Raw genomic sequence first — 57,671 nt, 5'->3', positions numbered from 1 at the left:
GCCAGATTGCCGAAGGATATTTAAGACATTTTGCCGGAGACAACACCGCCGTATACAGTGCAGGGGTAGAGACGCATGGCGTGAATCCCAAAGCCATCGCGATCATGGCGGAAGACGGAATTGATATTTCCCATCATACGTCAAACAACATGGATGAATATGGCGACATCGATTTCGATTTCGTCATCACGGTTTGTGACAATGCCAGAGAGCGTTGCCCTTACTTTCCCACCAATGCAAAGAAATTCCATCACAACTTCCCGGACCCGGCAAAGGCAACGGGTACTGAGAAGGAAGTTTTGGAAGAGTTCCGGGCCGTTCGGGAGCAGATCAAAGCTTACGCTGAAAACTTTGTAAAAGAAAATCTGTAAGCAATGTCTGCGAATAACTGCGCTCCGGCGGCAAACCGCAGGAAACTCGGCTTCCTCGACCGATACCTGACACTATGGATTTTCCTTGCGATGGCTTTCGGTATCATCGTCGGCAATGTTGCGCCGACTGTACCGGATTATATCAACCGATTTTCCAATGGCGCGACCAACACCCCCCTGGCCATCGGTTTGATCCTGATGATGTATCCGCCGCTTGCCAAAGTGAAGTATGACAAGATGGGCGAGGTATTTCGAAATACTCGGGTGATGACCGTTTCCCTTCTGCTCAACTGGGTCGTTGGTCCGGTGTTGATGTTCGTACTTGCGGTGGTCTTTCTGCCCGATCATCCCGATTACATGGTCGGATTGATATTGATCGGCCTGGCGCGCTGCATCGCCATGGTGCTCGTGTGGAATGAGCTTGCGGAAGGCAGCCGCGAATACGCGGCGGGGTTGGTTGCGCTCAACAGCGTGTTTCAAGTCCTGCTGTATAGTTTCTATGCCTATTTCTTCATTACGGTTTTACCGCCGTTAATCGGTTTGAGAGGACTGGCTGTTGATATCACTATTGCTGAAATTGCATTAAGTGTCAGCGTTTACCTAGGTATTCCCTTTGCAGCGGGAATGCTAAGCCGCATTGGTTTAACTGCCTGGAAGGGCGAAAAATGGTACGAGACCAGATTTTTGCCTTTCATCTCACCGATTACATTGATTGCGCTGCTGGCTACAATTGTTTTGATGTTCAGCCTGAAAGGTGAGCTGATCGTTCAATTGCCGGGTGATGTGGCATTGATAGCGATACCGCTCGTGATTTATTTTGTAGTGATGTTCTTGACGAGTTTTTTCATTGCAAAATCACGTGGCGCCGATTACGGACAGAACGCATCCATTGCTTTTACCGCTTCGGGGAACAATTTCGAGTTGGCGATTGCTGTTGCTATCGGTGTGTTTGGGATCAATTCCGGTCAGGCGTTTGTGGGCGTGATTGGCCCGTTGGTGGAAGTCCCGGCCTTGATAGCGCTGGTCAATGTAGCTTTTTGGCTGAGAGATAAGTATTACAAATCAACAATCGCCTGAATACGGACGATGAAAATCGCTTCATTTTGTTCAATTTCTCCTGACTTCAGGATACAACGACCTGAGATTCCAACTTATTTGCTATGTGATCAAATACAAATTGTATTTTTCCGTTATTATAGCAGAAGGCTTATTGACATTACGAAGATTAACTTGTTCTCTCACCTGGTCCTTCGGTAAACAAGTTGAAATCGACGTATGACAAAAGATAAAGTAAAATTCGCTCCCCTGGAAAAAAGCCTGTTCTTCCCGACCTTGAAAAAGAGGGTAGATCAGTACTTTGCCGACAACCGCCAATCCCGGTATGCAAACAAGACAATGATCGTTAAGACGGTTGTGTTGCTTTGTATTTATATTGTGCCTTATGTGCTTCTGCTGGTGTTTACACCTCCGTTTGCCGTCAGCCTGCTGCTATGGCTGCTGATGGGCACCGGAATTTCCGGTATCGGGATGAGCGTCATGCATGATGCCAACCACGGGGCCTTCTCCCGGCGTCCCTGGGTAAACAAGTGGATGGGCCGCACCATTTATCTGGCCGGTGCTGGTGTTGTGAACTGGAAACTTCAACACAATGTCCTTCACCACACTTATACCAATGTTGCCGACCTGGACGAAGACATTAAAGACCGTGGCGTGTTAAAGCTTTCGCCACATGATAAGGCTGGTCCTATGCACCGGTTCCAGTGGATGTACGCATTTCTTTTCTATGGGATCGTTACACTTTACTGGGTGCTGTTGAAGGACTTTATTCAATACTACCATTTTATCCGATCGGGAGTGAACCGGCAGGGCAAGGCAGAAAACAGACGCATGCTGACTGGACTGGTCTTGATGAAAACGGTGTATTTAAGTATCTTCTTTGTAATTCCGGTGTTTGCTGCCAGCATCGTTTTCTGGCAGGTGCTGCTTGGATTTTTTCTAATGCATTTTGTGGCCGGGCTCGTTTTGACGGTCATCTTTCAGCTGGCGCATTCAGTGGAGGGCACGCATTTACCCGTTGCCCAATGATCGTGGCGTTATCAGCCAGGATTGGGCAATGCACCAATTGGAAACAACAGTTAACTTCTCTCCCCGCAATAAATGGCTTAGCTGGTACATCGGTGGCCTGAATTACCAGATTGAGCATCATTTGTTCCCTAAAATCTGCCATGTCCACTATCCGAAATTAGCGCCCATCGTCAGAAAGACTGCCGAAGAGTTTGGCCTGAAATATCAGGAGAACAAAACCTTTCTGATAGCCTTGCGCGCGCACATTGTGAGCTTGAAGCGTTTTGGTGCGCCGGGCTTTGAGGATGCTATCGTGTAAGCGGCCCCCTTAATTATTCACTATACACCAGACCGATCAGTATGGCATTTATCGATGTAGTTTTAAGGCCCCCTTCTTACGGGTGGAAGGATCAGCAGGGAAATTTGATCAAACCGGGCACAAGACAAATCTTGGGCGAGTTCTTCGCTCGTTTGAATATTTTCGTAGACCGTCGCAACTGGCTGCCAGTTATGAGTTGGGCGAAGGTAGCCGCGATGGTACCGTTTTTGTACCTATTTATTTTTGAATTTTTCAGTTTTGGAATGCTTGCTGCTGCATTTGTATACAGCATGATTATCATGGGGACACACGGCACGATCTGGCACCACCGGTACTGCACGCACGGGGCTTACAAGTTCCAAAACAAATTCTGGCGCTTTTTCACACAGAACCTGACGATCAGCATGATCCCTGAGGAGATATATGTGGTTTCACACCATGTGCATCACGCCAAATCAGATAAGCCGGGCGACCCTTACAATGCCCAGGCAGGTTTCCTGTATTGCTTTTTGGCGGATGTCAACCACCAGCCGATTGCGCATGACCTCTCTGAGGGTGATTACAACCGGGTAAAGCTGTTGATGAAGCATACGGGGATAAAAGGGAATACGTATGCACAGTATTTGAAATGGGGCTCGTTTCTCAATCCGGCCCGCGGCGTGGTAAGCTGGATGCTGAACTGGTCGTTTTGGTATCTGGCCTTTTTCCTTTTGGGCGGACACGCCCTGGCATGTACATTATTTGGCGCTGCCGGCTTTTGGGCTGTGGGCGTCCGGACGTTCAACTACGAGGGGCACGGGAAAGGTAAGAATGTGCAGCGGGAGGGAGTTGACTTTAACACGACCGATAATTCGGTCAACCAGGTATGGCCCGGAATAGTAGCGGGGGAGTGGCATAACAACCACCACTTGTTCCCCAAAAGCGCGCGCAGCGGGTTCAAGCCTTATCAGGTTGACTTAGCCTGGTACTACATCTGGTTTATGCATAAGATTGGCGCTGTAAAATCATATAAGGATTTCAAAAGGCAGTTTTATCAGCAGTACCATACACCCTATCTTCGCGGCTTGCGCAAGCCGTCGTCGGAAGAACGTTCCTATCATCAACCAGTATGATTCCTGTCCTTTTCGCTATATCCAATTCAGTTTCTGCGCAAAGGTGAGCTTTTGATACACATCTTTACTACTTACGAATCTAATTGAACACCGTGAATGCAAAAGGGCCTTGCAGATCGAAACCTCACCCAAGAATCAAAAATCTGAGGGGAGGAATAGTGGTCCAAATCGCTTTGCTACTGCTGTCTTCCAGACTCCGCTTTTGGGCGCTTGTATTGCAGGCTTATGGAAATTTACATCCTTGGGTTTGAGTTAGTGGTTTTCGTTCTTGATATGCCCAAATTAGGCGTTTTGCAAGCGATGTTTGGGCATGTAGTTTCGATATCTAGGTTATTATCAGGCAAAGCCACTCTTCAAAGTCATGTTTTCTACAAGTCATTCAATTGGATTACTTCGCATCTGTAGCTCATAGTGGCCGAGCATTGCTCGGTCAATCCTTCGACAGGTGCCACCTGCGCTGGACCGGGTCCAATCGCAAGCGGGATATGGCCTTCACTGGTAAACAGGCCCGAGGTCGTGTCCAAACCAATCCAGCTAGCCCCTGGTATGAAAACTTCTGCCCAGGCATGCAGTTCAACAGAGTCGCCCGATGTGGTACCTAATTGTACCAGATAACCTGATACAAACCTGCTTGCCAGTCCTAATCGTCGCAGCACCTGAACCATGAGCCATGCAGAATCGCGGCAAGAGCCAGTACGGGTCCTTAGGGTCATCTCGCATGACTGCACGCCTGGCTCTAATCTCTGCACGTAGCGGATATAATTACAAACGTGCTGATTGAGCTGTACCAGGAAAGAGAGGGTTTCACCATGAAACTTTTCGGTGCAGCCAACGAATGCGGTGAGCGCAGAACTCCTGTCTACGATTTGTAAATAAGGCAGCAAAGCATTTTTAACGATCGAAGGATACAAAAATGGGAAGCGCTGCGATTCATCGTCGAGCAGTACATCGAAGGGGTTCAAACTGTTCAGTTTGATTTCCAAGGTAACCTCCACCGACATAAAATCTGTTTTGTCAGCGAAATCGGCCCGCGCCATTTTATTGCCGTAAACATCGTGTTGCCAGTAAAGGCGATTGGCAGGCCGCAGAACAAAACTGTATTCTTCGATGATCGCCTGGGTATCGGGTTGCGGCGCAAGGCGGAATCGGTGAGGGGACAGAAGTACCTTGTGATCGTAGCTGTAGTCTATCCTGTGCTTGACTGAGACGCGCGTCATCTAGTCGCCCTTCGATTTACTATCCCTCTTCTCCTTCTTATCCGCGCGCTTTTCTTTCAGGTTTTTGGCGGGCTTTTTCTTGTCACTTTTCTGCTGGTTTTTTTCTTTTGACATGGTTTTTAGTTTTGTTGTAAGGTAGGTCCTTTTACTTGATATTCAACATGTATTATGAATTCATAGAGATTCTGTGAAGTATTTGGCGGCAGCTGAAATATTCCCGGGTCATGCCATTTAAATAGGTTACCTTACAACAAATCAACAAACGGCGGAAATGAAAATAGCATTTATAGGGACCTACCCACCAAGGGAGTGCGGAATTGGCACTTTCACCCAGAACTTATTTCATTCTACCGTCGGAGAGGAAGCCCTGGTCGGCGGCTCGCAAGGCTTTGTGATCGCGATAGACGACAATGGCCTACATTATGATTATCCCAAAGAAGTGAAGCTCGCTATCCGGCAGGAAGAACAGACTGACTATCTGGAAGCAGCCAATGTCATTAACCTGAGCGGGGCTGATGTATGCATACTCGAACACGAATTCGGCATATTTGGCGGTCAGGACGGCATCTACATTCTGCCGTTGTTGCACCGGCTCAAAATTCCGCTGATCGTCACGCTACATACTGTGCTGAAAACACCTTCCTACAATCAGAAGGCTGTGATGACCGAGATATGTAAAATTGCGCAGTCGGTGGTGGTCATGAGCCAGACCGCGGTCGATATGCTATCGGATGTCTACAAGGTGCCCATCGACAAAATCGCCCGTATTGCACATGGTGTGCCGGATATACACTTTGGCCAACTTCTGGCCAAGAAAGAGTTCAAGCTTTCCTCCAAACAGGTGCTATTGACCTTTGGGTTTATTGGGCGTAATAAAGGAATCGAGACAGTCCTAAGGGCCTTACCCGAGGTAGTCAAAAAGTATCCGCAACTTGTCTACATTGTGCTAGGTAAAACGCATCCCAACGTAGTCAGGCATGCTGGGGAAGAGTACCGTGTCTTCCTTGCAGGCTTGGTCAAACAGCTGGGCATTGAGAAGCATGTCGTATTCCTGAACGAGTTCATAAGTCAGTCCGAGCTTTTCAAATACCTCTCTGCCTCCGATATCTACATCACCCCTTATACCAGCGAGGCCCAGATTACGAGCGGGACGCTTTCCTATGCGATTGGCGCCGGTAATGCAGTGATCTCTACGCCTTATTGGCATGCAGCAGAATTGCTCGCCGATGGCAGGGGCCGTCTTTTCAATTTCCACGACTCGCCGGCACTTACCGAGATATTGCTTGAACTACTGGATCATCCCGAGCAGATGCGGCAGCTCCGGAAAAATGCATTTGATTATGGTCGCGAAATAACCTGGCCGAAAATCGGGCAAAAATATCTGGAATTGGCGGGGTCAATAGCGAAAATCGGACTAGATATTGAATCGGGCAATCCGATGATTCTGGACCCGCTTGCGCTTCCGCCATTCCTGCTCGATCACGTGCAGCGCCTCACCGACGACACCGGCATTATCCAGCACGCCAAATACGGGATCCCGAACCTGAAAGAAGGCTATTGTCTGGATGATAATGCAAGGGCCTTGCTGATGGTGTTGATGACCTACAAAAGAAACAAGCATCCACTTGCCTTGAAACTGTCGCCCACCTATTTAAGCTACATCAATTACATGCAGACCCAGGACGGCATGTTCAGAAACTTCCTGAGCTTCAACCGTAACTTCCTGGATGAAGTAGGGTCGGAGGACTCCTTTGGTCGCACGATTTGGTCGTTGGGCTATCTGCTCGGGAATGCACCTAATGACGCCTATTACCAGACCGGCCGCGAGATTTTCTTTGACGCTGTGCCGAATTTTACCAAACTCAAATCTATCCGAAGTATTGCCAACACCGTCGTCGGGATATGCCACTATTTGAAAAGCAATCCGACAGACGAAGGGATGATCAAGATATTGGAAGCCCTGACCGGCAGGCTTCTCGCCGAATACGATATCCACCGCAGCAATGATTGGCAATGGTTTGAATCGCTGCTGGCCTATGACAATGCATTTTTGCCTTTGGCGCTCCTGCATGCTGCTGAGTTTTTGCATGATCCCCGCGTCTTCGAAGTAGCAATAGAAAGCATGGATTTCCTTTCGGATGTAACGCTCCGCAACGGCTATTTGTCGGTTGTTGGCAACGAGAACTGGTACGGCAGAGACCGAGAGCAATCGATGTTTGCTCAGCAACCACTGGATGCCCTTGCCATGGTATTGATGTTCCATCAGGCGTTCCGGCTTACCAAAGATCAATCCTATATCCAGAAATTATCCACCTGTTTCATGTGGTTTTTAGGAGAAAACGACCTCCGGGTAAGCCTTTACGATTTTGAAACAAAAGGCTGCTGCGACGGTTTGGAAAGCACAGGAGTCAACCGAAACCAGGGAGCCGAGAGCACATTGGCCTATCTGATCTCCCATTTAAGCGTGCTCGAAGCATTTGAGGAAGTCACCAAAATGGAAGCCGAACTGGTATGAGAGTGGCTATACTATCATCGATCGCATGGCGTACGCCGCCCCGGCAATATGGGCCGTGGGAGCAGGTGGCCTCCTATCTGACGGAGGGGCTCGTCGAGAAGGGCGTAGATGTAACGCTCTTTGCCACAACCGATTCGGTGACCACGGCAAAACTGGAAGGAACCTCGCATGCTCCCTATGCGGAAGACAGGGACATCGACCCAAAAGTGGCCGAATGTCTGCACATCAGCCATTTGATGGAAAATGCCTCGCAGTTTGATCTGATTCACAATCATTTCGATTTTCTCCCATTAACCTACTCCAAACTCATCCGGACCCCCATGCTGACGACGATCCATGGATTCTCATCCACCAAAATCCTGGATGTCTACCGGAAGTATAACGGCTCATGCTTTTACGCATCCATTAGCAATGCCGATCGTAGCGATGAACTGGACTACATTGCAACAGTGTATAACGGTGTCGACGGCAAGGATTTCCCTTTCGAGAGAAACCCGCAAGACTATCTGCTGTTTTTCGGCCGTATTCATTCCGAGAAGGGAACGCTAGAAGCGATTCAGATAGCCCGGGAGTCCGGAAAGGTCCTACTAATTGCGGGGCTGATTCAGGACGACGCCTATTTCGAGCAAAAGATCAAGCCCTGCATCGATGAAAGATCGGTCTTTTATATTGGGAACGTCGGTCCATCCGAGCGCAAAACGTTACTCGGAAAAGCGCTCGCGCTGCTTCACCCGATTCAGTTCGACGAACCTTTCGGTTTAAGCGTCGCTGAATCGATGTTTTGCGGTACGCCGGTGATCGCCTTTAACCGTGGCTCGATGTGCGAGCTGATTGTCGACGGAAAAACCGGGTTCCTGGTCCATACAATCGGTGAGGCCGTTCAGGCTGTAAAAAGGGTTGCACAGCTTGACAGGCAGGAATGCCGCCAATGGGCGAAGGCGATGTTTTCGAAAGAAAAGATGGTGGACAACTACATGAAAGTCTACGAAAAAATTCTGCGGCGTTAGTTTCTGTCGCCGATAAGGTCCTCTAATAATTCTTCTAAATTGACCACTGCATACGTAGAAGCATAGTCGGAAGTGGCATAAGGGATAATCAGACTCTGATTGTGCACAAATGCGCCGCAGGAATAGACTACATTCGGCACATAACCATCGCGCTCGCTTGCATTGGGGATCAGTAGGGGGTTAATCAGACGTCCTATCTCATTTTCAGGGCTTTCCAATTCAAACAGTGATACTCCTAGCACGTACTCCCGCATCGGGCCTACTCCGTGCGTTAATACCAGCCATCCGGCCCGGGTTTCAATGGGTGAGCCGCAATTGCCGATTTGAACGAATTCCCAGGGAAATTTAGGTGTCTGGATCAACGTGGCCTTGCGCCAAACGCTGATATTATCCGAATAGGCAATGTAATTATTGACGCCGTCGATGCGGCAAAGCATGGCGTATTTGCCCTTGATCTTTCGTGGAAAAAGTGCCATTCCCTTATTCTGCGCAATCTCTCCGTGCAGCGGCAGTACTTTAAAATGATAGAAGTCCCGGGTAGTCAACAGCTTGGGCAGGATATTGACGCCATCGTATGCCGTGTAGGTAGCATAGTAGGTCCGCTCTTGGTTGTCATCGGTGAAACAGACAAACCTCGCATCTTCGATACCTCTTTTTTCCGTATCGGCGATGGGAAAGATCACACGTTCTGAAATGTCGGTGTCAAGGGAAAAATCCATTTCGTAGTGCGAAGAGGCCAGCCACATTACCTCGTGGAGAAACACCGCGCCCGCAATGTCCATCTCCGGCAACCTGCTGGTTTCTTCCACATATCGTTTGAGTTCTTCATATGTAAATGTCTCGGTCAGCTTTCCTTCCAAAGCCGGGTACGCAAGATTGTCCAAATCCTGCATTTCGCCCAATTTTGACAGAAACGACCTTTTCTTATAGACGTGGTTGCGCACATGCTCGGGAGAATCGAGTAACCGGCCGGGCGTATCGATGACAATATCATCGTTTTGATCAATAAGTGCCGAACGGAATACAATAGACGATATATGCCCTTCCCCCGTAGCCCGAAAGCTGAGGATCACCCGCGTTTCGCCCGGTTCAACGCCGGATTGATCGGGATCGGCCACAATGGACGGGTTGAAAAAGGCCGCAGCTTCGATGGAATATTCCATTGTGAAATAGGCACCGATCAGCAGACGCTGGTTCGTCTCCAGATCCTGCGGGTCTATTTGCATGGCGTTGAACAGAACTTCCAGCTTTCGAAAATGCCGTTCGAATACTTTGAGGATATTCCGGTGCCGTTTCGCGTACTTTCTCAGAACGTTGTTCAGTTGCCGTATCTGGGTGCCTGCATCAAGCGCGAGAATAATCGATATCAGTTCTTTACTCCTATCCTCGCCATTGTACAGAAATCGCGCAATGACCCGGCTCGAATCAGGCTGAAAAATGGTGTCTTTCCGAATGAGATGTACGGCCATGATCAATATTTAAGATGAGTGGATAGCAGCCGCCGCCGGAATTTTCCACCGGTTATGTGACCATAGCCAGTAAGATGGCGCGCGGCTGATGCTATTTTCGAGAAAATGATAGTAGGATTTTGTAATGCTCAGGGGCGTTGACCGGTCAGAGCGCTCCATCAGCCGGAATGTGAACTCGTAGCTGAAACGAGACCTTTTTTGAGATTCAACGTACACGACTGCCGCCTGCGATGAAGCCGCCATCCGTTCTCCGCCCGTTTGAACGGCAGTATCCTGGTCCAGAAATGAAATATGAAATTTGTCGCTGCCAGGCGCAGGCCGCTGATCCGCGATGACCACCAGTAAATTAGGGACAGCAGTTTGGCGCAACAGCGACAACGCTTGCCGGTAAAATCCCTTCTTGGGAATAAGTTTGACCCCCAGGAACGAACGCAACCTGATCATCATCCTGTCGAGCAAACCATTCTTGATCGGCGAGTAGGCTGTATAAACCGGATAGTGCGTCACTTGCGGAAGATTAATCAGGTATTCCCAGTTTCCGTAATGCGACGCGAAGACTATTACCGGTCGTTGGTCTGCATGGAGCAACTCCAAAATTTCTGGATTGATATACTTAGCCAGGCGCTTTCTAAGCCTTTCGGGCGCCAGGTAAAACAAAAAAGGTTCGAGCAAAAGATCACTCATATGGCGGTAATATGCGCTCGTCAGCTTGCGGATCTCCCCGGCGGATTTGGTGGGGAAAGAACTTGTCAGGTTTTGACGTATCACCGTTTTCCGGTACCGCAGTACAAACCGAAGCAATAAGGAAAGTAAAATAGAAAGGAGCGACGTCAGGCAAAGCAGCGCTTTACTCCAAAGCGCTGCTGGCAGATCTGTTAATAGCGGCGTTACTGTTCGCCATAACGATCTCGGGTATTGCGGGATATTGGATTTCATTTGTATGGTCTAAAACAAAAAATCCTCCGCACTGGGAGGATTTTTATTGCTTTGTATGGCTTGGCCGCTTAGATAATAGTTACATTAACTGCGTTCAGGCCTTTTCTACCTTCTTCTACTTCGTAAGACACACTGTCATTCTCACGGATATCATCATTAAGACCAGTGGTGTGTACAAAAATGTCATCTCCGCCATTTTCCGGAGCAATGAAACCAAACCCTTTGGTGTCATTAAAAAACTTAACTGTTCCTCTATTCATAACTTTATTTTAAAATATTTATCAAATGTAAAATAAAATTTTGACAATAAAAAACATTTCAAAAATATTTAGAATAATATTTTCCTTTGCTCAAAAATGACTACCTTCAAGAGACACTTTATTATACCTGACCTCCGTAATGCAAGACCTGCTCGATATCCATTTAAATCCTGACTTTTTGGGTATTCGCGAATATTGTCTGGAAAAGTTGCGGCCTTCCCACATGGAGCAGCTCGATAGCTTGATTCGAAAGTATCCTACTTTGATATCCGGCGCCTTTTTTCTCCGGTCTACTTCGCGGAACGGCAGCATTTTCAGTTATCCGTATGACGAAACCGGCGATAAGCAGGTGATTGCGTGGTCGCGGATTTCCGGTGACCATGAAATACTGTGTGCTATAAATTTGAATCAGGAAAAATACGCTTGTGTATATGTTACTGTCGATGATATAATGCACCCGATAGACAGCTCGATGAAGTGCCTGTTTGCCTCCGAGCTGAGCCCGGCAGAACTAAATATCGAAGTAAGAAACGGCAAGGCGATCCGACTAACTATCCCTCCGCATGCGCTGGTGATTTATAGTTGACCAGTAGATGGGCATTGATTCGATACTAACGGCCATCATTACATCGATCGCAGGAATTCAGGGACCAATAGCACATACCAGCCAATAATCGATATGGCTTTTAGCGTCGACATAAGTTCCTTTGGTGATTCAGGCAGGTCATAGGCAGATGATCAGCAGGAAATAAAAAGCGAGCCCTAACACATTGCATTTGGGCTCGCCTAACACCGTCTTATTGCATCGATCAGTTCAATGGAACAGGGATCAACTCCCTTTCAAAAAAGGCCAACATCTTTTTGTCGCTGTCGCCAATTTCTTCGCAATAGTAAATACGCTTCAAATACTTTTTGACCGTCAACCGCTTCCTGGGGTCTGTTAACAACGAGACCACCGACCCTACTAGATGTTTGTTTTCCATTCAGGAAGATACGAAACTTAAATGGTTATAACTATTTAAAAGCATATTAAATCCGCCATTCTGTACGTCGTTAAAAGCTTTCACTAGTTACTTTGGTGTATTCGGCATCTGTCACAGGCTGCGTCCATTTGACCCTTCTATGTGCCTGGGTCCGGAGTGATGGCCGGCACAAAACTGGTTTCCCTAGGGTACGGTGCGAATGTGGCATGTTTGGCGGGCATTTGACCAGGTCTTCCTTCGGAATATTTGAATGGGCTTCTCTTTGTTTTGGCATAGCCAATGCTATGGATGGCCATGGTGCCCTGTTACATGTGAATGCCAATAAGTCCCGGCGTCCGGTTCGGATGTTACGCTGGCCACTGGAATGTTGAAAGCGTTATCGTCCGGGATCAGCGAGTGAATCCAAGCTTTACCAGTAAAGTTGCAGGCGTGTGCCAGCCGTCCTTTTGGAAAAATGGACGAATAGCCTTTTTCTTTTTTTCAATATTGTAAATGAAGGTGGGCTTCACTGGCAGCGAACGCAATAGTTCTTTTGATCGCACTATGTTGCCGCTTGGTTGTTTCAATGAAGGTTGCTCAAAACCCTGTACTCATTGGGCCTCTGCCCGAGCAGCACTTTATTTATGTTATTTGTGGCTCGCAAATGGCGTTATATAGCTCGGTGCCGAACTCATGAACAGAGCCTCGCTTGGAGACTAATTTCTTGATACCAAAAGTAGTCAAGTCTTCACCTGGGTACTTGCCGCTCGATCCTGATATTACAAATACGATCGTGCGGGCCAGTTCCGGAATTTCTGCCAGACTTAGCAGGCTTTGCTGAGCGGTCATGCCCGGCATGTTCAAGTCCAGAAACAGCATATCTGGAATCGGAATCTTGTTTAGGACAATCAATTCAATGGCATTTAGACAGCTTGTCGAATAGAAACAGGATAAGTGGGGGAGCACTTCTTGGATCGCCATCTGGAAAATAAGGTGATCGTCTGCGTCATCATCGATAACCAGACAGATGTTTGCGTTGGCCATATACTTTGGGAAAGGTATCGTGCGAGAAAGGTTGCACGATACTATTTACGTTCCTTGGAATTATTGATATTGGGATACACAATTACGACGTTTGACGAGTCACTTATGCCGCAACTTGATACTTTTAATCTACATCATGCTCATTTATTGCCCAGAAAAATGGCCTCCATTTTCAACGTGGGCGCACATGCGGGTTTTGGGACATATCTCACGTGGCCGTCGAACCGGAAAGTAACCAAGAAAACATGCCTTGCCACAGACGCATCGCTTTGAGAGTAGGGGACGATCTGTCACATATTGAAATCTCCCACGTCGACAAACATCCTGATTTTGCCTTCGATCTACGCATTTAATGTTGGATCGTTGTAGCAACCCTAGCAATAAGAACTAAATCCGTCATCGATATTTCCTGGAAGTTAAAAATTTTTCCAAAAAGAGGATATAGGTGAGTGTCTTAGAAACCAATAATTTTTGTGTCCTATTTGATTTTCTGTGTTGCGTAGTTCAGCGGTCTTTGGAAAAGAAAAAAGATGGGAGTTTTTGAAGTGCTATTGCACAAATCGGTAAGGTTTCGCAGACGAAGGCTTTACCCATCGATCGAAGAAAAGGCTGCGACTTTGCTGTAACTGATTATTAAGAATCATAGCTTCGTAGATGGCAACAAGCGTATTGCCACGCATGCTTCCTGCTATTCTTGGAAAGGGACAATTTATTGATGTCTGATAATAGCGATCCGATAATTAGCAACGAAGCCCTTGCCAGCCTTAAGCTTTTTGCCGCAGCCAGTAAGCCAGAAGAGATGGAGACAGTAAAAAATCTCATCATAAGTATACTCAACAGAAACCAATAATTTTTGTATCTTATTTGGTTCTTGCCTTAGTTAATTAACTGATAATGAGGTATGTAAATATTTTGTATCGAAAACTCTCACAAGCCCTGGAAGCTAAAAAATGGAATTCTTTGCAGACATCTCCATTGGCAAGCAGTAAGCTACCTCGCGGGAGCTCTCGACGGGAATATGACTCAAATATCCCTGAATATATAGCCAAAACCGCCCGGAATTTTCTAGTTTAACCGGAAGTTACATTCCACGGTTAAACACGTTATGGGTATTTGCAGCGTAAGATGGTTACGGCCAGTTATCTTTTTTCTCGGAATATGGGTGGAAGGTTTGTCCAGACCGGCATCGGGGCAGGATTACGCGATCACCAAACTCAAACTTTTCCCTGATCGCGATGAGGTCCTGATTAAAGATGTAGCTACGGATAGCAAAGGGTTCGTGTGGTTTCTGACGAATGGCGAAATATACCGGTACGATGGCTACCGGTCGCTCAATGTTCTAAGGACCATCGCAGATCAGGTGCATACGGCCGATATGCCGCAGCACATCCTCATCGATCGCCACGACAGGCTGTGGATGGCGGGTAATGCCAACCTCAGCTATCTCGACCTAAGGACCTGGAAAGTGCATCCGGTGGCTTCGCCGCTACTTCCGCCGGTCGAGGACCGTGCGGTGTTTTCGATGACTGAGCTCTCCGATTCAACGATTGTGATAGGCTATGAAAACGGGCATTTGCTGCTCGTGAAAGGGAGCCGGTTCGTTCGTGTGGACGATTTGTTCGAGCTTGGCAGGAAATCCAGTAATAAATTGTCTCCCCGTGGCATGACACTCTGGAAAAATAAAATCTGGATCGGTACCACCGGCGGTAGCCTGCTGTCCATTGATCCGATGCGGAGGTATAGCACACAAATCAGGAAGCTGACGGGCCAGGACAGCTATGTAAGGACCCTCTTAGGACATGGGGATACCCTGTTTGTGGATGTTCCGGGCGATATCGGTTTCCAATTGGAGGAAGGGTTTGGGCGGCAAATGAGGCCGCGGGGCTTTGAGCTGTCGGCCGACAAGTATTTTGTCATGAAAGAGGGGGCTGACATGCACATTTACGCCGAGGACGACGCATTGTATATAACGGACCCTGGCTTGCGGTTGCGTCAGAAGTTGAGAATTCCGACAAAACGTAAGTTCAGGACTGTGGCAGCGCAGATTTCAAAGAGAGAAATTGTGTTGGGAACGGAAGAAGGGATATTTGTCGCTTATCCTAAAACAAAAGGCCTTTCGGCACTGAGTATTACAAACGCCGGGCCTAACAAGAGCACAAGGGGCATTCATGTTTATCCGGATGGCTCGCTTTTCTACGGAACGTATAACGGGGCAGGGTATTTGGAACCTGGTGGAAAAACATTTGTGTTTCCCGAATTGAAGCATGCCTACACGATGCTGCCGATGAACGATAATGAACTACTGGTAGGCACAGAAGGCGGGTTCCTGAAAGTATTCAACCGGCGCCAGAGAAGGATCGAACCATTAAAATATAGCCTTTCGCCCAATGCACAGGCAAAGTATACTGCACACCTCCCCATTTACGTCATGTGCCTGGCCGAGACACCCGACGATTTTCTGATCGGCGGAATGAACGGGCTATGGCTGCTCGATAAAAAAAGCCGGCAACTGGACCGTTACGAACTAACGGGGGGGCTCGCCCCACGCCCTCGATTTGCAGATCCGGCATATGCGGCGACTTTCAGAAGAACGTCTGCTGCTGAGCACCAACCTCGGCCTTTTTGAACTAAATCGCGGAAGGCTGACGAAAAAATATCCGAAGTCCGGCAATATGGGTGTTTACAAAGTCATTGCCGACGGCGATAAGTGGTGGATCGCCACGCAGGGCGGTGGACTGGTGGCGATCGGCAGCGATGGCAGGGAAGTAATGCATTTAACCACGGAAAATGGGTTGAGCAATAACCTGGTTTACAGTCTGGAACGGGTTGGCGGTGTGATGGTCCTGGGTACCGCCGACGGACTGAACCTTGTAGACGCAAGCTTCCGGGTACGGCGGATCGGCACGGCCGAGGGGCTGAGCCAATCGGAGTTCAATTCGGGCGCATCCGCGGTGGACAAGGTGCGAAAGCGCGTATATGTGGGAGGGTTAATGGGTTATACGGTTCTGGATATGAACCAGGATTGGTTCGACAGGAATGACCAACCGGAAAGCTATGTGGCCGAGATTCATATCTCCACCGGCAAGGCTGGACAGCGGGCCAGGGACTACACCTGGCCATACCACGGACAGAAGCAATTGTCGCTCGACCATAACCAGAGCCTTACCGCATTGTATGTGGGCACACCCGGTAATTACCGTGCCAACAGCGAGGTAACATACTCCCTCAATACGGGAGACTGGGAGCAACTTGTCCAGGGGCAATTTATTTCGCTCATCGAGCCGTCGCCGGGGAAGTACACACTCAATTTACGGACCCGGAGCTTCGGTTTGGAAAACAAGCTGAACACGGTGACGGTCATCAAGAAGCCCCACTTTTCACAGACCTGGTGGTTCCGTGGATTGCTCGCCCTTGGTGCCGGAGCGATCGTCATGCTATGGTACCGTAGCCGCATTGCCAAAATCCGCCGTGAGCAGGATATCCGTAACCGCATCGCGGCCGACCTGCACGATGAAGTGGGGAGTTCGCTTACACGGATTTATTTTCAGGCCAATGCTTTGGTGGGCGTCCCCATGGGCGGCACTCCGCTGGGCGGCACTCCGCTGGCAAGTACACGGGAGGACGCAGAAAGGCAAGGCAAGCAGCTGGAACTGATCGCCGATACGAGCAAGCAGGCCCTTCTGACGATGAGCGACATGGTATGGTCCATCGACTCGCGGTTTGATACTATGAAAGACCTGGTGATCCGGATGAAGGATTATGTGTACCGGCTCAGGGACGAGCTCGATTTCAGTTACCGGTTCGAGGAAGGTGCGGACGTTGAATCGGGCAAGGTTTCCCAGGCCGTCCGGCAGAATCTCTTTCTGATTTTTAAAGAAGCCCTCATCAACGCCATCAAGTATAGCGACGGGTCCGAAATTCTCATTGCATTGGAGGTTGCACCGGTTCTCCGGCTTGTCGTATCCAACGGCTACCCCGAAAAGGCGGTTTCTATGGGCGATCGCCAGGGTGGGCGGGGACTCGAAAATATGGAATTACGCGCGGGGAAGGTCGGCGGAAAGCTTTCGGTGAGCGATACGGGCGGCGTCTTTTGCGTTGTTTTCGAGATACCACCCAAAAGGGGGATGTAAACTGAAAAAGTTGCAGGCTAAATTTGTACAATGATACGATTGGGCATTATTGAAGACGACGACGAGATCAGGAATATGCTGGGGCATTATCTCGGAAACCAGCCGGGTATTTCCGTTTTGTTATCGGCTCCATCGGTAGAGTCGTTTTTTGAACATTGGCATGAGACGATCTACCTGGATATTGTCTTGTCCGATATCGGCTTGCCGGGCGAGTCGGGTATCAGGGGTATTCCGCGTATCAAACGGCGGGCGCCCAAATGCGGCGTGATGATGCTCACGGTTTACGACGATGCCAGCCGGATCTTCCAGGCATTATGCAATGGTGCAACCGGCTATCTATTGAAACAAACTCCATTATCGCAGATTAAAGAAGCGGTAGCCTCGCTGTACGAAGGCGGTGCGCCGATGTCTCCCGGAATAGCCCGCAAGGTGGTCGAGTATTTCAATCCCAAAAATGCAGGTCAACTGTCCGAAAATCTGACACCCCGCGAGTCCCAGATCGTCATGGCGATTGAAGAGGGCCTGACCAACAAGGAAGTGGCCGTTCGAATGGGCATTTCCCTGGAAACCGTTAAATACCACATCAAAAACATTTACGAAAAACTTCAGGTAAACAGCCGCCACGCGCTCATTAGCCGGAAATACAAATAACTTCCCCCCCCCCAAAAGAGGGATACCGTAGCAACCGCTAATTGATTCACTTTGCAGTGCTATGGAAAAACTTCTACAAATTATATCGATGGGCCGCGATGGTTTCGTTACCGGTCGCCGGGCCTTATGGACAATTTTCCTGTATTGTCAGGGAATTATATTTCTTCATACCACTGTATTAGGGCAGGAGATTTCCCCCGGCGCGAACAACATTCTGTATGTCGATATCCATGTGAATACCGGGGCCAGCGGCTACACCGGTGCCGGGGATTCCTGGGCCAATGCGGTCCCTCAGCTCGCAGATGCCCTCCGGTGGGCCAGAGCGGAATATGCCGGCGGCGACCACGGATGGAGCAGCGGGAACCCGCTTCGTATTTTCGTCGCGAAAGGAAAATATTTGCCCGCCTATCACATAGACGACCGGTTTTACACCACCGACGGCGGCAAAAACAATGGCTTCGTCATGGTACGCGACGTGCAGCTTTACGGCGGGTTCGATCCGGCGGCTGGGATTGCAGACCTCGATGATGCGCGTATACTTCCCAATGTCGCTTCGCCGGGCCTCGGTACGGTATTGAACGGTGATTTGTCAGGAAATGACAGTCCCGACAATTTCGAAAATCATGCGGAAAACGTACACCATGTGGTTGTGGCGGGAGGGATAGTCGGAACGGGCATTATCGATGGCTTTACGATTTCCGGCGGCAATGCCGACGAAACCATGGAGGACCCGCTGGCAGTGAACGGGCAGTTTGTCATCGCGTCGGCGGGCGGCGGAATGTATTTGGCTAACTCGTCGCCGTCGGTAAAAAATAGCCTGTTTTACCGGAACACGGGAGGTATGAGTGGAGGGGCGATGATTTTCGGCTCAGCTTCGGAGCCGACGTTCACAGGTTGTACGTTCCATTCAAATGCGGCTGAAACCGGTGCGGGCGCGGGCAATTATACCGCGGGCCCGCTATTCAACGACTGTGTGTTTTCGGGTAATACCGCATTATCCTTTGGGGGAGGCGTTGCCAACATGCAGTCCAATTCCTCCTTTACCGATTGCAGGTTCACAGGTAATACGGCCGATGCAGGGGGCGGAATGTCGAACCAGGGAAGTAATCCGACCATCACCAATACTACCTTCATCGAAAACACTGCCCGGAATGGCGGCGGCATGTTCAATGGCGGAGGATTGATCACACTGAACGGGTGTGGTTTTTCAGGAAATTCTGTCGAGGCGGATGGTGGCGGGTTGTTCAATGGGGAGACTCAGGTATTTTTTTCAAAATGTATTTTCGAGGGAAACAGGGCAGATCAGCGGGGAGGCGCTATGCGAAACGATCGCGCTACGGTGACGATCAGGCAAAGCCGGATCATGGCGAACAATTCTCCGCAAGGTGGCGGAATCATCAACGAATCGTGCCCCTCTGTCCTGATCGTCAATAGCATCGTGTCGGGCAACACGGCACAAATGGGGGGGAGGCATGATGAGCGGGTTGGGCGGGCCCGTTGTTGTAGCCAACTGCACATTCCAGGGCAATGCCGGTAGCGAGTTTGTCGGCGGAGGCTTGTTGAATGTGCAGGCCCCGCTTACAGTAGCCAATACAATCATTTGGGGCAATGAGTCGGCCGGGGTCGGCAATAGTCCCGAAGCATCCATTTACAGTATGGGGGATCAATTGCCGGTTATTACAAACAGCCTGGTGGCCAACTGGGGCGGAAGCGATAACTGGGACGACCTCAGAGGTGTGGATGGCGGTGGTAACATCGATACCGACCCCGGGTTCGCATCTATCGCCCCGGCAGACGCCAATTTTCTGCATCTGACCAATTCAAGTCCCGCCCGCAATACCGGAAGCGATAATGCTTACACCACGGCAGGGGGCAATCTGAATAGCGACCGGGATTTGGCTGGCAACCCGCGTTCGTTCGGCCCGTCCATCGACATGGGTGCTTTTGAAAATCAACATGCGGAAGCCGTCATTCAGGTTTTGTATGTGGATGCAGCGGGAGGGAACGATAATAACGATGGCGCCTCCTGGGGAACAGCATTCAAAACTTTGTCCCATGCATTAACCCTCGCGAACGCCGATACCCGTGTCGATACGATTTTGGTCGCAAAAGGCACCTATTATCCGACCGGCATTGCTTCGGGTACAAACCGGGAAAGTGCTTTCCATATCGATCGCGGGGGCATTAAGATCTTTGGCGGATACGACGCCGGTACGGGCCAACGAAACCTGGCGGTCAACCGCACGATCCTGAGCGGGGCAATAGGCGACGCAGGTTCGGCGACCGACAACAGTTATCATGTAATGGTGATCGCGGGAATTCCTGCCGATGCGGACAGTATCGAGGTCGATGGGTTTGTGATCACGGACAGCTATACTGACGGCGGAGGCAGCACCAGGTACAACGGCATCGACCTGCCGCAGAACTACGGAGGCGGCATTTTTAGCAGACGAAATGGCATAGGCTCAAAACTCCGGTTTGCCAATCTCATCATCCGGAATAATTATGCGAACTACGCCGCGGGGATGTACAACGACGAGCAGTCGTCGCCTTTGGTGGTTAACTGCCAGATCACCGGTAACGCCGCCGAATATACTGGTGGCGGTATTTACAACAGAAACGGATCTTCGCCCCGGATCATTAACTGTACGATCGCCGGGAATGACGCCGATGATGGGGCGGGGATATTCAATAATGTCAATGCTTCGCCGGTCATTCATAATACCATCGTTTACGGCAACCGCTCGGGCATCAGCAACGAAGGCGGTAGTAGTCCCGTGCTGGCTTACAGCCTGATCGAGGACCAGCCGGTCGGACCGGGTAATATTCCGGGAACTGTTAACCCTGGCTTTGTGGCCCCGGTGGGATATGACCTCGCGCCCGGCAATGGCGGCGATTATCGTTTGCAAGCATGTAGCCCGGCGGTGAACAAGGGCAACAATGCGTTATTTGCCGGAAATGCCGCACACGACTCGGACGGTAACATCCGAACGGCGCATCTGCTCGTCGATTTGGGGGCATTCGAATACCAGGGAACGCTTCCGACAGCGGCCGATGCTTTGGCAAAAAATGGCGACCAAAGCACCAGGACGGTCATCAGGGTCACCGACTTTTGGGCTAACGACGAAGCCTGCCGGCTGGTTGCACGGCTGGAACCCGCCGGAAACACTCCGTTGTCGGGCAGCGTGACGGCCCGGGTAGACATCGATGCAGAAGTGGCTTTCCACAAGGGCTCTCCCTACGTCCAGCGACATTACCTTTTCAATGGTCCTGCAGGCGGGTCAGCCCGGATGACACTCTATTTTACACAAGAAGAGTTTGATCGTTTCAGTGAACAACTTCCTTCCGGTCCGCTTCCCGCTAACGCCTCCGATGCGGCCAACAAAAGTAACCTCCGCGTGTTCCGATATGCGGGCACGGCAGGAAGCAAGCCGGTCGATTTTCACGGCGCTCCGTCGGTAATCGACCCGGACGATGGCAATATCCTCTGGGACGAGGCGAAGCAACGCTGGGAAGTTAGTTTCAACGTCGACGGTTTCAGCGGTTTCTTCATCGGTTCGGTAGCAAGCCCGCTACCTGTGAAGCTGGTATCGTTTGGCGGGTCGGTAGGAGCGGAAAGTGCCGTCACATTGGACTGGCGGGTCGTGGAGCAGGAGCATATCGAGGCCTATCACATTCAGTACAGTACCAACGGGCGGGATTTTCATCACGCGGGAACGGTGGCGGCTACCCAGGCAGCCGAAACCAGTTACATGTTCCGTCATCACCCGCCGCTGGGCAGTGCTGTGCTTTACTACCGTTTGCTAATCTCGGAATGGAACGGCTCTCAAAGTTACAGCAAGATCATCGACCTGAAAATACCGGATCACAGGCCTGCAATTGTATATCCTAATCCGGCTGATCAGGGCTTCCGGATCAAAAGACCGCGAGCGGCGGGTACCACCGCGACGCTGGTTGACCAATTCGGGTCACATCTGAAAACATGGAAATTCAGGTCCGACGAAGAATACGTGGATATTCGAGCGCTTCAATCCGGTATTTATTTTATCATGTTCGGTGATGGCCTATCGTTGAGGGTATTCAAAAAGTAGGATGACCACCGCGGCGGTGTTTCTCGCTGTATCGAGGCTCCATCCGTACGGGCGAAGCCTCGATACAGCGAAGTTTACGTATATCGCCTATCGGTAAATGATCGCCTCTCTTTTCACGGCAGTCGATGTCTGGAAAGTCGCATTGGTGGGTTACCAGATAAAACGACCTGGTAATCCGGTGTGATGATTCATCCGTGGGCGGCTTATTTTTTTTGTATTTTGGCATAATTATTTTGTGTTTCTTCCTGGAATGCAGCGGGTTGCGGATACATCGGGTGAGCCGATGCCGAGCCCGGCCAACAGGAAGATTTTACATGCTTGCGGGCGCGATGGATGTTTGGATCGTTGTTGGTTCGATGCGTTGAATTTCAGGTTAGTTCTGACAGGTATTATCCATTCATGTAAACATCAACCGATCATGGAAAACGTGAAAGCGATCGTGAAACAAGTTGTAAAGATCTGGCGTCTGTATAAAACCCAGCAAACGATGTTAATAGCCGCCATGCGCGGCGAAATCCCTTTCCATCTCAGAAAGCTCTTAAGCAGGGATTATATGATTTGTTCGCTTCTGAAAAAGGAGATGGCCAATTTCTATGACGGACTTCGGTGTTGCATGGCGGATATGTACCATATACGCCCCGAGACGAATGTGGGCGTCGGTGTGGACGGAAGGGACGACATAGCCGCGGTACTCAGAAAAATCGCGATTGCCCACCGGCAAATCGCCGCCGAGCACGCAATATTACTCGATCTTGCAGAGGATTCGAATATTAACACGGAGATCATTCATCAACATCGCAGGCAAATGAAAAAAATGGCCGATGAGCTCATGACGCAGTCGGAAAGAATGCAACCGGAAGTAAAAGAACATGGATATATCTTCTTTTAAGAAACGGGCCGGCCACGGGTGGAAAATCAGTATTCCTGAATTTTGCCAAGGACCGCCTTCACGATTCTGTCACAGCGGACCAGATTGAAATCGAACAACTGGCTGGGTTTATAGTAATTACTCAGCTCGGCGCGTAACATTTCCTTAGCCCTGTTCAGGCGGACTTTGACATTGGATTCGGCCAGATCGAGCACCTCCATGGTTTCGCGGACACTCATTTCCTGGACTTCCCGCATGACAAATACAAGCCTGTATTTTTCCGGAAGGTTGGAGACCGCCTTTTCCAGTACGACTTTTAATTCCTCGTTCATAAGTCCTTTTAATGGCGTTTCGCCGTGATGTTCATGGTTAGCGTGCATGGCCAGGAATTGGTCGGATCTTATCTTTTGCTTTCGGTGTAAAAGACATTCGTTGATCGCGATCCTCGTAAGCCAGGTGCCGAAGCTGGATTTGCCCTGGAAATTCGGCAACTGAAGATAGGCGTTTAAATAGGTGGTTTGCATTACATCTTCCGCTTCCATGTCGTCGTTCAGGATGGACATGCAAATCCGAAACAGCCGGAGATTAAACTTACGTATGAGAATTTCATAGAGATTCTTTTCTCCCTGCAATATCCTTATGATGATTTCTTCATCGGAAACAGAAACCGGCGCGATCTGATCGGAATATGCCATTTCATTAAGTTTAATATCTGACAATGAAGTATTAAATCCGGGAAAACGGTGACCATAAAACGCGAACCCGGCATTTTTTAATTCCACTTTTCCCTTGGCCCCGATTTCAAAAACATCAGAGCCCGCCGCTGCAAACGGGCAGGCTCTGACAGGGTGGTTTATTTTACGGTAATCTTTCCTTTCATCACCGGATGTATCGAGCAATAATAATCCGCGTTCTGCCTGACAGTTAAAGACCACGATTTCCCGACCGGCAACGGGGACGATCGCCAGGCTTTGTTTGCCTCGGTAATGTCGTGAACGACAATATCGTGATTGACGAAGGTGATCCGGTCCCCTTTTTGCACCGAAATATGGGCGGGGCTAAATGCCATTTGCTTAATTTCAACTACGTGGTTCCGGGCAACGGGCGAAGTGCTTTCCGCTGGCGCGATATCCATCCGGCCTGCCGCGATGGGGCCTGTCGCCAGTAACAGGATCGCCAGGCCCGCAACTTGCGATCTGGTCATTATTTGTAATTTTTCTGGACCATTTCCGCATGTCCCAAATGCGCCTTTAAAGCAGGCAATACGTTCTGCAGGAGCTTTTTCAGCTCAGCGTTGTCTGTCTCAGGGATCAGCAGATTTTCAACTGCATCGATAACCGCCTTGTGATAAGCCACTTCGTTGTCGATATACGCTTTGTCGAACTCCTTGCCTGACTTTCCGTTAAGTGTCTTCCGGGTCTTGGCGGCGTCGGCCAGCAAGCCTTTGCTGACGTCGTTATCCTTGGGCGTCACGCCGAGTTTTTTTGTCAGGGCTACGGCCTGTTCGATCACGCCGGAGTGGTCCCGCTTCATGGTCTCCGCGAACTTCAGCACTTCGGCATTTTTCGACTTTTTCGCAGCGATTTCCGCATAATTAATGTCGATCTGGTTTGCTACAACCGCTACCGACGCCACCTCGGGGTCTGTCAGGCTTGTTTTTTTTTTGAGCGGTAACGTCGCAAACCAGCGCGGGAAGTGCTACCACCAGGCAGGTAATCATCTTTGAATTTTTCACCGTATTAAAGTTTTGATTTACCTTTAGAGAAACAGCCTTCGGAAAGGTTACAGAATTTTCAGAAAATAATTTCTGCAATGGGCGGCCGTGCCTTGGTAAGCGGCCTTCGGAGAATGACAGTCCGGAGTTTACCCGGATAAAATCTTCGCGATACCCTTCCTGCATCGACGCCGCAGACCGGGCGAACTCAATGCGTAATTGCCGTAGAACCGCGCGTAAAGTTAATGATGCTTTTGCCTGCGCCACCTGGGGTTTCATGCAAAAGCTTATTAGATTCGCTTTGTCAGCATTGAATCGCTGCCTGGCAAGATGTGTGTCAGTCACAAGTCGATGGTTAACCCGCCCTAGCTCAATGCCATCGTTGAAAAATATAAGCCTTCCGTAGATAGGTATAAGCCCGGTTGCTGCTTGCCGGCCAACTTTGCATCATTCAATCAAAACAGACAAAAACGATGACAAAGACAGTATTGATAACAGGCGCTTCTTCGGGATTTGGGAAGGATGCTGTGCGGCTATTTCAACGGAATGGGTGGAATGTGATTGCTTCGATGCGGTCGCCGGAAAAGGAAACCGAGCTGGGCGGGCTCGAAAACGTCCTGCTGGTGCGACTGGATGTGACAGATAGCACAACTATCCGGAATGCCGTAGAACAGGGCATTACCCGGTTTGGCGGTATCGATGTGCTGGTCAACAACGCGGGTTATGGCTCACTGGGCGTGCTGGAAGCGGCACCCGCGGAGGTGGTGCGCCGGCAGTTCGACGTCAATGTTTTCGGAGTGATCGAGACGATTAAAGCCGTATTGCCGCATATGCGCGCGGCGGGAAGCGGGGTGATTGTCAACGTGTCGTCCATGGGCGGCCGGATCGCCTTTCCGTTTTCTACGCTCTACCATGCCACCAAATATGCCGTGGAAGGGCTCTCGGAATCGCTGCAGTTCGAGCTCGAACCGCTGGGCATTCGGGTGAAGATCGTGGAGCCCGGTGGTTATAAGACCGATTTCTCCGGCCGCTCCCTGGCAACTTTTGGAGCCGGTGATTTGTTGGATTACCGGCCTGCCTACGACGCCTTTTCGGGAAAAGTCGATAACTGGCCGATGTCGGACCGTGTGTGGGAAGTGGCCGAAGCCATTTTCGAGGCGGCATCGGACGGCTCGCACCTGTTGCGCTACCCCGTAGGCGCCGACGCAGTTCAGTTGTTACAGGCAAGAAAGGAAATGGACGATCAGGCCATCAGGAACCTGATCGCCAGTCATATTTAACAGTTGTTCAACACCCATCGATCCCGGTTATGACCAGCCAGTATCTCGACATCGAGACTATCAGCGGCCTGCACGACTATGTAGGCGCACCCAGGCCGAAGCATCCGCTCATCAGTCTGATCGACAACACCCGATTTTACGCGCAATGCCCGCGGGCGCTTACAGCTTTCCGGTTTGGCTTCTATACGATTTCCTGCAAGCGTATTCACGGGGTGTTGAAATACGGCAAGGGGCATTACGATTTCAGCGAGGGCTCGCTAATGTTCACCGCACCCTGGCAGGTCATTACCGGCAATATAGACGAGGGCGGAGTGGAAGAGGGGTGGGCGTTATTTATCCACCCCGATCTCCTGAATGCGACCGAACTCGGAAAAAAGATGCATCGATATTCATTCTTCAATTACGATGTTAATGAAGCCCTGCACATTTCCGATGACGAGAAGGAAGTGATCCGGGATTGTGTAGCGAAGATCGAGCGGGAATACTCTCAGAATATCGACAAGCACACCCTGCGGCTGATCACGGGCAATATCGAGCTGTTGCTCAATTATTGCGACCGCTTTTACGACCGCCAGTTCTACACCCGGGCGATGGTCAGCAATGACGTCGTACAGCACTTCGAGCGCCTGTTGAACGGGTACTTTGAAGATACGCTGATCGACAAGGGATTACCCACGGTGAAATACTTCGCCTCGGAGCTCAGCCTGTCGCCCAATTACCTGTCCGATCTTCTCAACCGTTTTACGGGCAAAACCACACAAGAGCATATTCATTTGAGGATGATCGATAAGGCCAAGTCGCTGCTGTGGGGAACGGAACGTTCCATCAGCGAAATTGCGTATGAGCTGGGTTTCGAGCATCCTTCGCATTTTACCAAAATATTCAAAACCAAAACCGGCAAATCCCCCAGTGCGTTCAGGAACCTGAATTGACAGCCCTTTTCCCAAACTTGACTTTCTGTTTGGCAGGGCTCGTCCGGGTCCAGTTCTTGAATGCACGGTGAAAGGCGCTTGGTTCGGTGTAGCCGAGGAGCTCCGAGATAGCCAGGACTTTCGCGTCCGAATTTTTCAGCAGGTTGATCGCCAGTTCCTGTCGTATGCGGGCGCTGATCGACCGGTAACTTTCGCCCTCCTGCTGTAATTTACGCTGTAACGATCGCTCGCTCATATTCATCTGTGCCGCAATGACTTCCAATGCAGGTACTTTGCCATGGAAATCGGTAATGATCGTTTTGCGCAGCTGATCGCTGAATTTGCCGGCTTTTTCGAGTTCGGCTATTTTTTCTTCCAGGATTTTCGAGAACGACAAATGGAGCGACTCGTTATGGCTGATCAGCGGTGTGTCGGCGAACCCGGCGTCGAATACCAGCTTGTTCTGCGATTTGCCGAAGTGGACCGGGCAGCCCCATACGCGTTCGTACTCGGCTTTCAAACCCGGCTCCGAGTAGCTCAATTCCGCCCTGAGAGGTTGAATGCGCCGCCCCGTAAAGATACGGATGTAACTGAGTCCGCCGCTCATGGCCAGTTCCACCGGTTGCCGGGCCGTAACGGGCGATACCTGCCACCATTCGGGATTGGGAAAAAAGATCAGTTCGCATGTCTTTCCTATATTAAATGCATAAGAAACCCACCCGGAAACGGTCTGCTGATACTGGATCACCGCCGCGCAGGCATCTTTGAGTGTCGGGCAGCTTTGCATCAGATATCCCAGCAACCCGAATGTCGACGGATTACTGCCCGTGCCCGCGTGCAGGCCCAGCGCGGTGTCGCCGGTTTGTGTAACGGCCTCCGTCCAGAAGTCGATCAACGGCGCTACACCTTCGATACGCCGCTCCGAGTCGCTGATATCGTGAGGACGAATACCCAGCGCCTCGCATAATTTAACCAGACTGGCGCCTTTTTCACAGGCTGTGTAGATCACATTCTTTAAAATTCGCAGACTTCCTTCCATGCGGTCGAGGTGGCGTAAAATGCTATATCCTTGGCGTGAAATATTAGTTTTTATGCGAATCCGACCGGCTTATTTTGTACCCGATCAAATCACTCAAAATTAGCCATGAAAATCAGAAGAAAAATTGAACCACGCATGATGAAAGTTACTGAAAGCGACACGAAAAAGCAGTTTTCCCGCGTAATGCTTACTGGATGTTTGTTGTTGGCGGGCGTAGGGGGCTGTAACGAGCACGGCGATGCGGTAAATCCGGATGGCAACGGAGGCATAACGGGAGTCGGGATACCGAATGGGACTGCGGTTGCCAGTACAATCGGCGCCGCGGGAGGTACAATTTCATCCGCCGACAACCTGGTAACGCTCACGATACCGGCCGGTGCGTTGTCCAAAGACACCGAAATCAGCATTCAATCCATTACCAACGAAGCCCCTAACGGTCTTGGACAGGCTTATCGCTTTTCTCCCGACGGAACAACCTTTGCCCGGCCTGCTTCGCTGACGTTCCGTTACGATCCCCGCACTGTTTCCGCGAACAATCCCGACGCTTTCAGGGTAGCCACGCAAGGCGCCGACCGCCGCTGGTACCGGACGGCGAAAGTCGCCGTGGACACCGCCTCGCATACGATCACCGCAGCAATGCCACATTTTAGCGATTGGAGCGCCTATCAGCTGGCGGTGATGAAGGATACCGAGTTGAAGGGGGCCGACTATGTGGAGTTGGGCGCTTCGACGGATCTAAGTCTGGGAATCTACAATGAGCTCATTGTATTTGAATCGAAGGAGGCCGGTGAGGATCTGGAAGTCGAGGACGTTCAGTGGGAGGTCGCTGGCGGAGCGGTTAATGGGAGCGTCAAGGCAAGTGGTAAAAAGGATGAAACCTTGCTGGCCGAATTTTATAGCGCCGTTTATCGTGCGCCGGGCAAAAATCCGGCCAGCAACCCGGTGACGGTCGTGGCGAATGTAAAGTTCAAAGGTAAGCAAGGTAAATTTCAGGTAATTAAACAGATCCTGGTCGGCAAGGATTATTACCGCGGCACATTTGCGGGAGCTCCTTTTGACATGGAACACTTGTATTTTACGCATCAGGGCGGCAGTTTGATTATCAGCGGGTATAACGAAAATCCGGACCAATCGATGCACCTTCTGATCGGCGAGACGGATACCTTAGCGCCCAATCGCATTTACCGTTACACCGAAAGCGTCAATACCGGCGCCTGGGGCGAATTCACCCGGACTTACGCCGGTAACGAGGGCGGCTGGATTTCTGCACATGCCGATTGCCCCAGGGGAATCAGGGTATCGCCGGACGGTGTTACCATTACGCAGATCAGCCTGGTCAATGGAATTGAATATGTGCAGGGGCATTTCGCCGGCACTTACTACAATCGCACGGCGGCTTGTCCCGTGGGCCTGCGCAGTGCGCCCATCGAAGGGGAATTCAGAATAAGAAATTCACGCGACGGCGGGCGTAAACCGGCCGACTTTGCTAAATTTAAGGGAAATAGACACCCTTAAATGACAAAGCAATGCAAATCGAAATCAAACGCATTTACGAACCCGCAGCGGCCACCGACGGCCACCGAATACTGGTGGACCGCCTGTGGCCGCGCGGGCTTACCAAGGAGGCGGCGGCTATCGACCGCTGGATGAAAGAAGTGGCGCCTTCCAACGAGCTGCGCACCTGGTTCCACGCCAATATGGAGGAATGGGACGAGTTTACGAAGCGTTACAAGGCCGAATTGAAAGGCTCGGAAGCGTTGGAGGAATTGCGCTCGCTGGCCGCGGAAAAGAAGGTGGTTACCCTGCTTTTCGCTGCCAAAACCGAAGACCGCAACCATGCGTTGGTCCTTAAACAAATGCTCCGAAAGGCCTGACGACGCCCGACTCAACGTTCCAATCTCACGATTAACCCTTCATCCCCGCTCAGCAGCAGGTTGTTGTCGACCCGCAAACCGATCCGCTCGGTTTCGGTGCTGATGATGATCTCCCCCTCGAAAGTTTCATTTTTTGACCTGAGATAACCCGGCCGGTGGCTGAGATTTAGTACCACCAGGAAGCGGTCGGTGTCGTTTTCGCGGATATAGGCGATCAACTGCTTATCCGAAAATACCGGCGTGTATTTACCAGTTTGAAATGCCGGATGCCTTTTTCGCAAAGTGATCAGGCTCCGATAAAACGCCAGCATCGAATCCGGGTCTTCTTTTTGCACCTCCACATTCACCTTGCGGAAACTGTACGGCAGGCGCAGCCATGGCTTGCTGGCGGAAAAACCGGCGTTTTCATCCGCACTCCATTGCATGGGGGTTCGGGCAGGGTCGCGGCTCACATTGCGGTCGGGCATGTTGAGCCCCTGCGGGTCCACGATCTCATCCTGCGGAATGGGCACATCGCGCATACCGATTTCATCGCCGTAATATATAGTAGGCGTTCCCCGGAGCGTCAGCAAGAGCATTGCCGCTACCCGTGCCTGCGACCGTCCTACACGGCTGGCGACGCGCGGCTGGTCGTGATTGCCGAGCACCCAGTTCGGCCAGCCGTCGTCCGGGAGGGCACCTTCGTACTCGTCGATGGCCCGGGCGATTTGCTCCGCGTCCCAGGGAAGCGTGAGCAGCTGGAAATTGAACGGCAAATGCGCACCTGACCGGTCGGCGCCATAGTACGTCACCAGCTTGTGGATCGGCAGGTAAATCTCGCCGATCAAAACACGGTCTTCGTACTGATTGGTTACCTGACGCATCATCCGCACGATTTCGTGCACTTCCGGCTGGTCGGTGGAGTACACAGGGTCGTGGTATTGGTAAATCAGGTCCTTTTCGTCAAACGGGGAATCGGGAACTGTGGGGTTGTTGCGCAATTGCGCATCCTTGATCATATGCCACATTACGTCCACCCGGAACCCGTCGACGCCCTTCCGGAGCCAGAAATGCATGACGTCCATCATGGCCTGTTGTACTTCGGGATTACGCCAATTCAGGTCGGGTTGTTGTTTCAGGAAGGCGTGGTAGTAGTATTGCTGCGTCGCATCGTCCCATTCCCAGGCGTGGCCACCGAAAACGCTGAGCCAGTTGTTGGGCAATGCGCCGTTTTCACCCCCATCGTGCCAGATATACCAATCGCGTTTCGGGTTGTCGCGGGACGAGCGCGATTCGAGAAACCAGGGATGCTGGTCGGACGTGTGGTTGGGTACAAGGTCGAGAATGAGCTTCATTCCCCGTCCGTGCACCTGATCCAGCAACTGATCGAAATCGTCCATGGTCCCGAAAAGCGGATGAATGCCCTGGTAGTCGGAGATGTCGTACCCGAAGTCGGCCATAGGCGAAGGGTAAATGGGTGATAACCATATACAATCTATCCCCAGCCATTGCAGATAATCGAGTCGTTGCATAATGCCTCTGAGGTCGCCTATCCCGTCGCCGCTGGCGTCCTGGAAAGAACGGGGGTAGATCTGGTAAATGATTCCGGTTTGCCACCAGAGATAACGGATGTCTGTCGGATTTGTGCCCGTGAGTGTTTCCATTGATTTTCATAATTGCTGGTGCCAGGCCGGGCCAAAAAAATCACACCAAGTGTGGAATATCTTTTTTATAGGAATTATTTGATAAAAAACATGGAAAATCGAAGCAGATTAATTATATTTCAGTAAACCAAAATACCCAGAACCATGATGCCATTCATAAAACTAACCGGCGAATTCGACGAAAGTCTGAATGTAAGTGTGGAGAAAATCCTTTACTATATGGGGTATAGCCACGGTTGTACGATCTGGCTTGCGACCAGCGTTTCCCTTCGCGTAAAAGAATGCGAGGAGGACATCAAGAGACTTATCGAAGAAGCATATATGCAGGTTGCATAGGCCGGCGCCCCGCATGGTGACATGCAACGGACCTTGTGTCCTAAATTTTGGATCGCTGACGGGACTATTCGTCCTGTCGGCGATTTTTTTATGCCGTCGACTGGCAAATGTGGTTGTGTGGTTTATGTATAAATAGTACTTTTTAAATAAATAGAAATGTCGATTTGAAGATTTTTGGGTCGCCGAAGTAAGAATTTTTAAATTTGTAAACTATTGATAGACAACACATGTTTAAGTTTTTGGATCGAAGGGCGTTCTTTCGGCGGCTTTTGTGAGAATTGAATTAATATTGGTATTATACCGCTGTCTTACTCGCAATGCCGGAAGCTCCGACCTCCGGAGAAATTGTCCCGACGGGACATTCAGTAAAATTCAACACCATGAAACAAGTACAAAAAAGCAAAAGAAAGTATGCACCGACAGGGTTTCGTGCATTTCTCGGTCAGTTTTTCGTTGACCGCACCGCAACAAAAGAAGAAAGATATCTGGAAAATCGCTACTCGGTTTTATATACATTAAACGGTCAGTATCAGCATATTGGCTGCCCGACACAGGAAGAGGCGCAACTGATCCAAAGTCTGATGCTTACCGATGGAAGCCGTGTGCCGGTGGGCATTTATGATTCGAAAACCGACTCTTTCGAGTGGGAAATTGTGGGCGAGTACCTTGCGGCAAAAGGTTCGGAAGAGAGCCAGCAGAAACATAAGGAGCGCATTTTGAATATCGCGCGCGCATTGCGCCGCCGCGATGCGAGCTGGCACCCCGAATATTTGCAACGTCCAAGCTTCTTTGCCTGAACGTTAACGGTTTAGGGTGACGTCGCCGGCAAAAACAAGAGGCCGCCTCCATACGGAGCGGCCTCGATAGTAAATGTCATGCAATTCTTACCAAGTCAGGGTAATAGCAACATTTGGAAGAATTGAGTCAAGCCACAAAAGAAGCTGAGTAAGGGAAATACCGATTCCTACCATGATTTTGATGAGGTTAGTGTTTTTTTGCCTACTCGTTTTTAGTGGTTTTCGGCTGTCCCACATCTTGCAAGATGCTGTAATATTAGTGCGACACTTCATTAAAAGCAAGTTCGATTCAATAGTTAGCCGCGATTATGCCGGCCGTCTTTCGAACCGGGTTCCATCCTCAGCGGATTTGAACAGTAAATAAAGTTCTACGCTCTTTTTAATATATAATATATTGAATATCAATTTTTTGAATGAAATAATGTAAACCTTTGGTTTTTTCGTATTTATACGACATTGTTTCGAATATGTGTAGAATTTGTGTAGAAAAAATTAAATGGCCGGGAATTAAATTCGACCATATAGTTGGAAACAAACCACAAAGCGGAAAGCGGGCGCCAGGAACTGTTTTACGAAAGTATTTTGCGATTTGCAGCCCCGGCTAGGTTCGGTTAACTTTCAGGAAATTTTAAAATCCTGAAATCCCGATGAAAAAAACTGTTCCTCTTCTTCGTATTGCTCGTCATCGCAGGCGCTTCCAAGCCCCGGAAGGTCGTTTGGCTCGCTATTGGCGATTCCATCACTTACCTGAACGACCATAAGAACGAGACAGGCAACCGGGTGACAAAGGGATACTTAACGCTGATCGCGGAGAAATTTCCGCAGGTTACTTATATCAATCAGGGGCACAATGGCTGGACGTCGGTGAATATCGCCGATAAAATCGAGTCGCTGGGGCTTGTAAAGGCCGATGTGTACACAATTTTCCTCGGCACCAACGACTGGTGGCAGGGAAAACCCCTGGGAACGGTTGGCGATTATGAAGGGGCGAAAGGCAGCGGTACCGTTTACGGCGCGTTCCGTGTCATTACCGACAAACTGAAACAGCTCAACAAAAAAGCGAAAATCATTCTGATCACGCCTATGCAGCGCGGGGATTTCGTGTACATCAATAGTTATAAGAATAACGCGTTCGGTTCCTACAAGCCGAAGAACGGCCAGACATTGGAGCAGTTTGCCAATGCGGTGGTGGAAATCGGGAAGAAAGAGAAAATACCCGTGGTGGACTTATATCATGACAGCGGCATTAATCTGGATAATATGGTGCGTTTCAAACGCCTGAAAGACCCTCAAACCGGCACTTACAAGGATTACAGGTATCCTGAATACGTGGATGTGCCCTTCAATCCGGAAACCGACGAATATCCGTACCCGGAAGAGTCCGTTGATATGACTTACGATGGCTTGCATCCGTCCGACAAAGGATACGGGGTAATCGCTGAAATGCTGGTCGAAAAATGGAAGGGGCTCGAATAACTGGCCCGGTTACTCGGTCTTCGGCCTGGTAATGTAATTTTTCAGATCGGCCAGCAGGTTGTATAGTGATGTATTGATACCGTCGTTATCCGCCTTCGCCATTTGCAGGGCGAGTTCGGCGTCCTTGCGTTTCTTGCGGCTGCTCTCGGTCTTGACGATTTGCTCTTTGGCAGTGATTTCATCATTTTCCCTGGCATTCAGCCGGACGGGAGAATGCTCCGCCGAAACGCCGTCCAGGGTGGTAATGCGTGCGTCGTACCGGCCATCGTCGTATTGAATGCCCAGATCGAAACGGACGTACTGGTAGTTCGAATGAATCACAGGTATGTAGCTGGTAATGAGAATTATGCCCGCTTGTGTGTCGTCGCTGGTGATTGCATTTTCGGCATTGCCGAATTTTTTGTCGACCCATTCCCTGATTTTCCGATGAAGCTCGGTTTTGCCGAGTTGAGGCTGTCCCGAATCGGTGTAACTGATGTTGTTTTTGGCGTCGAGCGGCAGACGGCCGTCCTGCGCGAAAGTGTGGGTAGCTGCGGAAAGCAGTGCAAAAAGGACCAGATGTTTCAAGGTAGAAAATTGAGTTTGGTGACCGGGCAAATATAGCGGAAAAGAATTTCGCGGAGCAGGCACCGGTATCGTTATTGGTTTGGTTTTTTAAGAACATGGATTTGGTTACCTTTAACTGCACTAAACTCAACATGTTATGGCAAAGTTTAAAAACATTTCGCTTGCATTGGCGCTGCTGGCCTGCGTCTCGTTCACTTTCCTGCATCATGGCTGGGCCGACTACGACCAGACCAAACCGACCGATTTTAAAGCCAAAATCGAAGATCTTACCTACGAAAATCCCCATGTGCTTGCCAAGGTGAAGTACAAAAAGGAATTGACGACCGTTTACCTCGCGCCCGTAACGCGTATGGAATCGCGCGGGCTGAATGCGGATATGATCAAAAAAGGCACCACGATCCGTTTTGTGGCTTATCCGCACAAAACCGAGAAGAATGAAATGCGTGCAGAGCGCATTTTTGTAGGAAATGATAAATACGAACTTCGCTAGGCGTGCAGTGGTACCATCAGTGGCTTTTATGGCTCGATAAATCGGCTTGGGCTGTCGGTATCAGGCAATCGCTGTGGCTGTACCCCGCGCTTGAAATTGTCCATATTCTCGGAATAGTGCTCCTGGTAGGCGCAGCCTTTCTTTTCGACCTGCGCCTGCTGGGTTTTTCGCGCAATCTGCCCGTTACGGTGCTCTCGAATTATTTGCTGCCCTGGTCGCAACGGGGGCTGATATTGATTGTCCCTTCGGGCGTTTTGCTGTTTATCACCAATGCACAGGCGCTCGGTGTGGACCCGGTGTTCTGGACGAAGGTAGGGTTGATATGGATCGCCGCGGTGAATGTATTCGTGTTTCACCGGTTGGTTTATGAGCCTTTCAAACTGCGTGGCGGAGTAGAAGAGCTGCCTGCCTTAGCCCGCATTTGTGGCGGTGTTTCGATTGTCGTTTGGGTGGCGGTGGTGGCTTGCGGGCGGTTGCTGGCTTATTAGCCGTTCGTTCATTCCCGCTGGGCGACTGATAATTAGGTCGTTTTGTTGTGCGGGCTATGCGGCAGCTTTGAGGAAAAAGCACACATGGCCCCCGACGTTAAACCCCCGCACCAAGAACGGGATGTCCGCATCGATATGCTGAAAGGCTTTGGCATAATATGCGTCGTAGTTACACATGTCGCTATTTACGAGCAGCATTTCAGTAGCCTTTGGGTAAAAACGATCTACTCGTTTCATATGCCGCTGTTTTTCTTCCTGTCGGGCTACCTTTCCGTGATCCGGCAAAATTACAGCCATTTTTTTATCGAGAAGTTTGGTCAGTTGCTGATCCCGTACGCGGTCTATTTTGCAGGGATTTTCGTAGTGAACAAGCTTGTGGGGCGCGACGACTGCGGTTGGCAATGTTTGTTGCTGGGAGGGCGGTACGCCTATAATTATCTGGGTGTATTCTGGTTCGTGCCGGTGTTGTTTCTGACCCAACAAGTCGGCAATTTTTTACTGTTCCGCTTTTCAGTCCCGGTCAACATGCTCATTATTGTGGGGATGCTGTGCGTCAGTTTCCTCAATGACCAATATTTCGACATGTTCAAGTTCCCACACAATGTAAACGTGGTGTTGGCTGCCGTGCCATTCTACTTTTGCGGCTTTCTAGTGAGGCACCATAAAATGGTGGTCAAGATAGGGGGCGCTTTAATCGCCGCAGCATGCGGGGCTGGGCTGGTTATTGCCGGTTATCCCAATTATTATGATATGAAAAATGCCTTTTACGGAATCCCGTTCGTCACTTTCGGGAGTGCGTTGGCAAGTGTGGCGGTGTTGGTCTATGTTTTTTCGAACCTTCCCCGCTGGGGCCTGCTTGTTGATATTGGAAAGGCCTCATTGGTGATTATGTACCTGCATCAGGGCATACAGATTTTTATATTCGACCATTTTACGGAGTCGATCGCCTTGCGGTTGGTCGTGGCAACGTTCGTTCCGCTTTCGGTTTATTATTTAAGCCTGCGGTGGTCTGTGACCCGTGCGTTGTTATTGGGGTCGGGTAGGGACCTGGCCGGATTGAGAAGTTATTTGATGGTTATGTTGCGGTGATATCCGGGTGATCGCCTGAAAAAATGCCCGCCAAGGAACAATGCACATTCTTTCCGTTGTTGTTCGGGTAGGTCACCAATTTTCATTCTTCCTATGGCCTTCGGCGATTTTTATCGTACCTTTGCGCCTTAATTGGACATCATGATTTACTTCTTCACAGGCGGGGACGAAACCGTCTTTGCACTACAAACCGAGCGAACGCTCACTGCCTCCGATACTTCCAAATTGAGCTGGCTTTTCGGCGGCGCAGAACTCCGGAAGGAGACCGTTCTCACAGACTGTTTCGTCGGGCCACGTGCTGCCATGATCACGCCGTGGAGCACCAATGCCGTCGAAATTACCCAAAATATGGGATTGGAAGGCATTGTACGCATCGAGGAATTTAAAAAGGTAAGTGCTGATTTCACGGATTTCGATCCGATGCTCTCGCAGAAATACAGCGAGCTGAACCAGGACATTTACACCATTAATATCAAACCTGAACCCATTCGGGAAATCGACGATATTGCTGCCTATAACAAGCAGGAAGGCCTTGCATTAAGCGACGAGGAGGTGGATTACCTCAACAACCTCGCCGGAAAACTTGGCCGAAAGCTCACCGACTCCGAGGTATTCGGCTTTTCGCAGGTCAACTCAGAGCATTGCCGTCACAAGATCTTCAATGGGGTATTCGTGATCGACGGCCAGGAGCAACCGGTATCGCTGTTCAAACTGATCCGTAAGACTTCGGAAACGAATCCGAACTCGATCGTTTCGGCATATAAAGACAATGTTGCGTTCCTGAAAGGTCCGGTAGTGCAGCAGTTCGCGCCGAAGCGCCCGGATGTGCCGGAATATTACGAAATCAAGGATTTTGAATCCGTACTTTCCCTGAAAGCGGAGACTCACAACTTCCCGACCACGGTAGAACCATTCAACGGCGCGGCGACGGGCTCCGGCGGTGAAATCCGCGACCGCCTCGCAGGCGGGCAAGGCGCGATCCCGCTCGCGGGTACGGCCGTGTACATGACGGCGCTCTCGCGCCTGGAAGAAAACAGGCCGTGGGAAAAAGGGGTGGAGGAACGCCAATGGCTGTACCAGACGCCGATGGATATCCTGATCAAAGCATCCAACGGCGCCACCGATTTCGGTAACAAATTCGGTCAGCCGTTGATCGTCGGCTCGGTGCTGACTTTCGAGCATGAGGAAGCCGGCCGCAAGCTGGGTTACGATAAGGTAATTATGCAGGCAGGTGGTATCGGTTACGGAAAAGCCGACCAGGCAAAAAAACATACGCCGGCCACCGGCGACAAAGTAGTGGTGATGGGCGGCGAGAACTACCGGATCGGGATGGGCGGTGCTGCCGTTTCATCCGCGGATACGGGCGCATTTGGTTCAGGTATTGAATTGAATGCGATCCAGCGCTCCAATCCTGAAATGCAAAAACGTGTGGCTAATGCCGTGCGCGGCATGGTAGAAAGCGATAATAATACGATTGTCTCCATCCATGACCACGGAGCCGGCGGACATTTGAACTGTTTGTCGGAGCTCGTGGAAGAAACAGGAGGCAAGATCGACCTCGACAAGCTGCCGGTGGGTGATCCGACGCTTTCCGCAAAGGAAATCATCGGCAACGAATCCCAGGAAAGAATGGGGCTCGTGATCAGCCAGGATAACATCGATTTCCTTCAGCGTATCGCCGACCGCGAACGCGCGCCGATGTATACGGTAGGAGAAGTGACCGGCGACCATCGCTTCACATTCGAATCGTCGACCACCGGTGCCAAGCCTATGGACCTTGCGATGGACGAAATGTTCGGCAGCTCGCCGAAGACATATATGCACGACAAAACTGTGGTGCGTACTTACCAGCCGGTTCAATACGACATTACGAGGCTACACGAGTATCTCGAACAAATGCTGCAACTCGAAGCGGTTGCCTCGAAAGACTGGCTGACCAACAAGGTCGACCGCTGTGTGGGCGGCCATGTGGCGAAGCAGCAATGCGCGGGCCCGCTGCAATTGCCTTTAAATAACGTCGGCGTAATGGCTCTCGATTTTCAAGGGAAGGACGGCATCGCGACTTCCATCGGCCATGCACCGCTTTCGGCGTTGATCGATCCGGCAGCAGGCAGCCGCAACGCGGTAGCCGAAGCGCTTTCCAACATCGTTTGGGCACCGCTGAAAGACGGTCTGGCGACGGTATCGCTTTCGGCCAACTGGATGTGGGCTTGTAAGAACGAAGGCGAGGACGCGCGTTTGTACAAAGCCGTACAGGCCTGCTCCGACTTCGCGATCAGCCTCGGCATCAATATCCCGACAGGAAAAGATTCCCTGTCGATGAAGCAGAAATACAAAAATGACGAGGTAATAGCCCCGGGCACCGTGATCATTTCGGCAGGCGCTCATTGCGACGACATTACCGCAGTGGTAGAGCCGGTTCTGCGTAAATCGGGTGGTGCTATTTATTATATCAACCTTTCGGGTGATCGCTTCAAACTGGGTGGGTCGTCATTCGCGCAAATCCTGAACAAAATCGGCTCCGAAACGCCTGATATTCAGGATGCTGAAAAGTTCAAGGTTGCATTCAATGCGATCCAGCAGCTCATTAAAGCAGGTAAAATCCATGCTGGTCACGACATCGGTAGCGGCGGGCTGATCACGACCTTGCTCGAAATGTGCTTCGCGGACCGCGACCTGGGCGCTTCCATCGATTTGTCGGCACTCGGCGATCAGGACATTATCGAGAAACTGTTTTCCGAAAACATCGGTATCGTATTCCAGGCCGACGAACCCGCCGAGGCCATACTGGCCGAAAATGGCATCGTTTTCCAAAAGATCGGGACTGTAAATCTCGCCGCTACGCTGACCGTGAAAGACGCCACAGGCAAATGGGACTTCGATATCGACCGTCTGCGCGACGTCTGGTTCAAAACATCGTATCTGCTGGATCAGAAACAAACCGGCAACGGCCTCGCGAAAGAGCGTTTCGACAATTACAAACATCATGTGTTGCGCTACAAATTCCCGGCGCAATTCGACGGTAAAAAACCGGTAATCGACGCCTCGAAGCCGCGCCCTAAAGCCGCGGTGCTCCGCGAAAAAGGCAGCAACTCCGAACGCGAGCTTGCCAACGCCATGTACCTTGCCGGTTTCGATGTGAAGGATGTCCACATGACGGACCTCATTTCCGGCCGTGAAACTTTGGAAGATATTCAATTTATCGGCGCTGTGGGCGGTTTCTCCAACTCCGATGTGCTTGGCTCCGCCAAGGGCTGGGCAGGGGCATTTTTGTACAACGAAAAGGCCAAAATCGCGCTCGAGAACTTCTTCAAACGCGAAGACACGCTTTCTGTCGGCATCTGTAATGGTTGCCAGCTCTTTATCGAACTCGGCCTGATCAACCCTGATCACGAAAACAAGCCTAAAATGCTGCATAACGCGAGTGGCAAGCACGAAAGCATTTTCACTTCGATGACTGTTCAGCCTAACAACTCGGTAATGCTCTCGTCGCTTGCGGGCAGCACGCTGGGCGTATGGGTATCACACGGGGAGGGCCGGTTCCAGTTGCCATTGGCCGAGGACCAGTATCATATTGTTTCCAAATACGGCTACGAAACCTACCCGGCCAACCCTAATGGCTCGGATTACAATACTGCCATTCTCTGTGACAACACCGGCCGGCATTTGGTGACGATGCCGCATATCGAACGTTCGCTATTCCAATGGCACTGGGCGCATTATCCGGAGGGCCGGAAAGATGAAGTCTCGCCATGGATGGAAGCGTTTGTGAATGCCAGGAAGTGGATCGAGGAGCGGAATAAGTAATTTTAAGGAGGAAGGGAAGAAGGGGGATGGAGAAGGTTCTCTGCTAACAGAACCCGTCGCAATATCGTCGCGACGGGTTTTTTGTTTTCCTAATCATGAATGTGTACAAGTTTTTTGATCGTATAGCTTTCATTGACCTTTAACCTGCAAAATAAAATATCACTTTGGCTCTCCGGTAGTTCTTTGACCTCGTATTGCCATTTGCCTTTTGCATGCGGATTGTTGACAACCGTTTTCAGGACCGTGCCTTGATTATTTACCACTTCCAATTTGACATAGCTATTATCATCGGCAACATCGAATGTAACGGTGAAGCTTTTTTGTGAAGGGGTTGGGGTAGGCGTTTAATTCGAAGCCTGGCTGCTCGCTTTCCTTCGCATCGGAAATATTCATTCCTTTCCGTTGGTTACTATATTGTCCTACACTTATCGTAGGAGAAACATGCCAGTTTCCGATAGCATCTTTCATGTAACATCTAATACCGAACAACCAATTTTTGTCAGTGGTAAATACGCTCGTCGTTCCTCCTGCAACACCTGGGTTATTAATGTGTGAAGGATTCCAATGATACTGCACACCTCCGGAAGGAGCGGTAAGCGTTCGCCAATCGTTATTCTTGGAATACATAAGTAGCGGGACGTAACTGGCGGCAACGGGATTGCTGAGAGCACCAATGGTCGCAGCCCATTTGCCAGCGAGCCAAGTAAGGCCTTTAATTTGTCCCGTGCCTTCATAAAAATGGGTGCTGTCTTTACGATATTCGTCGCCACCATCGCTTACAGTTGTAGCTCCCGCACTTCCACTCACATAGTCTGTCTCTGCGCCTGGAAGAACCGTGGAGCCAGTTGGCGTATTGCCTTGTCCTGTTCTAATCGTCGCGTTGATGGGCCCAAACTTGCTGATAGTTGCTTTGCAAATGTACCACGTGAGGTTAGGCGCCGCAAAATCAGATCGGGATTTGGCAATCACCGCTTGCAGTTTTGCCTGATAGTCGGCGGCACTGCTTGCTTTGTAAACCGGGTCTACATTTGCGTCTGCATCGGCTTCCCCCTGATGCCAGAGCACGGCCCGAACACCATACAGCGATCCGTAGTAATTCAAAGCGGTTTTCAGCGCCGTGTATGGCTGGCCGTAATAGTCCTTTGGAATCACAGAGCCTCCATTGTGACCCAAACAAACTTGTGCTCCGGTGTAGGGATGTTTTGCTTCGACGCCATCGGCGCCCTGCTTCCATTCGGTTACACTTGATCCTCCCGTAGCCGCGTTGAAGAATGCCACCGGCATTCCTCCATTAGCGTCGGAAATTAGCTTGCCGAGAACTCCGTAAGCCCATATACTATTTCCTGTCGGCCCCAAAGGGCCATGCCGCTTCGCATCATCAGCAGTGTTCAGCGGAAACATGTTGGTGAACGATTCGGGTAGTTTTTTAGTACAAGTTTTGTCTTCGGACGCTCCTACGACCCATTCAGGTATACCCGAGCCTGCAGGTAGCTTATATTGCTCATCTTTAACACCTTGGGCGTTGGACTGTTCGGCGATGATAAATACGTCGCCTACGCCAAATTTGTTAGCGGTATAAACAACACCGTTCACGAGGATTTCACACAAGTACCAACCCTTACTTATCACTGGCAGCGCATAAAACATGCCGTTGGGTGCGAGGCTAAGATTGGTTGCAGGGCCGGGTACCCCCCGGAACACCGGTCGCGCTTACCGGACGGAACCTGTAACTGACCGTAACCGTAAGGTCGCCGTAAATAAGTTGACCTGCGACAGTTACAGTGTTAAGGGTGTTACGTTGGATTACACTGTTATTAACCGGATAAGACAGCGATACTATTTGCGCATCGCAAGTACGAGAGATGAAGCAGGTGAATACGCATATCCACATGAAAAGTGTTTTCATTTCTATGTTGGTTGATGAATGTTATTTTTCAAATTCTGTCTTTTTGACGAATTCGGCAATATCTATCAAAGGGATCTTAGCGTTATAATGCTTATTAATCGCCTTGATAACCTCATTGGTAATAATGGCCTGTCCGAACGGCGTGGGATAGATGCCGTCCGACGAAAAAAAGTTACCGTAAGCGGTTCCATCCACTTCAATACCGTCATCTGTTCTGTATCCTCCCTGGTGAATGCGCTGGTAGAGGTCGAAGAGATCTACCACGGCGAGGTCCTTTTCCGCCGCATATTCCCTAATTTTACCGTTGTATGGGCGGGGATCGGAACTAAAAGTTTCCCCTTCGTCTATCACTTCTACATCTTGGAAATTGACCCGAAATTCCCCGCCACGACTGAAATTTTCGAAAAGGTGATGCAATTTGGCGGACGGGATCATGGAACTGGGTCGTGAGACATCCAAAAGCTGATCTGCATTGCCATTGCGATTAAAACTAATATAAATACCCCATCCTCTTTTTGCCAGCTCCTGGCTCGAATACCAGTCCATGTACGGTAGATCCTGGTAGCGGGGAACTGTAAATATCACCCCTTTTTGACCTTTGTTTAATACGCCGTTGAGGGCATAGTCGGTGATTTTTCCCGAAAGTTGAATGGAGCCATTAAAAGCTATATCATACATCCCTATTTGCCCTGTCAATCTAATTCCAGTCATCCAACGATCGAAAAACTCATCTAGAATGACAAAATTGTAAGGCACATCTTCCCTGATTTTCTGAAATGCCTGGGATGGATATCTGGGCAGGTACCTTTTGAACCATGGGATCATGGTCTTATTCAATTCGCAGTTCTCACATGCGTCGTCATGTATCAGCCATTCTGCTCTACCATCAGGCATTGCGTAATTAGAAATCTTCCCGAGATACTCCGGCATGGTCGGCGGATCTCCCGGCAAAGCCGAAATGGTATTGTTCACCACCCGGTCCCACTGCGGATACCCGCTTTCCGTATTACGATATACGTAATAGCCAGTGCCATTGTAATGCTCCTTATCAAAAAGCGGCATCTCGAAATTCTTAATCCCCATCTGATGCGCCAGCAAATTGGTATAGTTGGTTTGCTGACTTTCCCGGGTAATGCCGCCATTCATCACACCTGCGGTTAAGCCACCACCGAATGCGACCATTTCCATTTCCTGTCCGGGTTTCAGGATACGCCCAAAATCGGCGAGCGGGATTGGCGTAGACAGCCAATCCTCTATTTTGAGCTTCGGCTGCCGTTCGATATTGTCATGGATCATCTCCGGATAATGCCCCATCGGATGAATGCGCATAAAAGGTCCGTTGGTTCGCGCCGAATCTTCGGCGGTGGCTATCTCGAACGGTTTTCCGGGGACAGGATCGGGCCAGCCGCTGCTGGGCTGGTTACACGCAGTTATGGTAAGCAGAAACAACATTTTCTTCATCGCTAGTTTGTTTAAAGTGAAACATGCAAAAAGGACTGAATAAGATTTGTGGAAAACCGGCGCGTGACAACGACGGCGGCAGCTAAAACAAGTTAGCGCTTCCCGTTTCGAAAGGGACAAGTCCTAGAAGATGATGTTGAGTCCTGACTGGTAGAATTAATGGCCCGTCAAGTACGATGCAATGAAAGGTAATTTGGATTTGAAAGGCAAGCGAATGTAGTAGGAGAATGTACAGGCGGTCGACCAATGATCAAACGGTTACAAGATGCTGGTTTTCTGTTGGGTTTTGCGAAGTATCTCATAGCAACCGCAGAAACGAGCTTCTGGAAATTCAGATCTTTATGTTCCAGACCTCCGCCAAAGTGTCCCTGAACAGTGTATTTAACGCATCCGTGTCGGGCATCGTCATGGCGGGAAGTTGCTTTGCATATTCTTTGTAAAGCGCGAGTTTCTCCGTCAGGAAATCGTGCAGCAGCGGAATGCGTGGCCCCCTGGCGAGTTCTTCGCCCCCGGATTTGCGGACCAGCAGGTTGTCGATTTCGCGTCGCACGGCCTTGTCCTTTACCTGGCTGTCGAGCAGTTTGATAAACTCCGTAGGCGCCATCGTGTCCGCTGTGCATATCCAGTCGCACGCGAGGATGGGGCCGCAGCACATACTAATCGCTATTCACCGAAGCAAATCCCCAAGCCGGCTCCCGCTCTCCACGGCGGACGATTCGAATGTTGTGCAGGGTTTCGAGGCGAGTGAGTTGTTGCTGGATTTTTGGGGCGCATTGGGTTCAAGTGTTAAAGATAATGTGGCTAATATACCGGCTTTTGTGGTTAGTCCCTTATTTGCTCCATCATTTACACCCTCATTTGCTCCATCACTTACTCACTCACTTCTTCATTACCAGTTAATCACCTTCGGCAAGCCTGTTCTCGAAGTATTCAGTTGTTTGATATCCCCCGGTTTTAGACGATCCGACGAATCTCAAAATGTTGAGCGCTTTCGCATTTTTGATGTAGCGTTCGACGGTTGCCCTAGACTTTTGAATTTTCAATGCTATATCCTGCGCCTTTTGCCCCTCTTTTTCCACTATGGTAAATACAACCTGAATTAGGCCGATTCTGTTTGTATTTGTTTGCTCGACAAGCTCTTTGCCGCTTATTCCACTTTCTATCAATCGATCAACAGTTTCGATTAACAGAGATGGTATTACCTTTCCGTTACAGATTATCGCATTATTTAAACTACCATTTACAGAGGCATTTGACGGGGCATTTAACAGCCCATTTTCGACACCAGTTGGGAATGCGTTCACGCTACCGTCTGATGATCCTTCGTCTCCTCCCTCAGACTTGTTTGTCGGAATGGGAATTTTGATTCGAAATGTAACACCCTCCATAAATTCTGGCTTGCGTCTTCCGACATACGGTTTTGTGAATCGTGTGACGTTCAGTACGCCAGATCCAAGTTCGTCTACCCTACCAAGTTGAATGAAGAACTTAGCGATCACGGGATTTTTCGGGAACGGTGCAAAGCGTTCGGGGTTAATCATTCCTTCACCGTGAGGATTGTTTGCATTCTCAGTTTCGACATGACTTTTGCCAATTACAAATGTACAAGGACGAGCATTTGTGTACTCCCTATGCACGATAATGTTAGCAACCACTTCGCGGAAAATGGCGGTTCGAAGACTGATTCGTTGATCTCTTTGAAGAAAGAATTTATCCGGAAGGTGTTTCTCGACAAAGTTCATAAGTTGTTCATACGCCTCAACCAAATTTGTCTGAATATATATTCTGTCATCATAGCGGTTTAAGTCATGAATTCTAACAAGAGCATCAATTTTATAGTGAGGCAGAATTTGTGTGATAACCTCATCCTTTCCCAGTAGCAGGGCAGCTGCAAGGGTATATCCTTCTTGACCGTTAAGGAAGTCTCGCCGCCAGAGTCCTGCGGTTTCGAGGAACTGCCGGTCGTCTAGTGCGAGCCATGGGTGGTCAGGATTATTGCTGCGGATCAGATTTCTGATTTTAGGAAACAACGCCGCGTTGAAATCTTCAAATCGAAGCAACGGGTAAACCGTGTTTTCAGTGTAGTGTGTCCGTTTGCGATTGAAGATTTCAGCGATTTGCGGTGCTTCGCTTACCCTGAAGTCTCCGTCGCCGCTCCTGTTGAAAATGATTTGAGAGGTTTTGTGAACCTGTGAGCTGGCAGGAACCTGAACATGAATAATCCATTTTTGATTTATCTCGTATTTACGTGGGAATAGAATGAAAGTCGGGCTGATTTTCGTTGAATTATTTGATAGGCTGACCAAATCCTTGATCATTTTATCTACTTGATTAGCCTCAACACCTAAAATACTGCCGAAATCGTTCGCGCCAAGTAAAATATCTCCGCCTTCACTATTTAGCATAGCACAAATTGATTCAAATATACCGTCAGGTAGTGAGGACTTTGCTTCCTTAAATTCGAGGTGCAGACCTTTTTTGTTGCAATAGCTGAAATAATCGTTCTAGTCTCATTTGTATCCCATTTATCCGAATTACCTACAATCGAACTTTACGGCTTCTGAAAATTATTTAACGGGCAAGAGAATGACCTAACGGTAAAGGAGAAAGTACGGGGACTAACTTTGGCTGGTTTCTGAATGGCCAGCGATGGATCACGAGTCCCGTGATCACTTGGTCCTTCACTTCATAATCCAACGTTTCGTAGAGCCCGCTGGATTAGCTCATAATTGCATGAAATCAAACGATCGGGGTATGACTACTTTTAAAATTATTATGTGTTGAATGAGTTGCCGCCGTTGGAAAATTGCTGTCGCCTTAACTTGCATTCCGGTAAAATTCTCCTGAATATGCGCCCTCCCAAAACAAGTAAAAACTATGAAACACATTAAAAACATTGCCCTGTTATGGTGTGGGGCCAGCGAAAGCACCCCGAGTGTGATTTACTTACACTGGGACACCTGAAGACAGGGCATTTTCTTATCCCAAAACAAGTAAGTTATGAATCAACAAACACATCTCGAATCCCCGGATTCGACCACGCTCGCCTATGCCGAGCACGTAAAGACGTTATTAAGCATGAACGCCCCGCAGAATGGGTCGAAGACCTCTGGACGATCTACACCGATTGTATGATCGCGCAGGGAGAGCTAGGCCACAACCCGAAGGCTAGCGACTTGTTTTGCACGTTCCGCGAGCTGGTCTTCTTCTTTCAGAAGCTCGATGATTGAATGACCGAATGAGTGAATGGGCCGTGGAAGGGAATGAGTGAATGTTCTCCCGCAGGATTTCAAATTTCAATAACCAACGTTCCTCTTACTTTTTACGCAAAGACTAAAACTCAAAAAAAAAATGGAGACCACCCAGGCAGCCTCCATTCCAATGCATTAACAACGCAAAACACTATTGCGCCCCGTCAATCCCCGATTTCGAAGTCTTCTTCTCCTCCTGAACCCTGAACTTCGCATTGGATATCTTCAAAACCACTGCATTAGGCCACGTACGGTTCGTGTAAAACCGCTGACCGTTCACGGCGCTCACAGCCAGGCCGAGCGGAGTAGGGGCGTGGCGGATCGAGGCGTCGAAATTGTTGACGTATTCCACCAGCTCGCTGCCGTAACCGAGGACTTCGACTTTGGTCGAAGCATTGCCTTCGATCATCGGGAAGAGGAACTCCCGGCGTTGGCCGTATTTCCATTCGTCGTCGCGCTTCTTGGTGATGAAGGCGTAAATGGCTTTTTCGTCGTTGGATTGCGTGAACCAGATGTCTTTGTCGCGGATGACGGGCAATGGCTTTACGGCGTATATGGCCTCCCCGTTCGCGAAGTTCCAGAGGGCAATTTCACGCAGGAGCGCCTCCTGCTCGATCTGGATTTCGCCGTTCGGTTTCGGGCCGACGTTCAGCAGGAAGTTGCCGCCCTTGGCGCGGATCTCGATGAGCATGTTGATGATCTCCGTGCCCGATTTGTGCGGGTCGTTGGTGGGTTTGTATTGCCAGTCGGTGCCCATGGTGTAGCAGGCTTCCCACGGGCGCGGCGACGCTTTGTCGGGGATGTTTTGCTCGGGGGTGTTCATGGCGTCGCGCGTGATCACGAGATCGGGTTGCAGGCTCCACGCGTACTCGCGCAGCCCATCGCCGGGACCGTCGAAGAACATGATGTCGATTTTACCGTAATTGGTGAGAAGTTCCCTGATCTGCGCCTTGTCGTACTCCATTAGCCTGGGGTTGTTCGTCGGGAACTGGCGCTTGTCCTGCAAGCGGCCGAGCGGGATGCCGTTCTGGTGGAAAAACAGGAAGTCTTCCGGCGAAAAATACAGTCCAATGGCGATGCCCTGCTTGCGGAATGCCTCAATGATCTCCTTCGTCACATCCCGTTTGAAGGGGGTGTTCATGACGTTGAAGGCCGTCGTTTTCGTGTCGAACATGCAGAAGCCTGCATGGTGCTTGGTCGTGAAAACGACATATTTCATTCCTGCAAGCCGCGCCAGCGTGGCCCATTCGTCGGGGTCGAACTTTTTGGGGTTAAAGAATGTGGGCAATTCCCTGATGTACCGGCTCACGTAATCGTCCGATGCCCCAGCGAGCGAATGGCTGATCACCGTCCCGAGCGAGACATCCACGTTCCAGTGAATGAACATCCCGAAACCCAGGTCCTGAAACCATCTGACACGGTCGGGTTTGTTGGTCGTTTGCTGGGCGTGGGTGGCGGTGGCGAGACCGAGGAATAGGAGGAAAGTTAAAATTCGTGAGCGCATTGTTTGGTTCATTGTTTAGCCAAAGACGATTTTAGAGCGGGATGATACTCCTTTCAGGATAATTAAGAGCGTAGCGACGAAAGTGAAGAGGAAGGATATATTCGCGAAATGAATTTATATTTTAGCAAAATGAATTTATATTTTCAGCATTCAAGGCTGAGAATACGGTAAAAAGGCGATATTTTACATATAATTTACTACGTATGGCCCGAAAAATCGCGATGGTAGGAAGGCAGTTCGACATGAAGGCGGTCGATCAAGCCGAAGATGATTTGGACTACTGGTTAAGTAAAACGCCGCAGGAACGGATTGCTGCGGTTACCTTTCTGGTCTATCAAACATTGAAGCCGTTTCAGCGGATGGATAAGACGGTGTTTACTCAAAAGAATATAAAATAATGCAGCTAGCATCTTCGCGCCTTTGCTCGTATTCCCTCGCCATCATGCCTCCGCCGCCCATCGACGAGGATGTCCGTGGCTTCAAGCAAGGCTATCGCGACGCCATCGGCAAATCCTACGGCAGCGCCAACGCCGATGGCCACATTTCCCTCGACGGTTTCGACGCCGCTGAGACAGATTACCCTTTGATTCTGGCAGAGTACACAAGGTTAATCACTCCTTTAACGCCTTTTCAGCTCAATTTCTCCGGCTTTGCCGACTTCGACCGCGCCAACTTCTCGGCGTTCTACATTAAGCCCACCGAAGAATCGTCCAACGCCATCCGCGAGCGCACCCAGGCGATCATGAAGGCTTTCGATAAGAAATTCAAAAAGCAATACATGCAAAAATGGGCCGATGAGTCGAAGAACCCGCATATGTCCATCGGGCGCAGGCTTACGCGCGAGTGGATCGCGCTGGCTTATACGCTGTTTACCGACTACGAAGCGGGGTTTCTATGCGACTCGTTCGCGATCCGGAAATACAATGAAAAAAGGAGGCAGTACGATGTGATCGATACGATTCCTTTGCTGGGAAGACCTGCGGCAGGTGAGCAGACCAGTTTGTTTTAGCCGATATTGCTTATGCCGACGTTTATCAGGTAATCGATGTTCGAACGTTACGCCTCCAACGAATTCTACGGCGATCTTCTCTCGCACCGTTTGCTTTTCGCCAAGCGGCAGTGGGAGAAAATTGCATATTATACTATATCAGTAGTGTCTGTCGTCGTTTCGCTGGCGCTCTTTGCGAGGAGGGAGGAGATGAACAGCTACATTAGCCAGTTCGAAAATGCATTAGTGCAGTGGCTATTTCGAGAGGGGCAGGGACGAACTTTATTCATCGGTTTCGCCGCGCTGATTTTCCTGCTGAATATCGGTCCGACGCTGTTGTATTACATCCGGAAGTATTGGCTTTACCGCAAATCGTCGATGAGCTTGCAGGCATATTTGAATGTACACTATAAAGAATCCATCAGGTTACCCCGCGCGCAGAACGCGATCCGATCGCCCAGGGCATTTTATGTTTATGTGGGACATCCGGTGACTGGAAAAGTATTGCCGGTGGAGGTTTCAGAGGATTGGTATTTGCAGCTGGAAGCAGGCAATAAGGTTCATGCACGCTATCATCCCGGCAGCGATAATGTCGTGTTTTTGATTAGGAATAGCAATCTGGCAATCACCAGCATCTCACAGCCCGTTCGCCTGTTGTGCTTATACGACCATAATAACTAGCAGTTTGTGATCATCCCGGCTAAAATTTGGAAAAAGTGTCGGTGAACGTTGTCAGGTGGACCACAGGATTCTTCGTCTATGCGTGTTAACCGATAACTGCGTAATCAAACTTTTGGGAAACTTGGACAGGACGACGGACGACAGCGCGCTTTGGCTGGCTTACCGTAATGGCGATAATGAGGCGTTGGGTCTGATCGCTGAGCGTTACTATGGCGCGTTGCGACGGTATGGGATGAAGTTTCTCGTCGGTGAAAGCATTGTCGATGACTGCATCCAGGACGTTTTCCTCGATCTCTGGCAGCACCGGGAGCGGATCAGCCAAACGCCGTCGGTCAAGTTTTACCTCTTCAAAGCCGTCAGGCACGCTATTCTCGGACATATGCGGTATCACCAGCGGTTCGCCGGCGAGGAATCGCTGGATTGGGATACTTCATTGCCCGAGCAATTCAACGCCGAATCGCTGCTGATCGAGCAAGAGACGTTGAATGGCCTCGTGGCGCAGATGCACCTGCAAATGGCGGCGCTGCCCAGGCGCGAGCGAGAGGCGCTGTTCCTGCGCTATTACGAAAACATGAGCGTGGCGGACATTTCCGGTCTGATGGGCGTCAACCGGCAGTCGGTCTCCAATTTCCTCCAAAAAGGCATTACCCGCATCCGCGCCAGGTGGTTTGTCACGATGGTACTAAACCTATTCTTTTTTTAATTTTTTTTCCTGATCCGAGGGTATATCGTTCCCGGTCATTCATAATATCATAGAAATCATTTGAAGAATGAAGAATGGGCACCCTGGATCACGATTTGAACACTCCGGAAGATTTTCTTCAGAATGAATTTTTCCGCAACTGGGTAAAGTACCGGCCGCCTGAAAGCCGGGAATTTTGGGAGGATTTGCTGAACCGTTATCCCGAAAAACGACCGGCCTACGAGAAAGCCGTGGCAATGCTGCTGGTATTGTACGGCCGCGATGCCGTGCAGGCGGACGACACCACCGAAGCGGCGGGCAGGCTGCGGGAATTACTACGCACGGAGGCCGGCAGGAACGGGCCATTGCCGCTGTGGCGCTGGGCACGATGGGCCGCCGCCGCGGTGCTGCTGATCGGGCTGGGCTTCTGGTGGAGCAAGACGTGGCGCCCGGCGAGCACGAGGAGCGCGGGTATGAATGCTTCCGGGCAGGACGGCTGGGTAATCCGCGAAAACCGATCACAGCCCATACTGTTGGTGAATTTGCCCGACGGCTCGTCGGTACTGCTGAGCAGAGGCAGCACCATTCGTTTCGGCAAGGAAATGAATGGTGCCGAGCGTAATGTGTACCTCGACGGCGAGGGGTTTTTCGAGGTAGTCAAAAATCCTTCAAAACCCTTTCTCGTCCACGCCGACAAGCTGACGACCCGGGTTTTGGGTACGAGTTTCCGCGTGAAGTCGTTTCCGGGCCGGGCCGAGGCGGAAGTGGTCGTCAAAACCGGCAAAGTGGCCGTTTTAACGGACGATGACCAGCTTGAAAAGCCGCTCACGCTTTATCCCAACCAGCGGGTCAGCCTCATCCGTGGGAATGGCAGGCTGATCCGCTCGATTACCGGTCCCGCGCGCGCCGAGGCCACTACGGCGATAGAGACGGAGCCGTTCGACTTCCGGTTTATGCCGGTATCGGAGGCATTCAAAACGTTGGAAACGCATTATGCGGTGAAAATCCGTTTCGACGGGGAGAAAATGAGCCGCTGCACCGTCACGGCATCGCTCAAAGACGAACCGTTTCTGGAAAAGATCCGGCTGATATGCCTGGCTACCGAGGCTTCGTTCACGCTGAATGGCGACGAAGTCACGATCTCCGGAACGGGCTGTCCTTAGCGGGGGGGCGCCTAGTCGGGGACGCCTAGTCGGGGGCGCCCGGTACTTCGCGAAATTGTCACTTAACCATTTGCCTATGTAAAAAAACGCTGCACCGTGCACACTGTGCATGATTTTGGACGCGCCGCCAGGTACGAAGCTCTGGCGAAACAATGCTTTTTCTAAACTTTAACCCATCATGAAATTCCTTAACCAATGAAATCGAACTCGACAGGTTCCAAACAATCCCTGCGCAGTTTACTGGGTATCCAGATGCTGCTCACGTTGCTGTTCATGCAATTCAGCTGGGCCGGAAACGGTGCAGCCCAGGAAATGCTCAACCAGCGCATTTCGATCTCGGTAGAAAACGAACGCATCGAATCGGTGATTTCAAGACTCGAAAAATCGGCGAATGTCAGCTTTCTATATAGCCGGGAAATTATTCAATCGCAACGAAAGATCAGTTTCGAGGCTGAGAACAAAACGTTGTCGTCGGTGCTCGACGGTATTTTGCAGCCACTCGGATTGAAATATGAGGTATCGGGCAACAAGATCATCCTCAAACGGCAAAAGAACACCTCCGAAGTACACCCTGACGCGTCGGCCGAACCTGTGGAAACCCGGGCCGCGGAGATCGATATCTCGGGGACCGTGACCGACAACGCGGGAGCGGGCCTGCCGGGCGTGAGCATTCTCGTGAAAGGTACCCAGACGGGCACCACCACCGATGCGGACGGCAAATATAAACTTTCCGTCTCGGACAATAACGCAGTGCTCATTTTCAGCTTTGTAGGGTATGTTTCGCAAGAAATAACGGTGGGGAGCAAAACGGTGATCGATGTGCAACTGCTGACGGACGACCGTGCATTGGAGGAAGTCGTGGTCGTCGGCTACGGCACGCAGAAAAAGGCCAATCTCACCGGTGCGGTATCGACCATCGATTCGAAAGCCATTGAAAACCGCCCCACCAGTAACCTGGCTACGGGTATGCAGGGCGTAACGCCCGGGCTGGTGGTGACCCGGCAGACCGGTCAGCCGGGCCGTGAAAATATCAATATCCAGATCCGCGGCGCGACTTCGGCCAACGGCAACGTGAACCCGCTCGTACTGCTCGACGGCGTTAGTGTGCCCATCAGCACGATGCAAACCATGAACCCGAACGACGTCGAGAACATCAGCGTACTGAAAGACGCGGCAGCGGCAGCCATTTACGGTGCGCAGGCCGCGGGCGGGGTTATTTTGATTACTACCAAAAAAGGGAAAACCGGTAAGGTTACGTTTGACTACACGGGTCAGCAGGGGATCGACTGGTCGCTGAATGTACCGAAACGGATGTCGTTGCTGGACGAGGCGCTGTTCTCGAATCTGGCCCGCGCCAATTCGGGCAGCGCTCCGGAATATACCGACGAGGAAATCCAGCGTATCCGCGACGGCGTTCCTTATGTGGTTAACCCGGCCGATACTTCTTCCTATTTGTATTACAATCAGGAACCGATAGCCGACCAGATCCTGCGTAAGTACACCTCCATGAGCACGCATAACCTGACTGCCCGCGGCGGAACGGAAAAGCTCAACTTCCTGCTTTCGGGAGGCTATTACAACAAACAGGGCGTTTTCAAGGTAGGCCCCGACAGTTACGACCGGTACAATGTGAGGCTGAACCTGGGTTCGCAACTGACGAAGCACCTGACGCTCGACAGCCGTTTGTCCTACACCAACGATAAGGCCAGGACTGCGTCGACGGAGGTGAATGGCAGCGGGTTGATTTACCAGGTTTACCGTTTCCGTACCAGAAATCCGTTTTTCACGCCGGAGGGCCGTTATAATACCGCCAACAACACGTATGCCATCCTCGAATCGGGCGGTTATAATGAAAACCGTAGAAATTACTTCGATGGGGTGTTTACGCTGACGGCCGCCAATTTTATCAAAGGTTTGCAAATCCGCGCCATTGCCGGAACGCAGTACCGCCGCGGCGACCGCGAGCAGTTTAACCGTACTGTGCCCCTTTGGAGCAAATCGAAGGTGGCCGGGTATGTGAACCAGATCAATTCGTTCGCCATTACCGACGACGTGACCAAGAATACCAACTTGCAGGCATTGGTCAATTATGACTTTACGGTGGGTAAGGACCATAATTTCGGTCTTTTCGCAGGTTACCAGTGGGAAGACTTCCGGACCGACACGTTGTTTACCGCCGCCACCAACCTCGTGAGCAACGATTTGCCTACATTGAACCTGGGCGACGACAAGACGAAAAGCAACCGGCAGATAATCGCGACGTATGCGTTCCAGTCGGTTTTTGGAAGATTTAATTACAACTACAAAAATAAATACCTTATCGAAGCCACCATTCGGTTGGACGAGAGCTCGAAACTGGCACCGGGTTACAGGAGAAAGGTCTTCCCGGCGGTGTCGGCAGGGTGGAACCTGCATCAGGAAAACTGGTTTGCCACCCCGCTGCCGTTTTTCTCTGAGTTCAAGCTGCGCGGGTCGTGGGGACGCCTCGGGGGCGCATTGGGTACCAACATCGGTTATTATGATTATGTGAGCCAACTTACTCGCGGGAACAACCTTGTGTTGGGCGATTCGCGCACCTCCTACATTTACCAGGGCTCTATTCCGTCGGAGGCGCTTTCGTGGGAAACCATCGAAACGACCAACGGTGGCATCGATATCGGTTTGCTGCAAAACCGTTTGCAATTCAGCGGCGATTACTATGTGAAGTTCAACCGCAACATGCTCACTCCGCAGCAGTTACCAGGAGTGATCGGCGTAGGCACGCCACGGAAGAACAACGGCGAACTGAAATCGTGGGGATGGGAAACCGAGCTGCGCTTCCGCGACAAGATCGGCAAGGATTTCAACTATTCCGTGGCCATTAATTTTTCCGATAATAATAATAAGCTCATCAATTTCTCGGGACGGACGGTTGTCGGACCCGGGAAAAACGACCTGATCGAGGGATATGCGCTGAATACGATCTGGGGCTATCAGACAGCCGGCTATTTCAACTCTGCCGACGAGGTAAAAGAATGGGCATTCCAGGATAACCGCACAGGGCCCGGCGATGTGAAATACATCGACCGTAATGGCGACAAGCGTCTTTCGATAGGCAAAGGAACCGTTGCAGACCATGGAGACCTCGTATTGCTCGGTACTACCGCGCCGCGTTACCTGTTCGGCGTGAACCTCGGCGCCAGCTGGAAGGGTTTCGACTTCACGGCATTCTTTCAGGGGGTAGGCAAGCGCAGTTACCGCTCAACGGCCGAATCGGTTGCCCCGCTACTGGTAACGTGGAAACAGGCTATGGGCATCCACAGTGATTACTGGACGCCCGAGCATACCGACGCGCTGTTCCCCAGACCATACACCGGCGGTACTCACAACTACCTGCCTTCCGACAAATGGACGCTGGATGCAAGCTATGTACGCCTGAAAAACATCCAGTTCGGATACACGATCCCCTCGCGCATTACCGAGCGCATAAAGATGTCGCGTGCACGCGTGTTTTTCTCCGGCCAGGATATCCTGACTTTCTCGGGATTGGGCAAGTTCCAGGGTTATTTCGACCCGGAAACACGTGATGGCGTGGAAAATGATTATCCATTCTTCGCCACCGCTTCGCTGGGTATTAACGTGTCGTTTTAAAACTCTGACTGATCATGGCTTTTAAGAAAATACCAATGAAAATAACCATTCAAAAAGCATTCATAGGCCTGTCGCTGCTGGCCGGTCTGGCGTCGTGCGACGTGAACCGTCTGCCGGAAACCAACATCAGCGACGACGCCTTCTGGACGTCCGAATCGGACATCAAGGCAGCTAACAATTATCTGTATACGTTCCTGCCGGGTTTTAACAATGACGACGTGTGGTCGGACGATGCATTCGGGCTTTCGGCCAATATGATCAGCGACGGGTCGAGGCTGGCTCCTGCAACGGCTTCGGCTGACTATAACACGCCGTACAACCTGATTCGTGCTTCGAATAATATTCTCGAAAAAGCGCCACGTGCCGCTGTAACACCGGCTGTGCTGGACCGTTATCTGGCGGAAGCCCGTTTCTTCCGAGCATGGGGCTATTTTAGTCTGGTACAGAAATACGGCAGCGTGCCGCTGATCCTGAAAACGCTGGATGAGAGTAGCCCGGAGCTCCGCCAGCCGGCCGCTCCGCGCGAAACCATCGTAGATCATATTTATTCCGATCTCGATTTCGCGATTGCGAATCTTCCCACTATTACCACACTGGGCACCACAGACTACGGACGTATTTCCAGGACTGCCGCGCAGGCGTTCAAAGCGCGTGTGGCATTGTTCGAAGGCACATTTGCGAAATTTCATTCCAAAGGCGATGCAACCAAGCATCTAACCCTTGCGCTGGCTGCCAGCAAAGCGGTGATCGACAGTAAGGAGCACGCGTTGTTTGCCAGCTATTTCGATCTTTTCCAGCTGGCAGGAGAGGGGCGCCAGAACAAGGAGAATGTCATCGTAAAACAGTACGGCGTGTCCAACACCGAACGGGTGCTCACGCATTCCTACTATCGCGGATCGCTGGAAAACGGTAATGTGAACCCTACAAAATCGCTCGCCGACTCGTATTTAATGAAGGACGGTCTACCCATTACGAAGTCGCCGCTGTGGGTAATGCCGGATTCGTCGCACAAGGTTTTCAGGAACCGCGACGCCCGTATGAGCGCGACGTTCATGAAGCGCGGGGACGCGATGATGACTACCAAGCCGATATTTGATATTGCGAACCTGGTTTTCAATAAAACAGGCTACATGTTCCGCAAATTCGCCAACATCGACGACTGGAACACACAGGCATCGACCATCGATCGCCCGTTGCTGCGCTACGCCGAGGTGCTGCTGATTTTCGCCGAGGCAACTTACGAGCTGAACAATGCCATTACCGACGCGGAGCTGGATATGTCGGTCAACCTGCTCCGTGAACGTGGCCAGATCGCCAGGCTGACGAATGCGTTTGCGAAAGCCAACGGCCTGGATATGCGGGAGGAAATCCGTCGGGAGCGTCGTGTAGAGCTCGCCCAGGAGGGTTTCCGTTACTGGGACATCATCCGTTGGAAAACCGCTGAAACAGAGTTGGTAAAACCGGTGCTTGGTAATTTTTACTTCAAAAATGAATTCGCCGCAGCGACTGTCAACCTCACTCCCGACAACATCATTCTCGTGCAAGCCGCCAGCTTCCGCAAATTCGACCCCGCGAAAGACTACCTCTGGCCCCTGCCAATTAACGAAATCGCACTGAACCCGGAACTGGATCAGAACCCGGGGTGGTAGGATGGAGGGATTAGCCCCCTTTAAAATTTCGCATCGGTTACAACCGATTGGCCGTTGGGAATGTCCCTTTTTTATAAACCACTAAACCTATGCAAACCAGATTTATCGCATTCCTGTTTTCGGCAGCGCTCTTCACGGCGTGCCAATCCGAAACCGCCGAACCCCTTGTTACCGGTCCCGAGCCTATGCCATACCATATTGAAAGGGACAGTATCGAAACCGGCAGCTA

At 50.5% G+C, this 57,671-nt stretch carries 50 protein-coding genes (2 of these 50 running past the window's edge); 33 read left to right on the top strand and 17 right to left on the bottom strand.

Annotated elements, in window-relative coordinates; all coding sequences use genetic code 11:
- The 5 genes from ABV298_RS03215 to ABV298_RS03195 all read left to right on the top strand — a co-directional run.
- A protein-coding gene (locus ABV298_RS03215; protein ID WP_353720757.1) for an arsenate reductase ArsC crosses the window boundary here: on the top strand, positions 1-371 show its 3' portion. It extends 43 nt beyond the left edge of the window; 371 of the gene's 414 nt are visible here — the last part of the coding sequence; the start codon falls outside the window, past its left edge; the stop codon is at positions 369-371.
- A 3-nt stretch (positions 372-374) separates the two neighbouring features.
- Positions 375-1,448 (top strand): ACR3 family arsenite efflux transporter, encoded by a 1,074-nt coding sequence (arsB, locus tag ABV298_RS03210; RefSeq protein ID WP_353720756.1) that lies wholly within the window; start codon positions 375-377, stop codon positions 1,446-1,448.
- 198 nt (positions 1,449-1,646) lie between these two features.
- Complete coding sequence (locus ABV298_RS03205; protein WP_353720755.1) at positions 1,647-2,456, top strand: fatty acid desaturase; 810 nt, start codon at positions 1,647-1,649, stop codon at positions 2,454-2,456.
- A 28-nt stretch (positions 2,457-2,484) separates the two neighbouring features.
- Positions 2,485-2,754: a fatty acid desaturase gene (locus ABV298_RS03200; protein ID WP_353720754.1), complete on the top strand. Its 270-nt coding sequence runs from the start codon at positions 2,485-2,487 to the stop codon at positions 2,752-2,754.
- Positions 2,755-2,945: 191 nt separating this feature from the next.
- Positions 2,946-3,866 carry a fatty acid desaturase gene (locus ABV298_RS03195; RefSeq protein WP_353720753.1) on the top strand — a complete coding sequence of 307 codons (921 nt, stop codon included), beginning with the start codon at positions 2,946-2,948 and terminating at the stop codon, positions 3,864-3,866.
- A gap of 368 nt (positions 3,867-4,234) precedes the next feature.
- Here the strand turns inward: ABV298_RS03195 and ABV298_RS03190 are convergent, their stop codons facing one another.
- Positions 4,235-5,083 (bottom strand): transglutaminase family protein, encoded by an 849-nt coding sequence (locus ABV298_RS03190; RefSeq protein ID WP_353720752.1) that lies wholly within the window; start codon positions 5,081-5,083, stop codon positions 4,235-4,237.
- Positions 5,084-5,354: 271 nt separating this feature from the next.
- Here ABV298_RS03190 and ABV298_RS03185 point away from each other — a divergent pair, with 271 nt between their 5' ends.
- Together ABV298_RS03185 and ABV298_RS03180 are read left to right on the top strand one after the other, a co-directional pair.
- A complete protein-coding gene (locus ABV298_RS03185) occupies positions 5,355-7,598 on the top strand; it encodes a glycosyltransferase family 4 protein (RefSeq protein ID WP_353720751.1) in 2,244 nt (747 codons plus the stop codon).
- Positions 7,595-8,605, top strand: coding sequence for a glycosyltransferase family 4 protein (locus ABV298_RS03180; protein ID WP_353720750.1), 1,011 nt, complete (start codon positions 7,595-7,597; stop codon positions 8,603-8,605). Before ABV298_RS03185 ends, ABV298_RS03180 begins: the two co-directional genes overlap by 4 nt.
- Here the strand turns inward: ABV298_RS03180 and ABV298_RS03175 are convergent.
- The 3 genes from ABV298_RS03175 to ABV298_RS03165 form a co-directional block, all read right to left on the bottom strand.
- Complete coding sequence (locus ABV298_RS03175) at positions 8,602-10,074, bottom strand: glycoside hydrolase family 130 protein (protein WP_353720749.1); 1,473 nt, start codon at positions 10,072-10,074, stop codon at positions 8,602-8,604. The genes ABV298_RS03180 and ABV298_RS03175 overlap by 4 nt on opposite strands.
- A 9-nt stretch (positions 10,075-10,083) precedes the next feature.
- Positions 10,084-11,010, bottom strand: a complete 927-nt coding sequence (locus tag ABV298_RS03170) for a lysophospholipid acyltransferase family protein (protein ID WP_353720748.1) — start codon at positions 11,008-11,010, stop codon at positions 10,084-10,086.
- 68 nt (positions 11,011-11,078) lie between these two features.
- Complete coding sequence (locus tag ABV298_RS03165) at positions 11,079-11,270, bottom strand: cold-shock protein (RefSeq protein WP_019942599.1); 192 nt, start codon at positions 11,268-11,270, stop codon at positions 11,079-11,081.
- Positions 11,271-11,409: 139 nt separating this feature from the next.
- Here ABV298_RS03165 and ABV298_RS03160 point away from each other — a divergent pair, with 139 nt between their 5' ends.
- Complete coding sequence (locus tag ABV298_RS03160) at positions 11,410-11,856, top strand: hypothetical protein (RefSeq protein WP_353720747.1); 447 nt, start codon at positions 11,410-11,412, stop codon at positions 11,854-11,856.
- 1,018 nt (positions 11,857-12,874) lie between these two features.
- On the opposite strand, the gene ABV298_RS03155 is transcribed toward ABV298_RS03160, so the two are convergent.
- Positions 12,875-13,276 carry a hypothetical protein gene (locus ABV298_RS03155; protein ID WP_353720746.1) on the bottom strand — a complete coding sequence of 134 codons (402 nt, stop codon included), beginning with the start codon at positions 13,274-13,276 and terminating at the stop codon, positions 12,875-12,877.
- 1,171 nt (positions 13,277-14,447) lie between these two features.
- Between ABV298_RS03155 and ABV298_RS03150 the strand changes: the two genes are divergently transcribed.
- From ABV298_RS03150 to ABV298_RS03125, 6 genes are all read left to right on the top strand, one after another.
- Entirely contained in the window at positions 14,448-15,902 is a 1,455-nt protein-coding gene (locus ABV298_RS03150) for a hypothetical protein (protein ID WP_353720745.1), read from the top strand.
- Positions 15,847-17,406, top strand: a complete 1,560-nt coding sequence (locus ABV298_RS03145; RefSeq protein ID WP_353720744.1) for a hypothetical protein — start codon at positions 15,847-15,849, stop codon at positions 17,404-17,406. The genes ABV298_RS03150 and ABV298_RS03145 overlap by 56 nt, the downstream gene beginning before the upstream one ends.
- A gap of 30 nt (positions 17,407-17,436) precedes the next feature.
- Entirely contained in the window at positions 17,437-18,057 is a 621-nt protein-coding gene (locus ABV298_RS03140; protein WP_353720743.1) for a response regulator transcription factor, read from the top strand.
- Positions 18,058-18,118: 61 nt separating this feature from the next.
- On the top strand, positions 18,119-19,594 hold the full coding sequence (locus ABV298_RS03135) for a right-handed parallel beta-helix repeat-containing protein (protein ID WP_353720742.1): 1,476 nt from the start codon (positions 18,119-18,121) through the stop codon (positions 19,592-19,594).
- On the top strand, positions 19,530-22,148 hold the full coding sequence (locus ABV298_RS03130) for a choice-of-anchor Q domain-containing protein (RefSeq protein WP_353720741.1): 2,619 nt from the start codon (positions 19,530-19,532) through the stop codon (positions 22,146-22,148). Before ABV298_RS03135 ends, ABV298_RS03130 begins: the two co-directional genes overlap by 65 nt.
- 418 nt (positions 22,149-22,566) lie before the next feature.
- Positions 22,567-23,037 (top strand): hypothetical protein, encoded by a 471-nt coding sequence (locus ABV298_RS03125; RefSeq protein WP_353720740.1) that lies wholly within the window; start codon positions 22,567-22,569, stop codon positions 23,035-23,037.
- A gap of 26 nt (positions 23,038-23,063) precedes the next feature.
- Here ABV298_RS03125 and ABV298_RS03120 read toward each other — a convergent pair whose 3' ends face one another.
- From ABV298_RS03120 to ABV298_RS03105, 4 genes are all read right to left on the bottom strand, one after another.
- Positions 23,064-23,711: an RNA polymerase sigma factor gene (locus ABV298_RS03120; protein WP_353720739.1), complete on the bottom strand. Its 648-nt coding sequence runs from the start codon at positions 23,709-23,711 to the stop codon at positions 23,064-23,066.
- 158 nt (positions 23,712-23,869) lie between these two features.
- Positions 23,870-24,220, bottom strand: a complete 351-nt coding sequence (locus tag ABV298_RS03115; protein WP_353720738.1) for a plastocyanin/azurin family copper-binding protein — start codon at positions 24,218-24,220, stop codon at positions 23,870-23,872.
- Positions 24,220-24,651 (bottom strand): DUF4142 domain-containing protein, encoded by a 432-nt coding sequence (locus ABV298_RS03110; protein WP_353720737.1) that lies wholly within the window; start codon positions 24,649-24,651, stop codon positions 24,220-24,222. Before ABV298_RS03110 ends, ABV298_RS03115 begins: the two co-directional genes overlap by 1 nt.
- Positions 24,611-25,009, bottom strand: a complete 399-nt coding sequence (locus ABV298_RS03105) for a hypothetical protein (RefSeq protein ID WP_353720736.1) — start codon at positions 25,007-25,009, stop codon at positions 24,611-24,613. Before ABV298_RS03105 ends, ABV298_RS03110 begins: the two co-directional genes overlap by 41 nt.
- 194 nt (positions 25,010-25,203) lie before the next feature.
- Between ABV298_RS03105 and ABV298_RS03100 the strand changes: the two genes are divergently transcribed.
- Both ABV298_RS03100 and ABV298_RS03095 read left to right on the top strand, forming a co-directional pair.
- Entirely contained in the window at positions 25,204-26,010 is an 807-nt protein-coding gene (locus ABV298_RS03100) for an SDR family oxidoreductase (RefSeq protein ID WP_353720735.1), read from the top strand.
- Positions 26,011-26,039: 29 nt separating this feature from the next.
- Entirely contained in the window at positions 26,040-26,942 is a 903-nt protein-coding gene (locus ABV298_RS03095) for a helix-turn-helix domain-containing protein (RefSeq protein ID WP_353720734.1), read from the top strand.
- On the opposite strand, the gene ABV298_RS03090 is transcribed toward ABV298_RS03095, so the two are convergent.
- On the bottom strand, positions 26,926-27,960 hold the full coding sequence (locus ABV298_RS03090; RefSeq protein WP_353720733.1) for an AraC family transcriptional regulator: 1,035 nt from the start codon (positions 27,958-27,960) through the stop codon (positions 26,926-26,928). The two genes, ABV298_RS03095 and ABV298_RS03090, sit on opposite strands and share 17 nt — an antisense overlap.
- A 105-nt stretch (positions 27,961-28,065) precedes the next feature.
- Between ABV298_RS03090 and ABV298_RS03085 the strand changes: the two genes are divergently transcribed.
- Positions 28,066-29,475: a hypothetical protein gene (locus ABV298_RS03085; protein WP_353720732.1), complete on the top strand. Its 1,410-nt coding sequence runs from the start codon at positions 28,066-28,068 to the stop codon at positions 29,473-29,475.
- An 11-nt stretch (positions 29,476-29,486) separates the two neighbouring features.
- Positions 29,487-29,834 carry a DUF488 family protein gene (locus ABV298_RS03080; RefSeq protein ID WP_353720731.1) on the top strand — a complete coding sequence of 116 codons (348 nt, stop codon included), beginning with the start codon at positions 29,487-29,489 and terminating at the stop codon, positions 29,832-29,834.
- 11 nt (positions 29,835-29,845) lie between these two features.
- On the opposite strand, the gene ABV298_RS03075 is transcribed toward ABV298_RS03080, so the two are convergent.
- On the bottom strand, positions 29,846-31,477 hold the full coding sequence (locus ABV298_RS03075) for an alpha-amylase family glycosyl hydrolase (RefSeq protein WP_353720730.1): 1,632 nt from the start codon (positions 31,475-31,477) through the stop codon (positions 29,846-29,848).
- 144 nt (positions 31,478-31,621) lie between these two features.
- Between ABV298_RS03075 and ABV298_RS03070 the strand changes: the two genes are divergently transcribed.
- The 3 genes from ABV298_RS03070 (at position 31,622) to ABV298_RS03060 (ending at position 34,086) form a co-directional block, all read left to right on the top strand.
- The gene (locus ABV298_RS03070; protein ID WP_353720729.1) at positions 31,622-31,813 is read left to right on the top strand and encodes a hypothetical protein; all 192 of its coding nucleotides are present in this window, start codon (positions 31,622-31,624) and stop codon (positions 31,811-31,813) included.
- Between the two features lie 380 nt (positions 31,814-32,193).
- Positions 32,194-32,610: a hypothetical protein gene (locus ABV298_RS03065; RefSeq protein ID WP_353720728.1), complete on the top strand. Its 417-nt coding sequence runs from the start codon at positions 32,194-32,196 to the stop codon at positions 32,608-32,610.
- A gap of 675 nt (positions 32,611-33,285) precedes the next feature.
- The gene (locus tag ABV298_RS03060) at positions 33,286-34,086 is read left to right on the top strand and encodes an SGNH/GDSL hydrolase family protein (RefSeq protein ID WP_353720727.1); all 801 of its coding nucleotides are present in this window, start codon (positions 33,286-33,288) and stop codon (positions 34,084-34,086) included.
- Positions 34,087-34,095: 9 nt separating this feature from the next.
- On the opposite strand, the gene ABV298_RS03055 is transcribed toward ABV298_RS03060, so the two are convergent.
- Positions 34,096-34,653 (bottom strand): DUF4468 domain-containing protein, encoded by a 558-nt coding sequence (locus ABV298_RS03055; protein ID WP_353720726.1) that lies wholly within the window; start codon positions 34,651-34,653, stop codon positions 34,096-34,098.
- 136 nt (positions 34,654-34,789) lie between these two features.
- On the opposite strand from ABV298_RS03055, the gene ABV298_RS03050 reads away from it, so the two are divergent.
- The 4 genes from ABV298_RS03050 (at position 34,790) to purL (ending at position 40,527) form a co-directional block, all read left to right on the top strand.
- Positions 34,790-35,143: a DUF6152 family protein gene (locus ABV298_RS03050; protein WP_353720725.1), complete on the top strand. Its 354-nt coding sequence runs from the start codon at positions 34,790-34,792 to the stop codon at positions 35,141-35,143.
- A 2-nt stretch (positions 35,144-35,145) separates the two neighbouring features.
- The gene (locus ABV298_RS03045; protein ID WP_353720724.1) at positions 35,146-35,631 is read left to right on the top strand and encodes a DUF6644 family protein; all 486 of its coding nucleotides are present in this window, start codon (positions 35,146-35,148) and stop codon (positions 35,629-35,631) included.
- Between the two features lie 84 nt (positions 35,632-35,715).
- The gene (locus tag ABV298_RS03040) at positions 35,716-36,720 is read left to right on the top strand and encodes an acyltransferase family protein (RefSeq protein WP_353720723.1); all 1,005 of its coding nucleotides are present in this window, start codon (positions 35,716-35,718) and stop codon (positions 36,718-36,720) included.
- Between the two features lie 141 nt (positions 36,721-36,861).
- The gene (gene purL, locus ABV298_RS03035) at positions 36,862-40,527 is read left to right on the top strand and encodes a phosphoribosylformylglycinamidine synthase (RefSeq protein ID WP_353720722.1); all 3,666 of its coding nucleotides are present in this window, start codon (positions 36,862-36,864) and stop codon (positions 40,525-40,527) included.
- A 285-nt stretch (positions 40,528-40,812) separates the two neighbouring features.
- Here the strand turns inward: purL and ABV298_RS03030 are convergent, their stop codons facing one another.
- From ABV298_RS03030 to ABV298_RS03010, 5 genes are all read right to left on the bottom strand, one after another.
- Complete coding sequence (locus tag ABV298_RS03030) at positions 40,813-42,174, bottom strand: sialate O-acetylesterase (protein ID WP_353720721.1); 1,362 nt, start codon at positions 42,172-42,174, stop codon at positions 40,813-40,815.
- Between the two features lie 280 nt (positions 42,175-42,454).
- On the bottom strand, positions 42,455-43,894 hold the full coding sequence (locus ABV298_RS03025; RefSeq protein WP_353720720.1) for a hypothetical protein: 1,440 nt from the start codon (positions 43,892-43,894) through the stop codon (positions 42,455-42,457).
- 331 nt (positions 43,895-44,225) lie between these two features.
- A complete protein-coding gene (locus tag ABV298_RS03020; RefSeq protein ID WP_353720719.1) occupies positions 44,226-44,549 on the bottom strand; it encodes a nucleotidyltransferase domain-containing protein in 324 nt (107 codons plus the stop codon).
- A 241-nt stretch (positions 44,550-44,790) separates the two neighbouring features.
- Positions 44,791-46,365: an RNA-binding domain-containing protein gene (locus tag ABV298_RS03015; RefSeq protein ID WP_353723131.1), complete on the bottom strand. Its 1,575-nt coding sequence runs from the start codon at positions 46,363-46,365 to the stop codon at positions 44,791-44,793.
- Positions 46,366-47,296: 931 nt separating this feature from the next.
- The gene (locus ABV298_RS03010) at positions 47,297-48,649 is read right to left on the bottom strand and encodes an alpha-L-fucosidase (RefSeq protein ID WP_353720718.1); all 1,353 of its coding nucleotides are present in this window, start codon (positions 48,647-48,649) and stop codon (positions 47,297-47,299) included.
- Positions 48,650-48,852: 203 nt separating this feature from the next.
- Between ABV298_RS03010 and ABV298_RS03005 the strand changes: the two genes are divergently transcribed.
- The 8 genes from ABV298_RS03005 to ABV298_RS02970 all read left to right on the top strand — a co-directional run.
- Positions 48,853-49,047 (top strand): hypothetical protein, encoded by a 195-nt coding sequence (locus ABV298_RS03005; protein ID WP_353720717.1) that lies wholly within the window; start codon positions 48,853-48,855, stop codon positions 49,045-49,047.
- Positions 49,047-49,658, top strand: coding sequence for a 2'-5' RNA ligase family protein (locus tag ABV298_RS03000; protein WP_353720716.1), 612 nt, complete (start codon positions 49,047-49,049; stop codon positions 49,656-49,658). Before ABV298_RS03005 ends, ABV298_RS03000 begins: the two co-directional genes overlap by 1 nt.
- A gap of 36 nt (positions 49,659-49,694) precedes the next feature.
- Positions 49,695-50,318, top strand: coding sequence for a hypothetical protein (locus ABV298_RS02995; RefSeq protein ID WP_353720715.1), 624 nt, complete (start codon positions 49,695-49,697; stop codon positions 50,316-50,318).
- Positions 50,319-50,439: 121 nt separating this feature from the next.
- Positions 50,440-51,021 (top strand): sigma-70 family RNA polymerase sigma factor, encoded by a 582-nt coding sequence (locus tag ABV298_RS02990; protein WP_353720714.1) that lies wholly within the window; start codon positions 50,440-50,442, stop codon positions 51,019-51,021.
- Positions 51,022-51,095: 74 nt separating this feature from the next.
- Positions 51,096-52,163 carry a FecR family protein gene (locus ABV298_RS02985; protein WP_353720713.1) on the top strand — a complete coding sequence of 356 codons (1,068 nt, stop codon included), beginning with the start codon at positions 51,096-51,098 and terminating at the stop codon, positions 52,161-52,163.
- A 195-nt stretch (positions 52,164-52,358) separates the two neighbouring features.
- Positions 52,359-55,793: a TonB-dependent receptor gene (locus ABV298_RS02980; RefSeq protein WP_353720712.1), complete on the top strand. Its 3,435-nt coding sequence runs from the start codon at positions 52,359-52,361 to the stop codon at positions 55,791-55,793.
- 35 nt (positions 55,794-55,828) lie between these two features.
- Entirely contained in the window at positions 55,829-57,442 is a 1,614-nt protein-coding gene (locus tag ABV298_RS02975) for a RagB/SusD family nutrient uptake outer membrane protein (RefSeq protein WP_353720711.1), read from the top strand.
- An 89-nt stretch (positions 57,443-57,531) separates the two neighbouring features.
- On the top strand, positions 57,532-57,671 hold the beginning of the coding sequence (locus tag ABV298_RS02970; RefSeq protein ID WP_353720710.1) for a hypothetical protein. 544 nt of this gene lie beyond the right edge of the window; only the first 140 of its 684 coding nucleotides appear in the window; its start codon is at positions 57,532-57,534; its stop codon lies beyond the right edge, outside the window.

The sequence above is a fragment of the Dyadobacter sp. 676 genome (assembly GCF_040448675.1).
In the GTDB taxonomy this organism is placed as follows: domain Bacteria; phylum Bacteroidota; class Bacteroidia; order Cytophagales; family Spirosomataceae; genus Dyadobacter.
The sequence above is the reverse complement of the archived record's forward strand: the minus strand, read 5'-3'. Positions and strand labels throughout refer to the sequence as shown.

Bases quoted from the DNA above. Each gene is read 5' to 3' on its own strand.
- ABV298_RS03165 (WP_019942599.1), bottom strand. From the start codon at position 11,270: ATGAATAGAGGAACAGTTAAGTTTTTTAATGACACCAAAGGGTTTGGT.
- ABV298_RS03070 (WP_353720729.1), top strand. From the start codon at position 31,622: ATGATGCCATTCATAAAACTAACCGGCGAATTCGACGAAAGTCTGAAT.
- ABV298_RS03145 (WP_353720744.1), top strand. From the start codon at position 15,847: ATGCGGCGACTTTCAGAAGAACGTCTGCTGCTGAGCACCAACCTCGGC.
- ABV298_RS03040 (WP_353720723.1), top strand. From the start codon at position 35,716: ATGGCCCCCGACGTTAAACCCCCGCACCAAGAACGGGATGTCCGCATC.
- ABV298_RS03200 (WP_353720754.1), top strand. From the start codon at position 2,485: ATGCACCAATTGGAAACAACAGTTAACTTCTCTCCCCGCAATAAATGG.
- ABV298_RS03050 (WP_353720725.1), top strand. From the start codon at position 34,790: ATGGCAAAGTTTAAAAACATTTCGCTTGCATTGGCGCTGCTGGCCTGC.
- ABV298_RS03180 (WP_353720750.1), top strand. From the start codon at position 7,595: ATGAGAGTGGCTATACTATCATCGATCGCATGGCGTACGCCGCCCCGG.
- ABV298_RS03080 (WP_353720731.1), top strand. From the start codon at position 29,487: ATGCAAATCGAAATCAAACGCATTTACGAACCCGCAGCGGCCACCGAC.
- ABV298_RS02975 (WP_353720711.1), top strand. From the start codon at position 55,829: ATGAAAATAACCATTCAAAAAGCATTCATAGGCCTGTCGCTGCTGGCC.
- ABV298_RS03155 (WP_353720746.1), bottom strand. From the start codon at position 13,276: ATGGCCAACGCAAACATCTGTCTGGTTATCGATGATGACGCAGACGAT.
- ABV298_RS03020 (WP_353720719.1), bottom strand. From the start codon at position 44,549: ATGTGCTGCGGCCCCATCCTCGCGTGCGACTGGATATGCACAGCGGAC.
- ABV298_RS03195 (WP_353720753.1), top strand. From the start codon at position 2,946: ATGAGTTGGGCGAAGGTAGCCGCGATGGTACCGTTTTTGTACCTATTT.
- ABV298_RS03105 (WP_353720736.1), bottom strand. From the start codon at position 25,009: ATGAAACCCCAGGTGGCGCAGGCAAAAGCATCATTAACTTTACGCGCG.
- ABV298_RS02985 (WP_353720713.1), top strand. From the start codon at position 51,096: ATGGGCACCCTGGATCACGATTTGAACACTCCGGAAGATTTTCTTCAG.
- ABV298_RS03030 (WP_353720721.1), bottom strand. From the start codon at position 42,174: ATGTTTTATGCGCTGCCAGTGATAAGTAAGGGTTGGTACTTGTGTGAA.
- ABV298_RS02980 (WP_353720712.1), top strand. From the start codon at position 52,359: ATGAAATCGAACTCGACAGGTTCCAAACAATCCCTGCGCAGTTTACTG.
- ABV298_RS03185 (WP_353720751.1), top strand. From the start codon at position 5,355: ATGAAAATAGCATTTATAGGGACCTACCCACCAAGGGAGTGCGGAATT.
- ABV298_RS03140 (WP_353720743.1), top strand. From the start codon at position 17,437: ATGATACGATTGGGCATTATTGAAGACGACGACGAGATCAGGAATATG.
- ABV298_RS03010 (WP_353720718.1), bottom strand. From the start codon at position 48,649: ATGCGCTCACGAATTTTAACTTTCCTCCTATTCCTCGGTCTCGCCACC.
- ABV298_RS03120 (WP_353720739.1), bottom strand. From the start codon at position 23,711: ATGGCATATTCCGATCAGATCGCGCCGGTTTCTGTTTCCGATGAAGAA.
- ABV298_RS03175 (WP_353720749.1), bottom strand. From the start codon at position 10,074: ATGGCCGTACATCTCATTCGGAAAGACACCATTTTTCAGCCTGATTCG.
- ABV298_RS03130 (WP_353720741.1), top strand. From the start codon at position 19,530: ATGATGAGCGGGTTGGGCGGGCCCGTTGTTGTAGCCAACTGCACATTC.
- purL (WP_353720722.1), top strand. From the start codon at position 36,862: ATGATTTACTTCTTCACAGGCGGGGACGAAACCGTCTTTGCACTACAA.
- ABV298_RS03135 (WP_353720742.1), top strand. From the start codon at position 18,119: ATGGAAAAACTTCTACAAATTATATCGATGGGCCGCGATGGTTTCGTT.
- ABV298_RS02995 (WP_353720715.1), top strand. From the start codon at position 49,695: ATGTTCGAACGTTACGCCTCCAACGAATTCTACGGCGATCTTCTCTCG.
- ABV298_RS03160 (WP_353720747.1), top strand. From the start codon at position 11,410: ATGCAAGACCTGCTCGATATCCATTTAAATCCTGACTTTTTGGGTATT.
- ABV298_RS03000 (WP_353720716.1), top strand. From the start codon at position 49,047: ATGCAGCTAGCATCTTCGCGCCTTTGCTCGTATTCCCTCGCCATCATG.
- ABV298_RS03065 (WP_353720728.1), top strand. From the start codon at position 32,194: ATGAAACAAGTACAAAAAAGCAAAAGAAAGTATGCACCGACAGGGTTT.
- ABV298_RS03190 (WP_353720752.1), bottom strand. From the start codon at position 5,083: ATGACGCGCGTCTCAGTCAAGCACAGGATAGACTACAGCTACGATCAC.
- ABV298_RS03025 (WP_353720720.1), bottom strand. From the start codon at position 43,894: ATGAAGAAAATGTTGTTTCTGCTTACCATAACTGCGTGTAACCAGCCC.
- ABV298_RS03090 (WP_353720733.1), bottom strand. From the start codon at position 27,960: ATGGAAGGAAGTCTGCGAATTTTAAAGAATGTGATCTACACAGCCTGT.
- ABV298_RS03100 (WP_353720735.1), top strand. From the start codon at position 25,204: ATGACAAAGACAGTATTGATAACAGGCGCTTCTTCGGGATTTGGGAAG.
- ABV298_RS03125 (WP_353720740.1), top strand. From the start codon at position 22,567: ATGGAAAACGTGAAAGCGATCGTGAAACAAGTTGTAAAGATCTGGCGT.
- ABV298_RS03075 (WP_353720730.1), bottom strand. From the start codon at position 31,477: ATGGAAACACTCACGGGCACAAATCCGACAGACATCCGTTATCTCTGG.
- arsB (WP_353720756.1), top strand. From the start codon at position 375: ATGTCTGCGAATAACTGCGCTCCGGCGGCAAACCGCAGGAAACTCGGC.
- ABV298_RS03085 (WP_353720732.1), top strand. From the start codon at position 28,066: ATGAAAATCAGAAGAAAAATTGAACCACGCATGATGAAAGTTACTGAA.
- ABV298_RS03095 (WP_353720734.1), top strand. From the start codon at position 26,040: ATGACCAGCCAGTATCTCGACATCGAGACTATCAGCGGCCTGCACGAC.
- ABV298_RS03115 (WP_353720738.1), bottom strand. From the start codon at position 24,220: ATGACCAGATCGCAAGTTGCGGGCCTGGCGATCCTGTTACTGGCGACA.
- ABV298_RS03205 (WP_353720755.1), top strand. From the start codon at position 1,647: ATGACAAAAGATAAAGTAAAATTCGCTCCCCTGGAAAAAAGCCTGTTC.
- ABV298_RS03005 (WP_353720717.1), top strand. From the start codon at position 48,853: ATGGCCCGAAAAATCGCGATGGTAGGAAGGCAGTTCGACATGAAGGCG.
- ABV298_RS03170 (WP_353720748.1), bottom strand. From the start codon at position 11,010: ATGAAATCCAATATCCCGCAATACCCGAGATCGTTATGGCGAACAGTA.